The sequence below is a fragment of the Spirosoma spitsbergense DSM 19989 genome (assembly GCF_000374085.1).
In the GTDB taxonomy this organism is placed as follows: domain Bacteria; phylum Bacteroidota; class Bacteroidia; order Cytophagales; family Spirosomataceae; genus Spirosoma; species Spirosoma spitsbergense.
On the sequence record NZ_KB893572.1, the window covers coordinates 1 to 53,538 of the forward strand.

45 protein-coding genes and 1 pseudogene are annotated in these 53,538 nt (G+C 50.7%); 30 read left to right on the forward strand and 16 right to left on the reverse strand.

What is annotated here, in order from left to right:
• The first annotated feature begins 294 nt into the window (after positions 1-294).
• A complete protein-coding gene (locus tag B157_RS0124215; RefSeq protein WP_020605899.1) occupies positions 295-699 on the forward strand; it encodes a PPC domain-containing DNA-binding protein in 405 nt (134 codons plus the stop codon).
• A gap of 54 nt (positions 700-753) precedes the next feature.
• On the opposite strand, the gene B157_RS0124220 is transcribed toward B157_RS0124215, so the two are convergent.
• The 3 genes from B157_RS0124220 to B157_RS0124230 form a co-directional block, all read right to left on the reverse strand.
• Positions 754-1,350 (reverse strand): bifunctional nuclease family protein, encoded by a 597-nt coding sequence (locus tag B157_RS0124220; RefSeq protein WP_020605900.1) that lies wholly within the window; start codon positions 1,348-1,350, stop codon positions 754-756.
• 101 nt (positions 1,351-1,451) lie between these two features.
• Positions 1,452-2,414: an electron transfer flavoprotein subunit alpha/FixB family protein gene (locus B157_RS0124225; RefSeq protein ID WP_020605901.1), complete on the reverse strand. Its 963-nt coding sequence runs from the start codon at positions 2,412-2,414 to the stop codon at positions 1,452-1,454.
• 95 nt (positions 2,415-2,509) lie between these two features.
• Complete coding sequence (locus B157_RS0124230; protein ID WP_026308944.1) at positions 2,510-3,247, reverse strand: electron transfer flavoprotein subunit beta/FixA family protein; 738 nt, start codon at positions 3,245-3,247, stop codon at positions 2,510-2,512.
• A 163-nt stretch (positions 3,248-3,410) separates the two neighbouring features.
• Between B157_RS0124230 and B157_RS0124235 the strand changes: the two genes are divergently transcribed.
• On the forward strand, positions 3,411-3,740 hold the full coding sequence (locus B157_RS0124235) for a hypothetical protein (protein ID WP_026308945.1): 330 nt from the start codon (positions 3,411-3,413) through the stop codon (positions 3,738-3,740).
• A 13-nt stretch (positions 3,741-3,753) separates the two neighbouring features.
• Here B157_RS0124235 and B157_RS0124240 read toward each other — a convergent pair whose 3' ends face one another.
• On the reverse strand, positions 3,754-4,560 hold the full coding sequence (locus B157_RS0124240) for a hypothetical protein (protein WP_020605904.1): 807 nt from the start codon (positions 4,558-4,560) through the stop codon (positions 3,754-3,756).
• A 197-nt stretch (positions 4,561-4,757) separates the two neighbouring features.
• Here B157_RS0124240 and B157_RS0124245 point away from each other — a divergent pair, with 197 nt between their 5' ends.
• From B157_RS0124245 to B157_RS0124260, 4 genes are all read left to right on the forward strand, one after another.
• Complete coding sequence (locus tag B157_RS0124245) at positions 4,758-5,576, forward strand: helix-turn-helix transcriptional regulator (RefSeq protein WP_026308946.1); 819 nt, start codon at positions 4,758-4,760, stop codon at positions 5,574-5,576.
• 71 nt (positions 5,577-5,647) lie between these two features.
• Positions 5,648-6,451 carry a hypothetical protein gene (locus B157_RS0124250; RefSeq protein ID WP_020605906.1) on the forward strand — a complete coding sequence of 268 codons (804 nt, stop codon included), beginning with the start codon at positions 5,648-5,650 and terminating at the stop codon, positions 6,449-6,451.
• A gap of 153 nt (positions 6,452-6,604) precedes the next feature.
• Positions 6,605-7,045 carry a nuclear transport factor 2 family protein gene (locus B157_RS0124255; protein ID WP_020605907.1) on the forward strand — a complete coding sequence of 147 codons (441 nt, stop codon included), beginning with the start codon at positions 6,605-6,607 and terminating at the stop codon, positions 7,043-7,045.
• A 161-nt stretch (positions 7,046-7,206) separates the two neighbouring features.
• Positions 7,207-7,848, forward strand: a complete 642-nt coding sequence (locus tag B157_RS0124260) for a response regulator (RefSeq protein WP_020605908.1) — start codon at positions 7,207-7,209, stop codon at positions 7,846-7,848.
• Between the two features lie 26 nt (positions 7,849-7,874).
• Here the strand turns inward: B157_RS0124260 and B157_RS0124265 are convergent, their stop codons facing one another.
• Positions 7,875-9,701: a sensor histidine kinase gene (locus B157_RS0124265; RefSeq protein ID WP_084761869.1), complete on the reverse strand. Its 1,827-nt coding sequence runs from the start codon at positions 9,699-9,701 to the stop codon at positions 7,875-7,877.
• A gap of 212 nt (positions 9,702-9,913) precedes the next feature.
• Here B157_RS0124265 and B157_RS0124270 point away from each other — a divergent pair, with 212 nt between their 5' ends.
• From B157_RS0124270 to B157_RS0124290, 5 genes are all read left to right on the forward strand, one after another.
• Positions 9,914-10,405 carry a hypothetical protein gene (locus B157_RS0124270; RefSeq protein WP_020605910.1) on the forward strand — a complete coding sequence of 164 codons (492 nt, stop codon included), beginning with the start codon at positions 9,914-9,916 and terminating at the stop codon, positions 10,403-10,405.
• Positions 10,406-10,534: 129 nt separating this feature from the next.
• Positions 10,535-10,729, forward strand: a complete 195-nt coding sequence (locus B157_RS0124275) for a response regulator transcription factor (RefSeq protein ID WP_020605911.1) — start codon at positions 10,535-10,537, stop codon at positions 10,727-10,729.
• Between the two features lie 33 nt (positions 10,730-10,762).
• Complete coding sequence (locus B157_RS0124280; protein WP_157618571.1) at positions 10,763-11,173, forward strand: hypothetical protein; 411 nt, start codon at positions 10,763-10,765, stop codon at positions 11,171-11,173.
• A 232-nt stretch (positions 11,174-11,405) separates the two neighbouring features.
• The gene (locus B157_RS0124285; RefSeq protein WP_020605913.1) at positions 11,406-13,637 is read left to right on the forward strand and encodes a VWA domain-containing protein; all 2,232 of its coding nucleotides are present in this window, start codon (positions 11,406-11,408) and stop codon (positions 13,635-13,637) included.
• A gap of 179 nt (positions 13,638-13,816) precedes the next feature.
• The gene (locus B157_RS0124290) at positions 13,817-14,014 is read left to right on the forward strand and encodes a hypothetical protein (RefSeq protein WP_020605914.1); all 198 of its coding nucleotides are present in this window, start codon (positions 13,817-13,819) and stop codon (positions 14,012-14,014) included.
• A gap of 20 nt (positions 14,015-14,034) precedes the next feature.
• On the opposite strand, the gene B157_RS37680 is transcribed toward B157_RS0124290, so the two are convergent.
• Both B157_RS37680 and B157_RS0124300 read right to left on the reverse strand, forming a co-directional pair.
• Complete coding sequence (locus B157_RS37680; RefSeq protein ID WP_084761871.1) at positions 14,035-14,349, reverse strand: putative toxin-antitoxin system toxin component, PIN family; 315 nt, start codon at positions 14,347-14,349, stop codon at positions 14,035-14,037.
• Between the two features lie 124 nt (positions 14,350-14,473).
• A complete protein-coding gene (locus B157_RS0124300; protein WP_020605916.1) occupies positions 14,474-14,689 on the reverse strand; it encodes a hypothetical protein in 216 nt (71 codons plus the stop codon).
• A 74-nt stretch (positions 14,690-14,763) separates the two neighbouring features.
• Here B157_RS0124300 and B157_RS0124305 point away from each other — a divergent pair, with 74 nt between their 5' ends.
• From B157_RS0124305 to B157_RS0124330, 6 genes are all read left to right on the forward strand, one after another.
• Entirely contained in the window at positions 14,764-15,558 is a 795-nt protein-coding gene (locus B157_RS0124305) for a nuclear transport factor 2 family protein (RefSeq protein WP_020605917.1), read from the forward strand.
• Between the two features lie 17 nt (positions 15,559-15,575).
• A complete protein-coding gene (locus B157_RS0124310) occupies positions 15,576-15,887 on the forward strand; it encodes an EthD family reductase (RefSeq protein WP_020605918.1) in 312 nt (103 codons plus the stop codon).
• Between the two features lie 25 nt (positions 15,888-15,912).
• Positions 15,913-16,788, forward strand: coding sequence for an SDR family oxidoreductase (locus tag B157_RS0124315; RefSeq protein WP_020605919.1), 876 nt, complete (start codon positions 15,913-15,915; stop codon positions 16,786-16,788).
• 121 nt (positions 16,789-16,909) lie between these two features.
• Positions 16,910-17,590, forward strand: coding sequence for a hypothetical protein (locus B157_RS0124320; RefSeq protein WP_020605920.1), 681 nt, complete (start codon positions 16,910-16,912; stop codon positions 17,588-17,590).
• Positions 17,563-19,056: a S1 family peptidase gene (locus B157_RS0124325; protein WP_020605921.1), complete on the forward strand. Its 1,494-nt coding sequence runs from the start codon at positions 17,563-17,565 to the stop codon at positions 19,054-19,056. The genes B157_RS0124320 and B157_RS0124325 overlap by 28 nt, the downstream gene beginning before the upstream one ends.
• Positions 19,017-19,679 carry a hypothetical protein gene (locus B157_RS0124330; protein ID WP_157618572.1) on the forward strand — a complete coding sequence of 221 codons (663 nt, stop codon included), beginning with the start codon at positions 19,017-19,019 and terminating at the stop codon, positions 19,677-19,679. The genes B157_RS0124325 and B157_RS0124330 overlap by 40 nt, the downstream gene beginning before the upstream one ends.
• Positions 19,680-19,965: 286 nt before the next feature.
• Here the strand turns inward: B157_RS0124330 and B157_RS0124335 are convergent, their stop codons facing one another.
• The 6 genes from B157_RS0124335 to B157_RS0124360 form a co-directional block, all read right to left on the reverse strand.
• Positions 19,966-21,207 carry a NupC/NupG family nucleoside CNT transporter gene (locus B157_RS0124335; protein ID WP_020605923.1) on the reverse strand — a complete coding sequence of 414 codons (1,242 nt, stop codon included), beginning with the start codon at positions 21,205-21,207 and terminating at the stop codon, positions 19,966-19,968.
• Between the two features lie 240 nt (positions 21,208-21,447).
• Positions 21,448-23,544, reverse strand: a complete 2,097-nt coding sequence (locus B157_RS0124340) for a sulfatase-like hydrolase/transferase (RefSeq protein ID WP_157618573.1) — start codon at positions 23,542-23,544, stop codon at positions 21,448-21,450.
• A 63-nt stretch (positions 23,545-23,607) separates the two neighbouring features.
• A complete protein-coding gene (locus tag B157_RS0124345; protein ID WP_020605925.1) occupies positions 23,608-25,104 on the reverse strand; it encodes a RagB/SusD family nutrient uptake outer membrane protein in 1,497 nt (498 codons plus the stop codon).
• A 14-nt stretch (positions 25,105-25,118) separates the two neighbouring features.
• The gene (locus B157_RS0124350) at positions 25,119-28,481 is read right to left on the reverse strand and encodes a SusC/RagA family TonB-linked outer membrane protein (protein ID WP_026308947.1); all 3,363 of its coding nucleotides are present in this window, start codon (positions 28,479-28,481) and stop codon (positions 25,119-25,121) included.
• Positions 28,482-28,651: 170 nt separating this feature from the next.
• A complete protein-coding gene (locus B157_RS0124355; RefSeq protein ID WP_020605927.1) occupies positions 28,652-29,764 on the reverse strand; it encodes a FecR family protein in 1,113 nt (370 codons plus the stop codon).
• A 7-nt stretch (positions 29,765-29,771) separates the two neighbouring features.
• Positions 29,772-30,368 (reverse strand): RNA polymerase sigma factor, encoded by a 597-nt coding sequence (locus B157_RS0124360; RefSeq protein WP_020605928.1) that lies wholly within the window; start codon positions 30,366-30,368, stop codon positions 29,772-29,774.
• Between the two features lie 631 nt (positions 30,369-30,999).
• On the opposite strand from B157_RS0124360, the gene B157_RS0124365 reads away from it, so the two are divergent.
• From B157_RS0124365 to ppk1, 10 genes and pseudogenes are all read left to right on the forward strand, one after another.
• Positions 31,000-34,200, forward strand: coding sequence for a SusC/RagA family TonB-linked outer membrane protein (locus B157_RS0124365; RefSeq protein ID WP_020605929.1), 3,201 nt, complete (start codon positions 31,000-31,002; stop codon positions 34,198-34,200).
• A 6-nt stretch (positions 34,201-34,206) separates the two neighbouring features.
• The gene (locus B157_RS0124370) at positions 34,207-35,589 is read left to right on the forward strand and encodes a RagB/SusD family nutrient uptake outer membrane protein (protein ID WP_020605930.1); all 1,383 of its coding nucleotides are present in this window, start codon (positions 34,207-34,209) and stop codon (positions 35,587-35,589) included.
• A gap of 652 nt (positions 35,590-36,241) precedes the next feature.
• A pseudogene (locus B157_RS35955) lies at positions 36,242-39,489 on the forward strand (SusC/RagA family TonB-linked outer membrane protein).
• 2 nt (positions 39,490-39,491) lie between these two features.
• A complete protein-coding gene (locus B157_RS0124380) occupies positions 39,492-41,222 on the forward strand; it encodes a RagB/SusD family nutrient uptake outer membrane protein (RefSeq protein ID WP_020605931.1) in 1,731 nt (576 codons plus the stop codon).
• Between the two features lie 137 nt (positions 41,223-41,359).
• On the forward strand, positions 41,360-42,646 hold the full coding sequence (locus B157_RS0124385; protein ID WP_020605932.1) for a Gfo/Idh/MocA family oxidoreductase: 1,287 nt from the start codon (positions 41,360-41,362) through the stop codon (positions 42,644-42,646).
• A 62-nt stretch (positions 42,647-42,708) separates the two neighbouring features.
• Complete coding sequence (gene tsaE, locus B157_RS0124390; protein ID WP_020605933.1) at positions 42,709-43,131, forward strand: tRNA (adenosine(37)-N6)-threonylcarbamoyltransferase complex ATPase subunit type 1 TsaE; 423 nt, start codon at positions 42,709-42,711, stop codon at positions 43,129-43,131.
• Between the two features lie 72 nt (positions 43,132-43,203).
• Positions 43,204-44,412, forward strand: a complete 1,209-nt coding sequence (locus B157_RS0124395; protein WP_020605934.1) for an alanine dehydrogenase — start codon at positions 43,204-43,206, stop codon at positions 44,410-44,412.
• Positions 44,413-44,524: 112 nt separating this feature from the next.
• Entirely contained in the window at positions 44,525-44,929 is a 405-nt protein-coding gene (locus tag B157_RS0124400; RefSeq protein ID WP_020605935.1) for a hypothetical protein, read from the forward strand.
• 374 nt (positions 44,930-45,303) lie between these two features.
• A complete protein-coding gene (gene gyrB / locus B157_RS0124410; protein ID WP_020605937.1) occupies positions 45,304-47,304 on the forward strand; it encodes a DNA topoisomerase (ATP-hydrolyzing) subunit B in 2,001 nt (666 codons plus the stop codon).
• 166 nt (positions 47,305-47,470) lie between these two features.
• A complete protein-coding gene (gene ppk1 / locus B157_RS0124415) occupies positions 47,471-49,714 on the forward strand; it encodes a polyphosphate kinase 1 (protein WP_020605938.1) in 2,244 nt (747 codons plus the stop codon).
• Between the two features lie 87 nt (positions 49,715-49,801).
• On the opposite strand, the gene B157_RS0124420 is transcribed toward ppk1, so the two are convergent.
• Genes B157_RS0124420 through B157_RS0124430 form a run of 3 tightly spaced genes read right to left on the reverse strand, consistent with a single transcriptional unit; the run spans position 49,802 to position 52,180 of the window.
• Positions 49,802-51,559 carry a phospho-sugar mutase gene (locus B157_RS0124420; RefSeq protein ID WP_020605939.1) on the reverse strand — a complete coding sequence of 586 codons (1,758 nt, stop codon included), beginning with the start codon at positions 51,557-51,559 and terminating at the stop codon, positions 49,802-49,804.
• Positions 51,550-51,978 (reverse strand): type II toxin-antitoxin system VapC family toxin, encoded by a 429-nt coding sequence (locus B157_RS0124425; protein WP_020605940.1) that lies wholly within the window; start codon positions 51,976-51,978, stop codon positions 51,550-51,552. Before B157_RS0124425 ends, B157_RS0124420 begins: the two co-directional genes overlap by 10 nt.
• Positions 51,962-52,180 carry a hypothetical protein gene (locus tag B157_RS0124430; protein ID WP_020605941.1) on the reverse strand — a complete coding sequence of 73 codons (219 nt, stop codon included), beginning with the start codon at positions 52,178-52,180 and terminating at the stop codon, positions 51,962-51,964. Before B157_RS0124430 ends, B157_RS0124425 begins: the two co-directional genes overlap by 17 nt.
• 171 nt (positions 52,181-52,351) lie before the next feature.
• Here B157_RS0124430 and B157_RS0124435 point away from each other — a divergent pair, with 171 nt between their 5' ends.
• The 3 genes from B157_RS0124435 to B157_RS35960 form a co-directional block, all read left to right on the forward strand.
• Entirely contained in the window at positions 52,352-52,984 is a 633-nt protein-coding gene (locus B157_RS0124435; RefSeq protein WP_020605942.1) for a DUF2975 domain-containing protein, read from the forward strand.
• 3 nt (positions 52,985-52,987) lie between these two features.
• The gene (locus B157_RS0124440; RefSeq protein WP_020605943.1) at positions 52,988-53,209 is read left to right on the forward strand and encodes a helix-turn-helix domain-containing protein; all 222 of its coding nucleotides are present in this window, start codon (positions 52,988-52,990) and stop codon (positions 53,207-53,209) included.
• A gap of 149 nt (positions 53,210-53,358) precedes the next feature.
• Positions 53,359-53,538, forward strand: a 180-nt coding sequence (locus B157_RS35960) for a hypothetical protein (RefSeq protein WP_041952258.1), incomplete at its 3' end; no start/stop codon positions are given.

Consider the following 53,538-nt stretch of genomic DNA (forward strand, 5'->3'; position numbering starts at 1 on the left):
GTTGTTTAGTTTATTCCGTCACGGTTTAGATGAACTGCGCGATAGAATCCTTAAAGGCCAACCTGTTGGCCACCTTGTACCACTTTTGTCCTGTACTTAGGTCCCTATCAGTCAATGAATCAGAATGGTGGGAGGAGGGAGAACCACCTCGTTTTGTCTTATTGTCGAGAGTCATATTCACTAGCTTGCAAACCGATGCGCTTTTTTTCAGTCGTAGTATTAATTCCCTGTTTCGCAACTATGCTACATGCTCAGCCCAATTCAGCCGGTCATAATCCGAGCGTTTCCTCTATCATGCAAACTTACTCGTACAGGTTACTGCCGGGGCAGGACTTGAAAAAGGAAATAGAAGCTATAGTTCGGCAGGAGCATATTGAGGCTGGGGCTATACTAACGTGCGTAGGGAGTCTGACAAAGGCAACGTTAAGAATGGCAAATCAGTCGGAGCCCAGCGTATGGCAGGATCATTTCGAGATTGTTTCGCTGGTGGGCACTCTTTCGACCAACGGAAGCCACTTACATTTGTCAGTGTCCGATTCAACGGGGAAAACAATTGGAGGACATTTACTGGACGGTTGTACGATTTATACAACCGTTGAACTAGTAATCGGTGTTATGACCGATCTCGTTTATGAGCGACAAACAGATCCCACTTTCGGGTATAAGGAGTTGACCGTAAGAAAGAAGAGACGTAAATAAACGGGAAATGCCATCTGAATTAGATGGCATTTCCCGTTTTAAGAATGATAGTGATCAATTACGCTTACTCATCTCATCCCGAATTCGGGCTGCCCGTTCGTATTCTTCGTTACCAAGTGCTTCTTCCAGCATTCGCTGCAACTCTTCAGAGGAGGCATTTTTGAGCTGATCCCCAAACGAACGGGTCGATGGGCGATTTGAGGAACGTACCAGTTCTTCCTGTTCTTCCTCTTCATCATTCCCACTGGCTGTAATACCCGCTTCGGACAGAATGGACTCGTTGGTATAGATGGGTACGTCGAAGCGAATGCCAATAGCAATCGCGTCGGACGGTCGGGCATCAACTGTCGATTCCCGTACGCCATCGAAGCAAACGATTTTCGCAAAGAAAATTCCCTCCCGAAGTTCAGAAATCATTATTTCCCGAACGGTAAATTTAAATTGTTCCGCAAACTGTTTAAACAGATCATGCGTCATGGGACGGTTCGGAACGATTTTTTCTATTTCAATGGCAATAGCCTGCGCTTCGAACATACCAATAATGATCGGCAAGCGTCGATTGCCATATTCTTCACCCAGCACCAGTGCAAACGAACCCGATTGCGACTGGCTGGGTGATAATCCTAATATTTCCAGCTTAATCTTATCCACGGTGCGAAATTAACGAAAAGTAATCAGTCAGACTGCCGATGCACTACTCAGCATGTCAGGAAATTTCAAATTATTGACTCGCTGATAGTATAACTAACCAATTACAAAGCTCTAACTGCTTTTGTCAGGCGGGGTAGTACATCGAATACGTCGCCAACGATGCCATAATCTGCTGACTTGAAAAATGGGGCATCGGCATCTTTGTTAATAACAACGATTACCTTGGATGAGTTTACGCCCGCCAGATGTTGTATGGCTCCTGATATGCCACAGGCGATATATAGATTTGGACTAATTTTGATACCGGTCTGCCCTACGTGTTCGGAGTGAGGGCGCCAATCGAGGTCTGATACTGGTTTTGAGCAGGCAGTGGCCGCATGAAGCGCATTGGCTAAATCCTCTACGATTTCCCAATTTTCGGGGCCTTTCAGACCGCGTCCTGCTGAAACAACCAGGTCAGCTTCAGGAAGTAATATATCGCCGGATGATTTTTCAGTGCTTTTGACGGAAATAGCAAAATCGGCTTCATTCAGCGCCGGTGTAAACGGGTCCACCGAAGCCGTACCGTCTTTTTCTTCAGGTGTTATCGTATTCTTCTTGATGGCAAGAATTTTTGTATCGGCTTTCAATTCATTGTAGGCAAAGGCCTTTCCCGTGTATATGCTTGTTTTTACCACGAAGCCATTCGACAAGTTGGGTAGTTCGATCACGTTGGCGGCCAAACCTGCTTTGAGTTTACCGGCTAGCCGGGCAGTCATGGCATCGGCCAACGATGATTTGGCTAACACGATAACTTTGCTGCCTTCCTGCTGAACAGCGGCAGCCACCACGGTGGCATAAGCCATACCATTAGGCTCGGTCAGCTTAGCGTCGGTGGCATGGAGTACCCTGGTCGCTCCAAACCGCCCGGCCGAGGCCAGTTCGGCGTCATCAGCCGGGCCGACGATAATGGCAGTAGCCGATGTGCCGGTCATTTCGGCCACTTTGGCACCATAGAAAATAGCTTCCTGTGAGGATTTCTTGATCTTACCCTCGTCTAATTCGGCAAATATGAGAACGGACATAGTTTCTTTTTTGTGGTTTAGCGTTTATGGTTTTTAGTTTATGGTTAGCTACCCTACGTGCGTCAGCCAGGCATAAACTGAATACCATAAACCAGTTAAATTACTTTGGCTTCGTTGTGCAGGAGTTGAATCAGTTTTTCGGCTTCCTCTGCGGGAATCATTTTTACGGCGCCACGGGGAGCGGGCAGTTCATAACTGTCAACAGTAGTGAGCTTATCAGTGCCGGTTGGTTCTACCACTTTCAATGGTTTAGTACGGGCAGTCATAATCCCGCGCATATTAGGAATTTTCCATTCGGCAATAGGTTCCTGACAACCCAGCACGAGCGGCAGTTTGGCTTCTAAACTCTCTTTACCGCCTTCTATTTCGCGCGTTATCTGAGCCGTATCTCCCTCAATGTCCAGCAACATGACGGGTGAAATAGACGGGATACCCAGCATTTCAGCCACAATCCCGTGGACCTGACCACCATTATAATCGATAGACTCACGGCCCATTAGAATGAGATCGTAGCTATTTTCTTTGGCAATCGCTGCAATTTGTTCGGCAACGAAATAAGCATCGGTCGGCTCGGCATTGACGCGGATGGCATCATCGGCGCCGATTGCCAAACACTTGCGAATGACAGGCTCCGTATCGGCTTCACCCACGTTTAATACGGTAACGGATGCCCCTGTCTTTTCCTTCAGTTCAACGGCCCTTGCCAGTGCATAATCATCGTAAGGACCAGTTATGAATGTCACACCTGCCTTGTTCAATTTGGTGTTGTTATCGGTAAAGGCAATTTTGGTGGTGGTGTCGGGTACACTGGTCACACACACTAATATCTTCATGTTTCGTAGGGGTTTTATTGATTTTTATCCGATTTCTGACTCCTTATGCCAAATCTCTGGTAATTAGTTACGAACCAGTTTGTCGTAATCAGTACATTTGAGGATCAAAAATACGAACAATCTTAAAGAAAATAGTATGCAAGCATACTATTTTTCTACGCGTATGAATAAGGAACGTGTTGATCTATTGACGCAATTTGTACTGGAAGAACCTGGTAATCCATTTAATGTTTACGCCCTGGCAATGGAATATATGGACAGTCAGCCTGAGCGGGCGCGTGTTTACTTTGACCAGTTACTAACCGAACACCCTGATTATTTACCTACCTATTATCATGCGGCAGCGTTGAATGCCGACCTGGAGGATCGGGATAAAGCGGCTGAATTGTATGAAAAAGGCATTGCACTGGCACAAGTGCAGAAGAACCAGAAAACACTTCAGGAGTTACAGCGGGCGCAACAGGCGTTTGAAGACGACGAAGATGAGTGGTAACCGGTGGTGTTAATTACCGACGTTGGCGTGCTTTTCGCTGCCGAACCAGTTCCTGTTGGAATAACAGAGGCACCGTTGCCCGTCCCGGCAAGTTATAGCTGATTGCCAGGTAGCGGGCATCCTGTACTTTGGGTAAGTAAACAAACCCCCGAACGGACTCGCCGGGAGCCAGGGTGTTGGCTCTTAAAGCCAGTTCGCGCCAGCGGTATTCCTCGTAATCGTAGCGTTGCATCCGGCTGGAGAAAGTGCCGTAGTCGATAGCACGTTTGATCGCGATTCCCTGATACGCCACATTGTGCGTGATCCGGTTATTGACGTACTCTCCGTATGAACGACTGCGGGAAGAGGACGATACATCGCTGGCAACGGCAGCTACCATCAGAATTGTATTGAAAACTTTTGCCCGTTTCAGGCGCTTTTCTTCCTGTTTCCGCTTAAACCCGATTCGCCCGGCTTCATAGGTAGGGTCGGCGGCAACCCGGTGGAGCGGTAAAGCTGGATTACGCGGGTCGGAAAGTGTATCCTGGGCGGCACCAAGGGCTACCAGACGAAAATCGGCGGGGTTTACTTCGATAGGTTGATTCGTGTAATTCTTAATTTCTATATCCAGCGTAACGAACTCCAGATCTTCCCGCTCAAACGAAGCGACTACCCCCACGCCATTCTCCTCCGCTTTCGTTACCGATCGACCATCAATCATAGTCACATCGCCAGATACCGGCTTCAGTTGGTAAGTCGTCACTGTTGGTGCGCAACTACTCAGCATACCGACCAGGAGGCCTGTAGCAAGGAAAAGTTTCAGGGTAGAAAAAGTCTTCATCGTACGAACAGGTTAAAGCAATACCTATCAGTTGGTTAACACCAAAGTTACGCATTTGGTTGATGCAACAGTATTGGAATTGGGACAGACGGTCTGAAGCGTCAGGGAAAATGACCGCTTAATAAAAGGCACTTACGCTGTTACCTAACAGTCAGAAATTATCGACTAATTCACTGGTAACTGACCACACAAAAAGCATGTTTTATCGCAAATTCAACCCTTCTGCCCACCTCACTCCCTTTGTGGCGTGCTACTTTGTGTGGGAGAGTCAGGATATTGCACCAAAACCACTACGAATCGAGTCACCCCCTTCGGGTTACGCATCGATGGTATTCAACTTCGGTGATGCCTATCAGGTAGAGAACAGCAAGCACGAATCCCTGATGACGCCGGCTATGTTTCTGACCGGTCAGGCTACGCAAAGCTACTCATTGAACCTGAGTGGCCGGATTGGTATGGTCGGTATTGTATTCAAACCAGCGGGAATGTCATCGTTGTTTGGCTTGCCGATGTATGAATTTACGGATGAGCGGGTTGACCTGACCGATGTGCTGGGCAAGTCACTGACCAATGTACAGGGGCCAATTCTGGAAGCCGGTAACCCGGTCGAGCGTGTTCAGCTACTGGAGCAGTTTCTGTTGCGGCAACTCGCAAAGAAAAACCCTTCCTTCGACCGTACGGATTATACGGCCAACCTGATCGTAGAACGGAAAGGCGTGGTCAATGTCAGCGAGTTGATGGATGACCTGTACGTATGCCGACGGCAGTTTGAACGGCAGTTTCTCCAAAAAGTAGGCATTAGCCCCAAATATTACGCCCGTGTCCGCCGGGTAGGCCACCTCTGTGCCCAGTTAGCCTCGCAACGCTGGCAGATAAACGACTGGCACGAGCTAATCTATCAGTGCGGTTACTACGACCAGTCTCATTTTATCCGGGAGTTCACCCAGTTTACGGGTAAGCGACCTTCATTGTACGTGAAAGATAATCAGGAACTGACGCGGTTTCTGGATACGTAAAATGTCGCATTTGTACAATTTATGCCCCGGTGGAGCCCATAGCTTTGTCATCAAATCACTCAAACGATACGATGATGAAGTCACTGCTGCTTTTCCTTAGTTTACTGCCCGCCCTCGCGGTTGAATCCGACGAACCTGTTCAGAAACTGAACGGAGCCTATCGGCAAACAAAAAACAAATATGGGTCGATGACGACCTGGAAAACCCGCGATTCGGTAACGGTTATCAAAGTGTTCCGGGACGGGTATTGGTTTGGTGCATTTTACAACGACAGGCGGTCCGGGCGCACGTCGTTCGACGGAGCCTGTGGCGGAACGTATGAACTAAAAAACGGTAAGTATGTGGAGAAGGTCGGGTTTTACTCCTGGGATTCTACGGCAGTAGGAAACGCTTTTTCGTTCGATTACAAAATCAGTTCGAAACAGTACGAACAGTTCGGCGTGATGAACTCCGACAAGTACAAAAACTACCCCATCAACGAAGTATGCGAACGCATTACGGCTACTGAACCGCTCAAAAATAACAGCCTGGAGGGGGTATGGTTTATGAAGGAAGGTTACTGGGGTGGCCAAAGCCGATTTGGTCAGGGTAAGTACAAAGACTTCGAAGTGGTCAAGATTTTTAGCTATCCGGTGGTGGTGTATGCTTATTACAACCCCATAACCCGGCGGTTCGATGGCGCAGGTGGAGCGCATTATCAGTTTGATGGGAAAGTGCTGACCGAAACCAATGAATTCTGGTCGTGGCAGGCCGACGGTTCGCGGAAGGGTAATGTAGAGACCTTCAAAACGTCGCTCAACAACGGTCAGTTTGTACAGCAGGGCTGGGAAGGGAAACTGCGCGAAGTATATGCCAAAGCACCTGCCCGCAACTAAAATAGATTGTCATCAGGTAGTTATTTCGGGTCATTCGTTGTCATCGATAGTCATCAGGCTGTCTATTCAATAAATGACCATTTAATGCCAACCAAATGACAATCAATGACTACTTATTAACTCACTACTTTTCAACTAATAACCCCCATGACTATGCAGACTACCACACAGGAATCCGTTTCTGACCTTACCCGCAAGGGTGCCTGTCTTGCCTTTTTTACGGCCTATGATGACCTCGATACCGCCCGGATGATCGGCCTGGCCGCTCCTGATGCCACTGTTCATTTCCTGCCTTTGGGCGACGATGGTAAAGGGGCCTTCTGGGAGTTCGGTAAAGCCGTTTGGGATTTACTGATCGACTGCTTCCCCGACATTAGCAATTCGGTCGATAAACTCACTACAGACGGCAGCACCGTAACGGCCAACGTAACCATTGGTGGTACGCAGGTCAGGGAATTTATGGGCATTGCCAGTAAAGGATGCCGGTTTAATTCTGACCACGTCTTCGTTTTTCAATTCAATGAAGCGGATCAGATTCAGCACCTGACCATCAATTGGAATCATGCCGGTTTTGTAAAACAGTTAGGCAGTTGAAAATGACTGATTTCGTGTAATTGGATTGGCGGTATGGCTTTAAGCTTGCCGCCACTTTTTTGGGTCAGTTTGTTTCCGCCGGATACTAAATTGGCGACTAAAGAGAATGAATTATTTAGTAGCTTGCTAACCGACGTATTCTTATCCATAACCTGTTGACTATGAGCACCACCCGCCTGTTACTTGTCGACGATCATCAGCTCATTCTGGATAGTCTGCAAACCCTGTTTTCGTCTTTATCCAGTGTGCAGGTTGTTGGAATGGTAAATGACAGCCGCCGGGTCAGCGAAATGCTGCTGAATACACCCGTCGATGTACTATTGTGCGATTATCAAATGCCTCACTTATCCGGCATTGATCTAACCCTGCAACTCCGACAGTCGCACCCAAGGGTAAAGGTGTTACTGCTGACGATGGTTGAGGATGCCCAGACCATCCGCGAGGCTGTGCGGGCTGGAGTGGGAGGATATATATTGAAACGAACGGGGCGGAATGAACTTGAAAAAGCCATAACAACAATCAGGCAGGGCCAGCGGTATTTCAGCCCGGATGTGCTGGAACAACTAACCTGCCTGGAGGAATCGACAACGGCAGACCATAACCCATTAACCGCCCTTACCGACCGCGAGGTAGATGTACTACGGCTCATTGCCGACGAAAATCCGACCCATAAAATAGCCGAAAAACTGTTTATCAGTGTCCCCACCGTAGAAACTCACCGCCGACACCTGATGCAGAAACTTGGCGTGAAGAGCGTAGTGGGTATGGTAAAGTACGCCATGAAATATGGTTTGGTGCAGTAATCGATTCTACCGCTATTTATTGCCCGTCAGCCCACCCGGTTCATCGCTTTTACCGGCACCGTAATCTGGTGCCGCACACCTTTTGCTGGCTCTGAATCTACGCTCCAGGTTCCGGCCAGTGACTGTACACGGGCCGCTACATTTTGCAACCCCCGGCCCTCTTTTTCTTCCTGTTGACCAAGCCCTGTCCCGTTGTCGCTGACGGTCAGATATAGGTTGTCGTTTTCGCGAGCAAGCTCAATGACCCCTTCGGTGGCGCTGGCATGTTTGAGGGTGTTGTTGAGCAGTTCCAGGCAGATGCTGTACACTTCAAACTCAGTTTTTGGGTCGAAGCGGGGGAGGGTATCGGCACCGGTCAGGGAAAAATGCCCCTTAGTATTTCGATTCAGTTTCCCGACTAAATTTCGCAGAGCCACCGCCAAACCCTGTTTAGCCAGTTCATCGGGCAGGAGGTTATGAGCCAGTAATCGTACATCGTTATAAGCCTGACCGACTTGCTGGCTAATGCTGGTATAAACGGCCTGTTCCGTAATCGTCAGTTGGCTTTTATCCATAGCTTCCAGGTTCCAGTGCAGGGCCGAGAGGGTGGTACCGAGGTTGTCGTGGAGGTCGGCAGCTACGCGCTGTCGTTCGAGGGTCTGGCCCTGAAGTTGGGCCGCCAGAATGGCCTGAGTTTTCTGCCGAAGCTGACGGTTGTTATAGAATACGTAGCCCGAAAAAATCAGCAGGGCCAGTACACCCGCTACTAATAACCACTGGGTTTGTTGCTGTTGGCGGATGGTGAGTGCCTGATTAAGCGTTTTCTGCGTCTGGAGCTCGTAATCGGCGCGAAGTCCCTGAAATTTAAGGTCACAGTTAGTGGCATTGACGGAGTCGTTAAGAGCCATAAAAAATTCGTGATTTACCAGTGCATCGGCAGATTTGCCGGTAGCTTTGCTGGCTTCATACAAAACTCGATAGGCCCCCCGCTGCCCGTAAAACGATCTCTGTTGCTGACTGACCAGCATACACTCCCCCGCTTTAGTAATAGCCCGGTTGTAGTCTTTCATAGCAACGTACAATTCGGCTTCGTGCAGTAGTAATTCAGGTAGCAGATAAGTCTTGCCGAACTGCCTGTAATACTGCTCCGAACGCGCAAACGCCTGTTCGGCTTGGCGGTACAGTTTCAGGTCCGTAAGTGTTTGCCCGTAGTAATCGTATCCGTAGCCCAATACCGACGAGTCATGCGCAGCATAAATACCAATGGCCTGTTCAATCAATGCTTTGGCGTGTACTGGATTTTTGTAATAAAAGCGATACGCATCACCAAGTTCGACCAGCGCATGGCCCCGTGTAAGTTGCAGGGCCGGAACGCCTTTGGTTAGTTGCAGGCAGCGTTCGTAGTGTGGAATGGCCTGGTCGTACTTGTCGAGCATGTCATAATTATTGCCCAGCGACCGATGAAACATCGCCTGATAATACCCGTCCTGATGTTGTTCGGCTAACTGCAAACCCTGCAAACCAGTCTGGAGCGCGTCGAAGTGCTGATTGGCAATGTTCTGGCAACTCGCTTTCCGAGTCAACGCCAGCAAAATGCCCGGTATCCATTTGCCGGTGTTGGCCAAAGTGTAAGCTTTTTCGGCATACACGAGCCCACTATCGGCTGATTCTTTTGTCACCATGTCCAGCGCGAAATCGGCGTAGGCTCGCACCAGCGTCGTGTCGCGTGCCAGGGTGGTCGGCTGCGCTTCAAGCCGCCTGACAGCCGCCCATTTTGTTTCGATAAGGGTTGTTTGTGCGTGTCCCCACAGTGTCGCTAGCGTGAGCAGTACGAAGCATAGCGCGAAAAGATGCATTCCAAATCGACTGGTCATGTTTGAGTGGATACGTAGTACACAAATATGTTCAAGCGCCCCCTGATTTACAAACGATTATGCTCAATATCATGGTTTTCCATGATACCCGAAATCATGGTTTTCTATTATCCGAAATCATAGAAAACCGGTAGCAACAACCCGGGTTAGGTGCGTCAATTTTGTGGTGTTCGTCGGTATCGAAGCCGATTCACCATAAACCAAACAAGCCAATGAAAACCACACCAATCGTATCAGTTCTGTTTCTGATTAGTCTCTTTGCACTAACCACTGGCTGCAAAAAAGACGAAGTCGTACCGGCGTTCGAGATAAACGACGCGCCCTATACCGCGCAACTCGCTTTCACCACCAAAAACCAGACGTTTGCTACCAACGCCGAGGGAAAGAATATCATCAGGGTAGTGCTGGATGGTACAGGGACGTACTCCTTTGCGGGGAACGTAACGCTGGTGGACAAGTTCGATTTTGTGCTGGCTACCGGAGCCGCCACCCACAAGGTAACGTACACGACCACCACCGGCGACAAGATTTACTCGACCATGACGACGCAGGTTGGCCAGACCAACATCACGGGGACTACCACCTTTACGGGCGGCACGGGCCGTTTTGCCAAAATAAAAGGTAGCAGCCCAAATGCGGGGCCACTCGTAAGCGCAACCGGTGAGGGTTCCTGGAAAGAAGAAGGTGGGAAGGTAACGTTCTAACTGTCAATACATATCATGGTTTACCATGACCCCAAATCATGGTAAACCATGAGGACAGTTTCTCAATTAGTCAGCCATCTTTGATGCGTCGATGCGGCTTCGGTTTGCCGACTTGTTCTCTCTACCACCATGACGCTAACCGTCCGCCAGCAGCAGATTCTGACCCTGATTGCCACCGAACTCACCACGGCCCAGATTGCTGAATCGCTGGGATTATCGGTGCCAACGGTCGAGACGCACCGGCGCAACCTGTTCCGCAAGGCGGGAGTACGGAGCGTGGCAGGGCTGGTGAAAGAAGCCATGCGGCAGGGACTGATTGAATGAAACGAAAACTAATACTAAACCCGAATAACTTGTATGTCACGTTCCTTATTCATGCTCCTGACCGGAATCTATGGTCTGCTACTGACTGTGTTAATGCTGTTTACCCCCGAAGTGGCCATCCGAAACTATGGTGCGCCCGAACTTAATCCCAATCACATCGCAGTCATGCAGTTTCTGGGCCTGAGTACCGGGGCCATTGCGCTGATGACACTCCTGAACCGTAACGCGCCCAACTCCTATACCCTTCGGACGCTGCTGCTTGCGCAGGCACTACTCCTGGTGGGTGGCGTTGCGCTGGGTGTATACCATGCTACAGCGGTTCACGTGCCCATGAATTCCTTTTTTATGGGCGACAGCCTGTTTCGGCTACTGTTGGGGCTGGGGTTTACGTATTTCTATACCCGCGAGTCCAAGCTGGCGCAGGGCGGAGCTATGGCCGCGTAAAGAACACTATCCACACCATTTTTTTAGCGATAAATCAAACACCATGAAGGATATAGGTTATTACGCTACCGTTAGCAAAATCAGAATAACAGGCCGGGCAAGTTGATTACTGGTAGATGTGTCTTCACAAATCCATATTGTTGCAGGGTCTGTCATTGAACAAAGGAGGAATTAAAAACGGAATCTGCCGAAAATCCGACAAAGAGTAGGCGCAATTTTCAAATCAACTTTTATGGGATTCTACACCAATGGAAAATTTAACCTGAGTGTTTCATTAAGATACGCACCTGCTACACAAGAACTGAATTTCCTGTGTCAGATGTTCCAGCAAGTATCAAGGGTTTTGTACGATGCAACAGATGGACAACAGTATATCGCCAGTGTACACTTTGCTCCCGACGGTTTGGGGGGAGAAGGGGCAGATATCTGGATTCACCCAAACGCTGATGTGTGGCCAAACTCTACGTCAGCGAGACTTTGGTTTACCGGTGAATCGTTGGATGTGTCGCAGGATTTTACTTATTATGCCACCATTCTCGCACATGAGTTGTCTCATTACCTCTACGACCTGAGAGATGAGTATAACAATGGCTCAACCTGCCAGGGGAATATAACTACCCAGGCATCTTTAATGGAAGGTTATAGTTGGGATTTCAATAATCGATGGACGGATGCCGCTGGCAATAACTACGCAAACTTCGCTGCATTTTTTGCCGACTTTGTAGCCGGTACGGCTGTGTTACAAGCCGGGCAGCTAAACGAGTTTTGCCATGCAGGCAATCATAATGCCACTGCAAACAACAATCAGAACAATATCAACGGTAATCAGTCGTGCTGGACGTACATGGGTGACAATGCCAACCACGGAAACCTGCCCTATAATCTCAGTATTCCTGGTGCAGCAGGCCCAACATTAGCGGCTCCTGCTCCCAATCCGCCTGCAACAGTATGTATTGAACTGATAAATGCCCAGCGGTTTATGTTAGTGCTTGATCGTTCATTTAGTATGGTGGGAAGCAAGATTGGACAATTAATAGCAGGGGCAAATTTTTGGGTTGATTATGTGAACGCTGCTGAGGAATTAGGCATTGTGCGGTTTTCAGGAACATCAACGCTGGCGGCTACGATGTCGGAAGTGCCTGCCTCGGCCGCTGCACAAGCCACCTGGCGAACCGATAGACACACGATTATAGCTGGCACCACAGCAGCAGGATCTACTGGCATTGGCGATGCACTCCGCCTGGGCCTCACCAACATTTTAGCAGCCGGTTCTGCGGCTGCGCAGGTGATAATACTATTTACGGACGGCCTTCAGAACACCGGTACAGAAACGGCACAGGATGTATTGCCCGATGCTGTTGCAGCAGGCGTAAAGATTTACACTATTGGCCTTGGAGCGGATCAGGACGTCGCACTTTTAACAAGCATAGCCGATGTTACCGGGGGTATGTATTTTGGTATTCCGGCAGATATTTCCGATAATGATTCATCCGATGCAATATCCGACGCATTGGCGCATGTTTCCGGGCAAAGTCGTTCAAACAGCGCAGTAAAATCATTTGCAGAAATTGATGGTAGCACGGTTGATTCCTCCTACGTGCCCTCACTGGATACGGTACTGTTTAATTGGACAGAATCAAAAAAAACACGGCCCAGACAAAAAATCGACTCCTTCGTGTTTCCGGTGGAGATAACCAGCGGAAGCACCAATTGTACCCTCGGCGTAAAATGGTATGACAGGGCATTGAGCTACCGTATTCAGGTAACTGATCCCACCGGTATTGTGATTATACCAAGTGCAACAGCCCGGCTCGTAAGTGGCAAACACCCTTATACTTTCTATGATATTACCAACCCGAAACCCGGCAAATGGACAGTGGAAGTATTTGGCAATATTAGGGCATCACAATTCCGTACCATAGGTTTTGAAGTGAACAGGAATGTTCGCTTTGAAGTGGCTGCCGTAAAAAATCATATTAAGGCTGGTGAAGTCATTAACCTGAGGGCAAAACTAATGTATGGATTTGCTTTGCCAGAGGTATCTATGCAGGCAAATGTAAGGACACCATCAGGGAAAATACAGACTGTGAAGTTTTACGAGAACAAAGGAACTGTAGGCGAAAAGGAAGAAGAAAAAGTATATACCGCTACTATTAAAACCGATAAGGCTGAGCAGGGACAATACAGTATTACAGTTGTGGCCTCCTACAAAGGAAAGCAATTTGTTTTTAAGCCGGATGAATTATATAGTCAAAAACCTGGCTCTAAAACAGATTCCGTATTGATAAAGACCCCGGCAATATACCGACAAAAAACACTGAGCGTCCAGGCTAGCAGGACTGGTTCCTGCGACTGTCATGAGAAGGAGCCAATGCTACCCGGCTACAACTCCAAAGAAGTATGGATAAATCTAAAACAAAAGGAGTTGGTGAAAAGGTGGAAAGCGGCTCATAACAAAGATTGACGCTAGTCGAACTAGGAAAACACTGGATTAGCCTGGACAGGGAACAACGTTCCAGCCTTGCCAGCTATCAGTGCTTCTGTTCCCTACGCCAGCCGGTACGGGTCTACCATAAATAATTACTTGGCAGCGAACAGATTACGGCGGCTTACAAAGAGGCCATTAGCCCGTCGCCCCAGCCCATGAACGTCACTGCTAAACAATCAAACTGGCAACTCAAACCCTTGGGCAAAAACTACTACTGTGTCACGTATGACCAGATTTCGACAAGTGCTGACGGAAAGAAATACACAGGAAAAGAAGCCCGGTTGCTGGAGAAAATCAAGGGCCAGTGGAAGATGGTATCGGTCATTACGCTACCACTGCCCAAGTCCAACTGATTTATGGCAGGCCAGTTCTGTTAACCAACCAGCCCCATTGTTTCGGCAAAGACTTTGGGCGACAGGATGCGGAACGCGCCGAACGGGTCTAACACAAGCAGGTCTTTGTTGCCCGTAATGAGATAGTCTGCCTGGACGAATTCAGCGAGTTGGAGTACGTGATTATCGTCGGGGTCACGGCAGAGGGTGGGGAGTGGATTGGTTGGCGTAACGAGTCTAAATGCCTGTTGGACGAAGCTGGTGGGTTGCTGAATGGTCGCTTCATCGAAGCGGTAGTTGCGGTTCTTTTTGCGGAAATCGGGACTTTTAAGTTTGGTGCTGAATTCATCCGGCAGCTAACTTGAACTGACTAAATCATCGGTAATCAGCGTATGGCTAAGAACCGCTGAGGAGATACCTGATTTGAAGAATAAAGCAGACAAAAGCACATTGGTCTCCAGAACGATGACCATACACCCGTCAAGAGATGGCGTTCAAAAGGTCATCTTCGCTGTCGAACCCAAATTCACTGGCTTTGCCTTCTAACTGATTTTGATAGTCGGATAGCTCGGCCAAAAACAGGAATTTTTTGAGTGAGGTCGCCAAAACGTCGCTAACAGCCATCTGTTTTTTTTCAGAATAGCGTCGAACCCGTTCCAGCATGTCATCGGCTAATTCAACCGTTACGACTGCCATAGTTCACCGTTTTATTAGTTGAAATCTGAATTTACGCCAAATCATTCACCCAAACAAGCAAACCCCAAATCCACATGAAAACCAACATTCTCGCCCTTGCCCTGCTACTAATGAGCGCGGCCTGTTTCGCCCAAGTCACCGCTAACGCCGATGTCGAAACCGCCCTGAGCCAGTTTCTGACGGAGTACAACCAATCGCCCTACGATTTCTTCAAAAAGCGCAGTACCGATGATTTCCGGTACATAGACCGGCAAGGAGCATTTGTGCTAAAACCCGCTCTGCTGAAAAGCAGCGAAGGACGACCCAGTATAGAAAGTTCAGCGTCCGACCTGAAAATAATCCGGTTGGGCGATTTAGCGGTGGTGAGTGGTATCCATTCGTTTGGCAAAGAGGGTACGGCTAAGACGGCTTTTACCTATACGCTGAAAAAAGAGGGGAAAGGGGCGGCTGCTGTGTGGAAGTTTGCTGCGTCGCAACACACGCCCATCCTTGGAAATTCTGCGCCCACCAACCTGCTTGCCGAGTTTCTTGCGATGATGAAAGCCCGCAACGCCGACCCCGAAGGCTGGCTCCGCACCCACACCACACCCGACCTGGCGTTCATCGGTGGTCATGATGGTTCGCTGCAAAATAAAGACTGGATGCTGGGTCTGTTCAAGACTCAGAAAAGCCAAACCGCTGATCTAACTGACGTAAAGGTTCAGCAGGTGGGCGATTTGGCTATATCCACCGGAATCAGCACCATCAAAGCGGTTGGACTCGATGGATCCAGTCACCTGTACAAAGATGCGTTCACGTATACCCACCGCTGGATAAATGGCCAGTGGATGATCACCAACGTGCACCATACCAAAATAGACTATAACTGACCCTTTAACTCAAAACGATGATTTCCCTAACGGTTCTTTACCCAAACCCCGCCGATAGGCAGTTCGACATGGATTACTATCTCAACATACATACACCTCTGGTGAAGGAGCGTCTCACGCCCCTTGGCCTGACTAGTGTTGACCTGCGTATAGGCAAGGCCGGTAGTACTCCAGATAGTCCACCCGACTACATCATGATCGGTCAGTTGAATTTTAGCAGCGTGGATGAACTGCAAAACGCCCTCGCCACGCACGGCCCTGAATTGATTGGGGATATTGCCAACTTCACGGACGTGCAACCCACCATGCAAATCAGCCAGTTTGTATAAATCAATCTAAATCCCTAAAATACTTATGTCAACTATCCTCATCACCGGTTGCAGCACCGGTATCGGCTTTGCCATCGCCGAACTGATGGCCCGCGCTGGTCATACCGTTTACGCCACCATGCGAAATACCCAGCGTTCTCCTGCCCTGGCTCAACTCGCCGAACGCGATAACCTGCCCATTACCATTCTGCCGATGGATGTCGATTCTGACGAGTCGGTAAAAGCCGCCATGGCCGAGGTATTGACCCAGGCCGGGCAGATCGATGTGTTGGTGAATAATGCCGGTATTGGGCCGCTTGGACCGGTGGAAGAAGCACATATGGCTGACTTTCAGGCTATTATGCAAACTAATTATTTTGGCGTTTTACGCTGCATGCGGGCTGTTTTGCCCGGTATGCGGACACGGGGCGCGGGCTGCATCATTACCATTTCGTCGGTAGCAGGTCGATTATATAGCCCCTATCACTCGGCCTATTGTGCTTCCAAAGCGGCTGTCGAAGCCTTAAGTGAGTGTCTGGCGGGTGAGGTAGGGCCGTTGGGTGTTCGGGTGGCGGTGGTGCAACCGGGCGTTATCGACACGCCAATTATCGACAAAAACGAGCCAATGTCTGTCGATACAAAGTACCCCAATGAGATTCGGTTACGGGCGTATTTGGGTGCATCACGGGATAACCATGTCCCTGCTTCGATGGTAGCCGACACAGTATTGGCCATTGCCACCGGAGAACAGACATCCTTCCGAAATCCGGTGGGTTTAGATGCCGGGCCGTTATTGGGCTGGCGGGCATCTCTATCCGACGAAGACTGGATTGCCTCGGCCGGTATGGACGAAGAAACGTGGATTGGCGGTATGGCGCAGTTGGGTGCCGATGTGCGCCCTTATTTGAAGGTGGTGGTTTGATTACAAAAGAGAACGCACTGTAAAGACTAATTTGTTTATTATCAGGTGATTTGTTTGCTGTTTGTTGGCTTTTTACGACTAAACAGCAGAAAGTAAAGAGCTATCAACACGATCTACACACATGAACCGAATCCTAAATATTTTCGCCCTACTCGCGAGCGGCCTGGCAGTCGGCTGGATGATGGGCATGTCAGTTTCGCCCGTCATCCAGACTGCCCTGAATTCACTTCTGGTAGTGCTGGTTGGGGTTTTAGGGTTGTTAGCGGGTACCCAATCCTTGTTTACTGCTGACGACGATATATCGCACCGACGATGGCTTTCGTATCTGAATGAGGTCAATCTGTTGCCAGTTGGTGTGTTTCTGTTCTTTCTGGCATTCGGTTCAGCGGTGGGTGTTTTCACCCGAACCAATGCGATCCTGGGGCCATCACCAAAGTGGCTGGCCAGCCACTGGAACTTAGATTCTGCCCAACAAAGCCGTCTAAACCAGCATTTGGTGGCCGCTACATTTGGGTTGCCTGATAATGTTGGTATTGTTACAGCCTCTGTTCCTGCCTGGCAGCAAGGCATTTTATTTTCTACCAGTGTACGGGAATTCTGTTTGCGTACGCAGACACTGCATGATGCCGAACTACAGGATGAACTGAAGCGACACATTGGCTTGCTGCGGGATGCGAAACCTATCAGAGCGGTTGATGAACAATTGGCGGCTTGGGAAAATGAACTTAAAGACACACCTGTTGAAGACCAGCTTCAGCACATCCGAACAGCCTTATGTACAGTTACTACTGGTTCTCGATAACTCGCCAAATCGGGCGGCAACTACTGCTGCTGGTGATCCTTATTACCCCGTCCTGCACTTGGGCACAACTAACACTCGACCAGCAGGAAGCTAACGCCTTGCCATATGTATATAAACTAAAAATACTAAGCGGCAAAAAACAGGTAGGCACCATGACCGCCTTCAAGATAGCTGGTTACGATGGTTTACTAACGGCTCTGCATGGACTGACGGTCCCTTCAGTTACGCTGGATAACCTGAATTTTGTGGCTGTTCGCTTTAGTAAAAAGGGAGATGGACGTATAACGGAAGTAGTTAAAGATAACCTCCTTCAACTACAAGGTATCAACGTTCCAGCCGACCTTGCCTTTATCGGTTATAAGCCAGGTACCCAAAAATCGCTCAAACTTTGGACGAAATCAGAAGGCCTGATACCAGCGAACGCGAACTACAAAGTAAAGGGAGGAGAACTGGTACGGGTAGTTGGCTATCCGGGCATTGATGAACTGATAGGGCGCGACCGTAACACAGAAGCTCCTGTGCTTTTTGAATTGGGAAGCCTCATAACGCCAGAATCATACAGAAAGCTAGGAGAACGCCAGAGCCCGGGTTTGAAGCAAACGGTTATAAATCTTGGTCCGACCGCTATTTTTTCGGGTGATTCGGGTGGACCGGTTTTCAATCGAATGGGCGAAGTAGTTGGAGTGGCCAATGGAGGGGATTATAACCAGCGAGATCGGCTCCGCTCATGGGCAATTCTGCCTTTGCCCCAAAATATCCCAGCAAATGGTCTCTCAAATGACCAAAAGGAAGATTTTAAACGGTTATCAGGGCCTGGAATGCAAATTCTAATGAGCGACACAAACATACCTGAACACGAGTATAGCGACAACGAAACCCCGCGTCTAACCATTGGTGGCACACTAAGCCGCCCGCTCTGGTTCAGCAATGAAGGCATTCGGTTGGGTGCTTACAACCAACTCAACGCTGCTTTCGATGCTTATGTTGAGACCCGGCTAAAAGAGAAGTGGTTGGGTGGCCTTTACGTATCGAGCCGCTATTTGCAGTATCAGGTTACCCAAAAATCCGCTCATAATCTGCCGCCACCCAATGGCGAACGTCAACAGCATCAGGGACCGACAATCGACCTGTACGGATTGCAAATAAGCCATATCTGGCATCGGGGTACCGTTCACAACGCCTACATAGGAGCCGGGGGATTGTACGTTCCAGACCGATTTTTCAACGACTATAAAGACGCACGGTTACTTAATAATGCCCGCATTTTTACGGGCTACCGGCTTTACCTCGGCCCAAAGCGTAACCTCGGCCTTGAATTACGAGCTGCCTGGATTCACCAGAACATTAAACAAGACTTGATCATTCGGCGGCTGGGTATTGGCGATGTCATCCCAGATCAACTTATTCCTCTAAACCAATGGTACTTATGCGGTGGTCTAACGTACTCCTTCTATCGGCATCAATAGCCAAAACTGGTCTTCTGATGGCTTTGGCTGGGTTACTGAGTCAATGCAAGGTCGTTCCTGACGATGTTATACCGCCTACTCTAACTCTTTCCAAAGGGACTAAAATGGGCGACCCTATTGTGCAAACAGCTCCTACACCTGTTACTCTGATTACGGTTGGGAATAAGTCTGATAATTTACTGGCATCACGTTATCTTACCCAGAATCGACCAGCCAACGTAAACACCTACGTTGAGTTCAGGTTGGCAGTTGATACTATTCCTGCTCAAAAACTGCTAGGCTATGAATTTAGCTGGAAACCGACGGATAGTAAAACCGTGATGGTGGCCATTTTTCAGAACGTAGTTCAGGTTGACACGAAAACGAACGAAATAGCTAATGTACAGGATTTGGTCTGGCTCTGGACTAATCCCGATGGCACTACCGACCCAGGTAAGGCCCGATATAGCGATGGGAGGGGGGTTACTAACTGGGATAAAGTCACCGGTGAATATAGTTTTGGCCCACCCGTAGCGCTTACAGCAGGCAAACAGCCAAATTATATTTGGTGTGTGCTGGCGTGGGATAAACAGGGTTACGCCATTCGGTATGCCAGTCGAGAGCTACCTCTATTTATTCAGTAGGGGCCAGGAGCCTGCTCTTCCCTCAAAAACCTACTCCCATCTCGTTTCTTAGCTCCTTCAACACCCAGGTAAAAGGCGTATAAAGTCTGATAGAGTCAGTGCTATGTAATGCTGTCCGGTGCTGTCAGAGTTAAACTGATCAAGTCGTCGTTACCTGTTGATGTAATCATTAATGCTGTTGGCGTTATTCTACCGGCAATTTCCAACCCGATAATCAGTTACTGAAATCCACAGGAAAACACTTTCCGTGCGGGCCTTAACTTCAATTGGCTAATGCCTAATCTTCTCACAGCAGCAAGCCTGCCAGCGTAGCGGACATGTAACTGGCTAATGTGCCGCATATGAGTGCTTTGAAACCTAGTTTGGCCAGATCGCTTCGGCGTTGGGGGGCCAGCTCGCCAATGCCGCCTACCTGAATAGCAATGGAACTGAAATTGGCAAAACCGCAAAGGGCAAAACTGACAATGGCAATTGTTTTCTGGTCGAGGGTCGATTTGATTTTTACCAGATCCAGGTACGCCACAAACTCATTCACCACCATCTTGGTCCCCATCAGCGACCCGGCTGCCTGTATATCTTTACCCGGCACGCCCATCGCCCAGGCAAAGACCGAGAAGACCTTACCCAGCATGAAATTCAGACTCAGGTAATCAATTTGCAGGATGTAAAAGCCAAAACGAAAGAGCAGGCTATCGAGCAGGGCAATCAGGGCGATAAAGCCAATGAGCATGGCAATCACGTTGAAACCTACTTTCAGGCCTTCGCTGGCACCGGCGGCAATGGCATCGAGCAGGTTGGCATGGGTTTTCTTGATGTCTACTTTTACCGTTCCCTTCGTTTCAGAAACCTGCGTTTCGGGCATCACGATCTTGCTGATAACCAGAGCACCAGGCGCGGCCATGATACTGGCCGCCAGCAGATACGGAGCCGGTACACCCAGCGAAATATAGACGGCCAGCACGCCACCGGCAATGCAGGCAAACGAGCCGGTCATACTGGCCAATAACTCCGAGTTAGTCATCCCGTTCAGGTACGGCTTAATCATAATCTGGGCTTCTACCTGACCTACAAATGTACTGGCTACGTTGGAGAGTGCTTCGGCACCACTCACGCCCATCAGCCATTTCATGGCTTTGGCCATCACCGCTACTACCCGCTGCATGATGCCCAGGTGGTAGAAGATGTTGACCAGCACGGCAACGAAAATAATGGTTGGGATGACCTTGAAGAAGAAAATGAAATCGTTGCCGGGGCCAAACGCCCGCTGTAACACATCGGTTCTGACCAGCGAAGAAAATACGAACTCGGCGCCTACATTGGCTTTCTGCAGTAGTCTGTCTACGTAATAGCCCAGTGCCTGAAACAGGTTTTGCCCTACATCCGTTTTGAGCACGAACACCGCCAAACTAAACTGTAGTCCCAGCCCTACGCCAACGGTGCGGTAATTGATCGCTTTGCGATTATCAGACAGGGCGTAGGCGATGCCCAGAATTAAAACAATGCCAATCAGGCCCGTAAAACGATCCATTCAATAAAGACAAAAATGTAGTGAACGGACGAAGATAGGAAGAAAAAAGGCAGAAAGGATAAGGGAGTAGAGGGGGCAAAGGAGAATCAGAGCCATACAGGGGGATTTCTTACAGCCTTTGCGGCCTTTTATTCTCTATTTCAACCAACGGCGGATAAACAATAACCAGCCGCCGAATCGCTCCGGCGGCTGAAATAGGTATTGAAACTGGCAGTTTGAGTTTGGCTAACTAACAGGCAGTCAGTTTTCAACCGAATGGAACAGAACGGTCGATGGGACAGGTTGCTCCATGATCCCATCCGCCTGCCACGTCCAGTCGAGAGTAGGTTTGCCATTGCCCGTGTGGTGGTAGTAAATCCGAAACGGGTGGTAACCTGCTTTTAGATTAACCGTAGCCGAAATGGGAAGTTTCAACTTCGGCTGATCCGGATAGCTGCGGTCCAGAATCAGGGCTTCGTGCAACCGAAACAGGTAGCTTCCGTTCCCATTCATCGTGAACTGGTAATTGCCGTCCTTAGGGACCTTAATGTAGCCCTGCTGGTATATCATCCCTTCTTTTAGCCCTGTTTTGTTCAGCTCCGTATCCGGCCGGGTGCCTGATTGCGTGGAGGGGCGGTTACTCAGATCGGTCACCCAGGGAAATGTTCCTTCGTGGGTCATCCAGGCCACACCGGGTGCCAGCTTTGGGGGATTTACAGCCGCCATGGGCTCCAGATCATACGGGCGGGGGGCTTCCGGGTCGGGTCGGCGTACCTGCGTGACTTTTTCCTTAAATTCCTTTTGCATGGCCTGATAAGCAGCTTCCTTCCCCAGATTCTTCGTCTCCTGTGGGTCTGTTACAACGTTATAAATCTCGAAGTTGTCGCCCGCTGACTTGATGTCGTACCGAACACCTACATAATCTCCCAACCGGATTTTCTGCATCTGATTCCGTTTTCTGGCGCGGTGATTGGGTGAAAACTCGTCAAATTTGGGCGTGGCACCATTGTTTTCGTATTCAATATACACTACGCCCTGTTTCTGCTGACCTTTTCCGGTGAGCGCAGGAAGCAGCGATACACCGTCGGTGCGGGCGGGGGCTGGTATCTGGGCGGCATCGGCAAAGGTGGCCAGCCAGTCGTAGAGGGCACTAGGCTGGGTAATTACCTTATTAGTGGGTACAGTACCGGGCCACTGCACCAGGGTGGGCATCCTGACTCCGCCTTCCCACACGTCGCGCTTGATGCCGTCGAAGGGACCAAAACTATTGAAAAAGATGGGCTCGTAGTCATCTTTCAGGTAGGACTCAATGGATGGGCCATTGTCGGAGGTAAAAACAACCAGTGTGTTCTGGTCAATTTTCAGGTCTTTCAGGAGTTGCATAATGTCGCCAACGCCATCGTCGATCCGTCGGCAGAGGGTGGCATACCGCTTATATACATCGGGCCAGGCTACTTCGGGTGTTGCCGGATTTCTGTCGTGGTCCCAGGTAGCTTTGGCATAGTCAGGATGAACGTATGAATCAGGAGTTCCCGATGCCGTATTGATCATGTTGCCGGGCGTGCCCAGCCACTGCAAACCGCCATTAAGGCCTCCGCCTTTGGGGTAGGCCTGGGTTGGCAGTTCCAGCACGGCGTGGGGCACATCGTAGGCCAGATACATAAAAAAAGGTCTGTCCTTGCCGGCCTGCTGTTTGATAACCTGCTTGGCTTTGGCTGTCCAGAGGTCGGTCGTAAAGCTTTTGGCGAGGCCTGCCGATACATTGGTTTTACCTTCCCATACTTCTTTTTTGCCCCGATAAATTCCTTCTACGGGGTAATGTTCGTGGCCGTCAGCATGGCGGATGTAGGCGTAGGAATAATTGAAGCCCCGGTTCAGGGGGTGCGCGGGCCAGTTGGGTGCTTCGGCATTGGCACCCTGTAGCCCCCATTTGCCCACCAGACTCGTGCTGTAACCGGCCTGTCTGAGTACCGAAGGCATGGTGTAGGTATCCTGTAACTCCTTGTCGAACTGATTATTGCGAATGTTGGCATGCCCCTGACTCACACCCAGCATGAGCGAAGCCCGTGATGGCGCACAAACCGGTGCCGCACAATAGTGGTTGGTGAGCATGGCACCGTTCCGGGCCATAGCGTCCAGCGACGGGGTGAACTGCCAGGGTTCGCTGCGATTGTTGGCCTGCATTCGCTGATTCTGCCAGAAAACTCCCAGGTCTCCCCAGCCCATGTCATCGACGAGAATAAAAATGATGTTGGGCTGGGCCACACCGGGCTGGGCCTGGGCGAAAGCCGGGGTGGCACCGAGCAGGCCCGTCAGGCCAAGTAGAATGAAAAAGTTCTTCAGCTTGAATGGAGTCATATCTGTCAAAAATTTATGGTAACCCCCGCCGGTACACGCTGGACGCTGCGTTGGGTCGGTCAATTATTTGCCGTATCCCGGATTCTGGGTCAGGTTCGGGTTTAGCTGCGTAACAATGGTGGGAATGGGCCACAGGTAATCCCGGTCTTTATTAAAAGTACGGGAGCCTATTTTCTTGCCGTCAAAATTAAAAATATCGGTGTTCATAACTACCTCGGCGGTGCGCCAGCGTCGGATATCGTGGTAGTATAGCCCCTCACCCGCCAGTTCGATCCGGCGTTCGTGGCGAATTTCGACGCGCATCTGGTCTTTGGTCAGGCCGGGCGTTACCGCTGCCACACCCGCCCGGCTCCGAATCAGGTTGAGGGCACTGTACACGGAGGCATCAGGGCCAATGGCTTCGTTCTGGGCTTCGGCATACATCAGCAGTACGTCGGCGTACCGAAAGACCATGTAATTGATCTGCGACTGGCTACTGGCCAGGGTTGTACCGGCTTCGTTGTCTTTATAAACGGTATACTTTTTCTGACCAATACCCGTAAACCCGAACGTATTGGCCAGTACGGTTTTTGCACGGAACGTGGTTCCCGGCAAAATCAGCGTCTGATTCAGGCGGGGGTCGCGGTTATCGTAGGGCTTTTTGGGGTCGTACAGGGGCGATTTACTGGCGGGCAGACCGTCTTTCATGTAGTAATCGTTCAGCAAATCGGGTAAGGGAGCTGTCGAATTGAAGTCGGTCAGGTTAATATCGAAGCTGGTGGTAAACTCTGGAAACTTAAACTCCACATCAAAAATCACTTCCTGATTTCCTTCCTTATCGAGTTGAAATAATTCCCGATAGTCGGGATAGAGGCTATACGTTTTAGCGTCGATAATGGCTTTGGCTGCCGTGGCGGCTTCGGCCCACTTGCCCGCGTAGAGTAATACCTGTGCTTTGAGGGCATAAGCAGCTCCTTTTGAGGCTCTGCCTTTGTTATCTGCTGTTATGGGCAGGTCGGCAATGGCTTCGTCGCAGTCCTTAGTAATCTGAGCCCTTACCTCGTCGGCAGTATTGCGGGGTAGCTGCCCCTGCTTACTTAAATTTGGTGCTTCCAGAATGAGCGGCACGCCCCCGTAATGAACCAGCAGGTGCTGATAGAACAACGCCCGCAGAAACTTAGCCTCCGCAATGAATCGCTTTTTGGTTGCGTCATCCATTGAAATACTACCCACATTGTCGAGCAGGTTATTGGCCCGGCCAATGCCCGTATAGCAGGCTCCCCATTTGCTGTTGATAATGGGATCGTTGGCCGCATCATGAATACCCTGCGCAATGAAACCCGCCCCGCCCGTATTGTTATAGGTGTAGTGGTTGGGCGTAGCCGCTTCCATAGATAGGGGGTCGGCGTAGAGGTTACCATTGGTCAGGGCGTTATAGGTACCAAACAGGGCGGCTTCGGCCTGGTCGCGGGTTTTCCAGTAGGTCGTCTGGGTGTATCGGTCGGTGGGGTTAACGTCCAGGAAATCGGAGCAACTACTAAAGGCCAGGGCCAGACCAACCGGAATAATATATTTTTTCATGAGTCGAAGGGACGTTAGAACGTGACGTTTAAACCGGCCGTAGCCACTTTGGCAATCGGATACTGAATAATGCCTTCACTGGTAGCACTGCGCTCGGGATCGCCAATGTTGAATTTAGTGAAGGTCAAAAAGTTCTGGGCATTGGCAAACAGCCGCAGTTTACTGATACCAAGCCGACTGGTGAGGGCCGCCGGGAACAGGTAGCCAATCTGAATATTTTTGAGCCGCAGGTAGGAGGCATCGCGCAGCCAGAAATCCGAAATCTGAAAGTTTTGCGGGTAGCCGTTCGCGGTGGTCAGGCGGGGGTATTTGGCGTTCGGGTTTTCGGGTGTCCACGAATCCGTCAGCCAGTCTTTGGTCACACCCGCGCCGTTGCGGTACGGAAAGCCCAGGTTCAGGTTAATGAAGTTATCAACGCCCTGTACGCCCTGGAAGAAAGCCGTAAAATCGAAGTTCTTATACGTGGCACCCAACGTAAAATTGTAGGTCTGTTTCGGAATCACGTTGCCAATAACCTGCCGGTCGTTGTTATCGATTTTGCCATCGCCATTGAGGTCTTTGTACTTGATGTCGCCGGGTAGGGTTACAGCATTCTGGAAGGGCGCGGCTTTGATTTCGTCGGCGGTTTGAAAGTAACCATTGGCCACGCGGCCATAGTAGGAGTCGATGGGAGACCCTTCGAAAATGACCCGGTTACCGTTGAAAATCTGCTGCCCGTCGGTATTGAGTACCTCGTTTTTCACCACCGTCAGGTTGCCACCGAAATTATAGCCTACCTGCCCGATTTTGTCGCGCCAGTTGAGGGTAAACTCTACGCCTTTGTTTTGCACCTTACCCACGTTGCGGACGGGTCCGGTCAGGTTGCCTACCTGCTGGGGAATGTTCACCTGCCGCAGAATACCGTCCGTAATCTTGTTGAAATAGTCAATCTCGCCGGTCAGCCGGTTGTTGAGCACCCCCACTTCGAGGCCAACATCGGTGATGGTGGTGCTTTCCCAGGTCAGGTTCTGCTCGGCAATCTGGGTGACGGCTGTACCGCCTACCACACTGTTGTTGAAGTTATAGTTGATGCCGGAATTGACTGCTGATACGAACCCGAACAACTGCTGCGGCTGGCTGCCCAGCTTACCCCAGGAGGCCCGTAGTTTGAGGTTCGACAATGCCCTTACGTCTTTCAGGAAAGGTTCTTCGTTGATACGCCACCCACCCGATACCGACGGGAAGAAACCCCAGCGTTTGTCGGCGGCAAAGCGGGATGAACCGTCGTACCGGAAGTTGACCTCAAACAGATAGCGGCTGTCGAACACGTAGTTGGCCCGCCCAAAATACGACTGTAACCGCGACTGTGTGGTGTTGCCACTAACGGCCGGGTTCGAACTGCCCGCGTTGAGTTCGTAAATATCATTACCAATATACCCCTGATTACCGGCCTGGAAACTGCCGTTGTTGAACATCTCCAGACTGAAGCCGAGCAGGGCACTCAGTTCGTGTCTGGTGGCAAACGTACGGTTCAGCGTCAGGGTGTGGAAGTTGGTAAACCGCAAATCTTCGCCCGCGCCCTGGGTCACGCTGCGCGGGGGGATGTTTCCCATTGGCGCAATGGCCCCCGTTTTGGGCTGGACCAGGTTAATCTGTGGATTGTTGAATCGTTCGGTGCTGTATAGCAGGTTAGGGGCTGCGGTAACTTTATAGGTTAGGCCGGGGGCCAGTTTCACTTCGGCAAAGAGGTTGAAAATGGTCTGGAAGGTGCTGTTTTTGTGAAACCCTTCGTACGAGAGCGCGTAGGGGTTGCGGTAGAAATTGTGGCCCGGTACCCGTATCCACTGGTCGGCATAGGAGCCGTCGGCCAGCAGGGGTACCTGCATGGGCAGTCCCCGGTAGAGCAGCCCCATAATGCCTCCTTCGCCGTTGCCGTCATTGGAGGTGTAGGCACTCTCCCGGTAATTCCAGTAGGTAGCCACAATACTGCCCCCCACGCGAAGCCATTTGTTGATGTCGGAGGTGATGTTGCTATTGACGGAATAGCGTTTTCCCCAAGTATTCTGCAAAATGCCCTCCTGGTTCAGATAGCCCAGCGACAGGGAAAACTGCGTCTTGTCGTTACCACCCGAAAACCGCAGGTTGTGTTCCTGCTGGGGAGCCTTGCGCAGCATGATATCGAACCAGTTGCTGTTGGCATAAATATAGGGGTCGGTGCCCGCTTTATACTCGTCAATCAGAGCCTGGTTATATTCGATGGGGCTTCCCTGATTAATCAATGCGCGGTTTTTGCCCTCCATGTAGTCCACAGCATTAGTTACCACATCGGGTACGACGGTAGCCTGCTGAAAGCCCACGTAGTTGTTATAATCGACCTGGAGTTTGCCTTTCGAGCCATTTCGGGTTTTTACCAGCACCACACCGTTGGCCGCCCGGTTACCATAAATAGCCGCCGAAGCCGCATCTTTCAGTACGGTGATACTCTCAATATCGGCAGGGTTCACGCTCGTGAGGGGAAACTCGATACCATCTACCAGCACCAGTGGGTCGTTGCCGGTACCAAATGAACCTACGCCCCGGATTCGGATGGTGGCTGCATCGGCACCGGGCCGCCCACCGGTCATATTTACGTACACGCCGGTTAATCCCTGCAACGCCTGCGTAGAATTAGTGATGGGCCGGTTGGCCAGGAATTTCTGGTCCAGTGATGCAACGGAGCCGGTCAGGTTTACCTTCTTCTGGGTACCATAGCCAATGACAACCACCTCGTCGAGTGACTTGTTGTCGGCTACCAGCGACACATCGATCTGGCTGCGGCCACCCACGGATACATCCTGCGAGACATAGCCCACAAATGAAAAGGTGAGGATTGCGTTTCCATCCGGTAACGTCAGCCGGAAATTTCCGTCGGCGTCGGAGGTTGTGCCTTTCGGGGTCCCTTTCAGGATAACACTGACCCCCGGTAATCCTGCTCCGCTTTCATCGCGCACGGTCCCGCTAACGGTCTGGTCCAGATTGCTCACCGAAGCCTGCGCTTTCTCTGTTCGGGATGTGTTTGTTTCGGACTGGGGAGCCGGTTTGAGGGGGCTGAGGATAATCTGCCGCCCTACCACTTCATAGCGAAGCCGAAGGGGCCTGACTATTTTTTCCAGCACCTCGCCCAGGGATTCATCGGTAGCGATGAGCGTAAGCTTTTGCTCAGACGGAATTTCCCGCGGACGAAACGCAAACCGGATGGCGGCCTGATTCTCAATCTCTTTCAGTACAATGCGTAAGTGCTGATTCTCGAAGCGTAAATTCACGCGCTTATCCAGTAATTCCTGGGTAGGCGCATCGTGGGCTAACGAGATACCCGTAAACGTCACGGCCAGAAGTACCTGCATACATGAACGTTTCATGAGATGAAAAAGGGTTGGGATGGGTACTGATTTTTTCATTGGTTTTAGGGTTTTTAGGACAAATCAGACAATAATACTCCCTGAATCTCAACCGGGGTAGTTGTGTTTTATAGCCTTTGGGGATGTATGCTACAGTGGTGTTGCGATTAGGTAATTAGTTCTTGAAAATCTTATTGTGAGGGGTGAATTGGCTTGTTTCTGGAACCTGAGCAGCCTTTACTGTAAATGACAATTTGCGCGTCAATGAGCTTATACTCCGCATCGAGTACCCTACAGATTACATCGAGTTTCTGAAAAAGGCTCTCACGGTCGAGACTCATGGTGATGGTACAATCCTGCATCACCTCCTCATCAAAAATGACAGTTATACCATACGTTTTTTCAAGTGCCCTGAAGACACTGGCGGCTGATGCGTCGTCAAAAACAAACCGCTCTGCTTCCTTCTCTGACAGCAGCACGTCAGGGTTTTCTATCAATGATTTATCCAGTTTGGCTTCATCGCGGTGAAAAACAGCCTGCTGATTCGGAGTTAATACTAACCCTTTCGATTCGGGGTCCTGAGCCTGACCCGACTGGTTTGGATAGACAGATACCCGCCCCGACTTTACATCAACCGTAACGGTAGGAGCACCCGTTGGGGCATTGATGCGAAAACTGGTTCCCAATACTTTGGTTACCAATCCATTGGCATAAACAACAAACGGCTTGTTTGGATTTTTGGTAACCTCAAAAAAAGCGTCGCCCGTTAAATAAACCTCCCGTTTAGTGCCTGAGAATTGACTTTTATAGCGGAGGTGCCCCCCTTTCTGTAGGGTAACCCGACTTCCATCTACTAATTGAATATGCATTACCTGACTGGCTTCATTTAGGGTTTCAACCCAATCGTTGGCAGGTTGAATAAACGGTTGTAACGAGAGCTCCGTTTGCTTAAAGGCAGTTTGTCCAACCCAGCTTACCCCTAAGAAAAGCAAAAGCGAGGCCGCTATTTTCCAGACTATTGACCGTGTTAGCCAGCGTTCTGCCGGGATTATCCGGTAGGTGTCGAGGGAGTCCTCGATTCGATTCCAAAGGGCATCCACGCGGACTGTTTCGGTGGGGCGTTTCTCAATTTGCTCCAGTCCCGCTACTAATTGCCGGGCTTCCTCAACCTGGTAGTATCGCTCCGGATAATCGCTGAGGAAGGATTTCCAAAATGCATTGGTTTCTGGTGTTGGCGAGCAAACCCATTCCTTGAAGTAGTCATCGGCTGCCAGGTCTTCCGCGTTGAGTTGACAATAATTCATGGTTGTATCAGTGTAAGTACTGCTCCATACTAATCCAGGCCAGATATAGCGAGAAAATCCGAATGGCTTCGCGCAACGTTTTCAGCGCCGAGTAAATAAACCGGCAGGCCGACTGGTAATTGACACCCATAATCCGGGCAATTTCTTCGTTGCTGAAATGTTGGTAAAAGCGCAGGTTCAGGGCTTCCTGCTGACGGGGTGTCAGCCGTTCGTAGCTCTTCCGCAGCTGCTCGTATACGTGCCTGAGTTCCTCATCTTCAATCAGTTTATTTTCAATGCCAATGTCATCCACGTCGAAGGTTAACGCATCGACATCCGAAGCCTGGAAAAACGGGTCGCGGCTGCGGGTTCTGGTTATTTTGTTGCGTAGCGAGCGGACGAGGTAAAACTTTATCGAATCAGTGTCGCTCAGGTTAGCTCTGCTTTGCCAGAGTTCGATGAATAAATCGTGGATAGAATCTTCAATCAGGGCTACATCATTAGTAACCTTCCGGCCATAGTTGAGCAGGTCATGCGCATACAACCGGTAAATAGTCTGAAAGGCCCGCTCGTCGCCCTGACGAAAGGTATACCATAGCTCATTTGACGAATCGGGAGTTGACACAAGTACCGCTGGCTTTAGCTTGACTATTTCTACGATTGACTAACGTCAAGATTTAGTTGACTAAATTGAAGACGTTATACAGTGTAATGCCATCAATTGAGAATTTTAATCCTATTTTTTGAAAAAATATTTTTATTTGCCCGAAAAGCAATGACTGTAGCATCATAGCCCCCCTAAACCCTGCCGCAATTTCGAGCGCTTATCGAGGGTCATCATCAGCCTGTTTTTGTGTAGGGTTGCAATAACCCGTTCAGCAGTCTTGACAGGCTCCCTCAGGTTCACCACCTGGCACACCTGTAAAGTTGATTGGTAAGGGCATTGAGCCGTCCAACATGCTGCAATTCTTCACCAAGGATGGTATCAAATGAACGTGCGAACTTTTTATGTTTTTACTAAATATTCGAATTGTTCTAAAAAAGTAATTTATTGAATAGCGCAAAATAGAGTAGACTAACGGTTAGTGTTCTGACCTGCCAGTTGTATTCTTCCTCTCACTAACTATCGATCCGAAAATTATTAAATGCATACTAAAATATTACCCGGTTTACCATTACTATTGTATGGTTGGATGCAATCTACAACGGCTTCATTCTTTGAAAAATGAAGTCAATTTTATGAAAATCAATACTATATGAAAAATTCATTACCAGGCTTTACCCGCAACGGGTATCGACAATGGGCGTTGATTAGTTTGCTGTTCCTGACGGTTCAGTGTAGTTACGCCCAGTCAATGATTACGGGTACGGTGACCGATGCCGCTAATGGCGACGCACTGGCCGGGACCACTATTCAGGTGAAGGGGACGAACGTGGGCGCCACCACCGATTCCCAGGGAAAATACCAAATCAATCTGCCCGCAGCGGGAAAGATACTTGTCTTTTCCTTTATTGGTTATCAACCGCTCGACATTGTGGTGGGTAACCGAAGCGTCGTGAATGCACAACTGACGGGTACTGATAATGCGCTGAGCGAGGTAGTCGTGGTTGGTTATGGCGTGCAGAATCGACGGGATATCACAACGGCCATTGGTTCGGTAAAAGCGAAAGATCTGGCCGGGCAACCGGTTGCCAGTTTCGATCAGGCCCTGGCGGCCAAAATAGCCGGCGTACAGGTGTCGCAAACATCGGGTGCGCCGGGGGCGGCCTTATCCGTTCGGGTACGGGGAACGGGGTCAATCAGTGCCGGGAATGACCCGCTCTATGTTGTTGACGGCATTCCCCTCTCGCGCGACACCAAGTTTGCTACGGGCAGTACCAACACCCAGTTTCCCGACAACCCGATTAACGTATTGAGTACCATCAATACGGACGATATCGAAAGCATCGAGGTACTGAAAGACGCATCGGCGGCCGCGATTTATGGCTCTCGGGGGTCTAACGGGGTGGTTTTATTAACGACCAAACGGGGTAAGGAAGGTAAGACTGTTATCAATTACGACTCCTACGTCGGTGTTCAGCAGGTATCGAAAAAGATCGATTTGCTCGATGCCTACCAATACGCCCAGCTAAGCAACGAAGCCAAGAACAACGCTTACCTCGACCGTAATCCAACGGGTAAACCTACCGATTCCAATGCCATTCGGAGCGCGGGTATCGGCGCACCGAGCACGCTCATCCAACCCGAAATCGTGCCGTATCTCTCCGGTCAGGCCGGACTGCCCAGTACCGATTGGCAGGATGCCATTTTCCGCTCGGCCACTATCCAGAACCACACCCTGTCTATTTCGGGTGGTAAGGATAACGTAAAGTTCTACGTGTCGGGCAACTACATGAATCAGCGGGGCGTGGTCATCAGTTCTGGTTTCAAGCGGTATAGTACCCGGGCCAATGTGGAAGTTAAAAGCGGTAAACTAACCGCTGGTATCAACCTCAATCCAACGTATTCGTACCACGATCTGGTAAAAGCTGAAGGACCGTATCTGGGCGAGGGCGTCGTGGGACTGGCGCTGCAGAGTGCTCCGGTTTTTTCGGTCTATAATGCCGATGGTACGTATAACTTTGGCAATAACGGCTGGGGCTACGGCGCCACCTCAATTCTGAACCCCGTTGCCATTGCCAATCAGGTGAGCGATAAGCTGAGTCAGTTGCGGGTGCTGGGTAATGTATACGCGCAGTACGCCATTACGAAGGATTTATCGTATCGGCTCAGTCTTGGTACCGACGTAAACTCGTTCCAGCGGGATTATTACCGGCCCTCTACACTCGAAATTCGGGATCGCAAAGGACCATCGACCCCAACGGGTTTTTCGCGGGCGCAGAACTTTGTGAACTGGCTCGTTGAAAATACGGTGAACTACAACCATTCATTCGGGCTGCACACGGTTTCGGCACTGGCAGGTTTCTCGTCGCAGAAGGACCGCCGGGTGTCTAACGAACTGACGGCTACCAACTTTCCTAACGATCTGGTTTATACGCTCAACGCGGGTCAGGTATCGTCGGGTAGTTCCGATGTTCAGGAGTGGTCGCTGCTGTCCTACATTGGTCGGGTACAATACGACTATAACGGCAAATACCTGCTGTCGGCTGCGGTTCGGGCCGATGGTTCGTCGCGTTTCGGTCGTAACAATCGTTTCGGTTACTTCCCCTCCGTATCGGCGGGCTGGAACCTGTCGCAGGAGGCTTTTCTGAAATCGGTTTCGTGGCTGAGCGATCTGAAACTACGCGCCAGCTACGGACTGACGGGTAATTTTCAGATTCCCAACTACGGATCGATCAGTCTGCTCAATTACCAGAACTACATTCTGGGGAACGAAACCATCGTGAGCGGCCTAGCGCCGGGCAACTCGGCCAACGACAAGCTGCGGTGGGAAAAAACAGCCATGTTCGACATCGGATTTGATGCCAGTTTTCTGCGTAATAAACTGAACCTGACTGTCGATTACTACAACTCCAACACGTCGGACCTGTTGTTGAACGTGCCGGTACCCCGCGCGTCGGGCTTCAGCACCGAATTGCAGAACATTGGCAAAGTAAACAATCAGGGCATTGAACTGACTCTGGGTACGCGCCAGACGTTCGGCCGGTTCCGCTGGGAAGCCAGTGCCAACATTGCCGCTAACCGCAACAAGGTCATTGCCCTCGGGCCTTCCGGCGACCCAATCATTGTGGCCGGTGGTGTGGCCGGAGCGCAGTTCATCACCCAGATTGGCCACCCCATTGGCGAGTACTACACCATGATCAATGATGGTGTGTTTAAGAATCAGGCCGAGATCGATGCTTATCCACACACGACAACCACCCGCCCCGGTGATTTCAAATTCCGGGATGTGAACGGTGATGGCAAGATCGACTTTAGCAGTGACCGGACCGTTACGGGCAGCTATCTCCCGAAATACACCTTTGGGTTTACCAATAACTTCGCCTATCGGGGCTTCGACCTGAGTTTCGCGCTTCAGGGCGTGCAGGGGCACAAGATACTGAACCTGCTGCGCCGGTACGTGTATAACATGGAAGGCAATGGTAACCTGTTTGCGGGAGCACTGGACCGCTGGCAATCGGTCGACAATCCGGGTAACGGACTGGTGAACCGCGCCAACCGACTGGCATCGGGTTCGAACGGTGAAATTTCGACCTGGCACATCGAAGATGGTTCGTACGTTCGCGTTCGTAACATCACGGTGGGTTACGCCCTGCCAACGGCACTGTTGCAGAAAATAAACGTGAGTCGCGCCCGCCTGTATGTGACCGCCCAAAACCCCTTCACGTTCACCAAATACCTCGGTTTCAACCCGGAAGTCAACAGCCGTCCCGACAGCGCCCTGTCATCGGGAGAAGATTATGGTACCTATCCATTACCACGTACCACATCGGTCGGTTTAAACCTATCTTTCTAATTAGCCATGAAGCAACTAACGATACTTTTTGCGGCCATTATGGGCCTGACTGCCTGCCAGAAGGATTTTCTGGACCTTAAACCGCTGTCGCAGCCGAACGTCGACAACTTTTACAAAACGGCCAACGACTTCGGTAATGCCGTCAATGGCGCGTATGATGCCCTGCAAAGCTCCAACCAGTACGGGGGCGATTACAACACCATCGTTGAAGCCCGGGGGGACAATATTCTGGATAACGACCCCTCGTCGGGTTCGGGGTTGCGCTACAACATCGACCGGTTTATCGAGCCGACCACCAACTCCGTGCTGCGCGATACGTGGGGCAGTCTGTACACGGGCATCAACCGCTGCAACCTGATTCTCGACAAGATTGACGCCGTGAACATGGACGCCACGCTGAAAGCCCGCTACAAAGGCGAAGCGCAGTTTATCCGGGCATTATCCTACTTCAACCTGGTGCGCCTGTGGGGAAAAGTGCCCCTTGTGCTGACTGCCGGTACAACCACAGAAGCGCGTTCCTACACCCGCAATGAGGTTGCGGACATCTACGCAGCCATAGAAAAGGACCTGACGGCCGCAGCGGCCGGTTTACCTGCTACCTACACCGGGGCCGACGTTGGCCGGGCTACGTCCGGTGCGGCCAAGGGAATGCTGGGTAAGGTGTACGTGACGGAGAAAAAGTACGACCTGGCGGCAGCTGTGCTGAAAGATGTGGTTAATGGCACCACCTACCAGTTGCTGCCCAACGTGGGCGATGTGTTCCTGGTCACGAACAAGAACAACGCCGAACTGCTGTTCTCGGTGAAGTTCAAGAAGGGCGGCTTACTGGGCGAAGGACACGGCTCCTGGTTCGGTACGAGCATCGGTGACCCCGTAGAGCCATCCCTGCGGGCTGCTTATTCGGCGGGTGACAAACGCCTTCCGCTCTCGGTCATGATTCCGGTTCCTACCAGCATCAACGCCGTTCCACGCAAGTTTTATGATGAACTGTCGGCAACGAGCGACGTGGGTAATGACTTCCCGGTGCTGCGCTTCGCGGATGTGCTGCTGCTGTATGCCGAAGCCCTGAACGGTGTTGGCTATCAGGCAACGGGCGACGCATTCACTGCCCTGAATCGGGTACGGACCCGGGCGGGGGTTGCGAATTATACCGCGGCTCAACTCCCCACGAAAGAAGCGTTCCAGACAGCTGTTATCAGGGAGCGCCGGCTGGAACTGGCCCTGGAAAGCGACCGCTGGTTCGACCTGATCCGCACCGGCACTGCAGTTGATGCTATCAAGGTAACGGGGATTACCATGCCTGCTTACCGGGTATACTACCCCATTCCGCAGTCGGAAATCGACGTCTATAATAACAAGACTATTTTTCCGCAGAACGACGGGTATTGATGGCCTGGTCTGGATTTGCTGAGCCTTTTCTTTCCAAATGACAAACGGGAACCAGTAGTGTTCCCGTTTGTCATTTATGTTGTTTTAAACTCGCTCTGTATGTGGTAGAATCGGCAGGAAAGAGGGCGTTATAACCAGTTTTCTCGCTTCACTCCACTTGAAATACGTAAATAGAACGCCCAGAAACCATGAGAAAAGCAGGGAGCCTCTACAGATGATCCATGCTCTTTCAGGCGTTGATTAATGGGGTTTGCTACTGCCCGGCAGTTCCGAATGAAGCATATAGAAGGTCTTCGGGATAGGTTGCTTTCATTAGTTAGCAGGCGTCAAATGGCTATCTCTCCAGCCCGGCATTTACGGCATACTATCCTTGTTTCCGCTCCTCAACTGCCTCATCAAATTGATTGTCAGGGGCGCTAAAGAGTGCCCTTTGAAGAACTAAAGTTGGTCCGGTAGCCTGTTAACGCGTTGAGTAAATATACGTTAAACCCTGAAAAAGACCGAATATTCGATAAATGAGCTTTTTCAAGTTAAAAATTAATTATTTCAAGTAATTTGGGGATAATTAGAATGTGAAGCTAACTACCTTTAAGACAAATACGATAAGTACTTTCCTTAGTAAAATTTCCATCTTCTCTAATCAATTTTCAGTATGAAACACGTTTTACACCAAACGTACCGCATTCTGCCACTGTTACTTTTCAGTTGGTTTTTATGCGCAGAGACGTATGCCCAGGACCGTATATTAACGGGCCGTATTACCGACGGTAACGACAACTCGGCCCTGCCCGGGGCTAACGTTGTGGTAAAAGGTACCCAAACGGGTGTCGTGACGGATGCCAACGGTCAGTTTTCGCTCAATATACCATCGGGCCGCGACATACTCACAATATCAGCTATTGGCTATGCCTCGCAGGATATAACTATCGGCAGTAAAACATCCATCAATGTATCGATGGCCCCCGACATCAAAACCCTGAATGAAGTGGTCGTAACCGGCTACGGTGCGCAGGCCAAGCGCGACATTACCGGGGCTGTGGCTACGGTGGATACTAAACAACTCCTGTCCGTACCCGCTACCAACGTGGGGCAGGCCCTCCAGGGCCGCGTGGCGGGGGTTCAGGTCGGTAACGAGAACGCGCCGGGTGGTGGCGTGATGGTCCGCATCCGGGGTTTGGTACGATTAACGATAACTCGCCCCTCTATGTCATCGACGGCGTTCCAACAAAGGGTAATCTGAATACACTGAATCTCAATGATGTAGAGAGTATGCAGATTCTGAAAGATGCTTCGGCAGCCTCCATTTACGGTTCGCGGGCGGGTAATGGCGTAGTCATTATCACCACCAAGAAAGGCAAAGCCGGTAAGCCCAAATTTACGTACGATACGTATTACGGTTCGCAGCGACACGGCAAACTGCTGAGCATGCTCAACACGCAGGAATACGCCCAGCTAACCTGGGAATCCCGGATAAACTCTGGTGTGGTGGGAGCAAATGGCAATCCGGTTCACTCGCAGTTTGGCAACGGAGCAACACCGGTTATCCCCGATTTTGTGCTGCCCAGTGGTGCCTCGGCCAGCGATCCGCGCGTAGCCCGGAATGCTGATGGTACTTACGCCAACTACAATAACGACATCAGCTCTCCAAATTTTCTGCTCATTACCCCCGCCAACAAGCAGGGAACGAACTGGCTGGAAGAAATTTTCCAGACGGCTCCCATTCAGAACCACCAGTTAGGTGTATCGGGCGGAAGCGAAAATGGACGGTATGCCATGTCGCTGAACTACTTCAACCAGGAGGGGATCATGAAGTATACCGGCTACAAACGCTACTCCCTGCGGGCGAATACGGAGTTCAACGTAACCAAACGAATCCGGGCCGGGCAGAATTTTCAGGTAGCCTACGGTGAACGTATTGGTCAGCCCAATGGCAACAATGCCGAGAGCAACCCGATCTCGTTTGCCTACCGGATTCAGCCTATCATTCCGTTGTATGACGTAGCGGGTAACTTTGCCGGTACGCGCGGGGGCGATCTCGATAATGCCAATAACCCACTGGCCCTGCTGCAACGGAGCAAAGACAATGTGCAGAAGGAAGTGCGGTTGTTTGGCAATGCCTATGCCGAAGTAGACATTCTGCCTAACCTGACCGCCCGCACCAGTTTTGGGATTGACTACAACCTCTCCAACTACCGGAACTACACCATTCGGGATATTGAGTCGGCCGAAGCGCGGGGGTCGAACCAACTCCAGACCAGCAACAGCTACGAATGGACCTGGACCTGGTACAACACCCTGACCTATAACTGGAATCTGGGCGACCGGCACCGGTTCAACGTCATTGCCGGTACGGAATCCATCAAAAATTATTTCGAGTTTTTCGATGCCAGCCGGACCAACTTTGCCGTGGATGATAATGAAAACCGCTACCTCAGTGCCGGTACGGGGGTTCAAACCAACAACGGCGGGGCCTCTAACTGGCGGCTGGCTTCGGAGTTTGCCAAAATCAACTACGCGCTGGATGATAAGTACCTGCTTGATATGACTGTGCGTCGGGACCGCTCCTCCCGCTTTTCTCCCGAATTCCGGTCGGCGGTGTTTCCAGCGGCCAGTGTGGGCTGGCGGGTATCGAAAGAAAATTTCTTCAAACCCCTTACTTTCATTGACGACCTGAAATTTCGGGCTGGTTATGGCCTGACAGGTAACCAGGAAATTGGTAACTATAACTCGTTTACGCAGTTCAGTACCAACCCCATCACCTCATTTTACGACATCAACGGTACCCGTACGTCGGCCATTCCGGGCTATGAACTGACCCAGTTCGGCAACGCCCGCGCCAAGTGGGAAACCACCACCAGCCTAAACCTCGGCTTCGACGCGCTGCTGCTCAAAAACCGCCTGAACATTGCGTTCGACTGGTACACCCGTACCACCTCGGATATGCTCTTCCCGGTGCAGGCACCGCTCACGCAGGGGGTAGCCGTAAACCCGTTCCAAAACATCGGTTCCATGCGCAACCGGGGTGTCGACCTGATGATTGGCTACGGCGACAAGCTGGGTAACAATGGCCTGAGCTACAATGTGAGTGCCAATTTCAGCACGTACCGGAACCTGGTGACCAAAACCAACGGCGATCCCAGCACGCAGTATTTCGGTATCAACGACGAGCGGATTCAGAACTTCGTAGTGACACAGCAGGGCTACGCTATTTCGTCGTTCTTCGGGTACACCATCGACGGTATTTTCCAGACGAACGAAGAAGCCAAAGCCGCTCCGGTGCAGTTTGGTAATGCCGCATCAGAAAATGTGGCAGGTCGGTTCAAGTTCCGGGATATTAACGGTGACGGAAAAATTGATACCAAAGATCTGAGCATCATTGGCAGCCCGCACCCCAAGTTCAACTACGGCCTGAACCTTAGCTTAAATTATAAAAACTTTGGGCTGACCTTGTTCGGCCAGGGCGTACAGGGTAATCAGATTTTCAACTACACGAAGTACTGGACCGATTTCCCCACCTTCGCCGGCAACCGCAGTACCCGGATGCTGTATCAGTCATGGCGTCCCGGTAGTACAGATGCCATTCTGCCTCAGCTTCGGTCCAGCGACCAGGTCAGCATTCAGCCTTCCACGTATTATCTGGAGAGCGGATCGTATTTCCGCATGAAGAATATTCAGCTCACCTACCAACTACCGCAGGTACTGCTCTCGAAACTAAAGATGGGCGCCACATCGGTTTACATCCAGGGCCAGAATATGTTTACCATCACCAAGTACTCCGGTATGGACCCCGAAATCAATCTACGCGCCTACTCGGCGGGTAACGACCGCCAGATTGGGGTCGACGGGGGATCGTATCCAGTTGCCAAAACCGTTTTAGTCGGTCTAAATCTATCATTCTGATCATGAAAAAAATAACCATCTTCATAACCGTTGGTTGTCTGGCACTCGCTACGGCCTGCTCCGACAAGTTTCTGGACGTACAGCCTAAGGCCGCGCTGGCTGTTACGACGCTGCAAAATAAAACGGGTGTAAATGCCCTGCTCATTGGCGCCTACGCCCTGCTCGATGGCTGGGCCACTGCCGAAGGTGCCTACCGCTCCTACCAGGTAGGGGCCGACAACTGGGTATATGGCAGTGTAGCCAGTGATGATGCCTACAAAGGCACCATTGCGGGCGACCAGCCCCCAATCTCCCTGATTGAGCAGGCCAACATTCAGTCAGATAATATTTATTTCCGGGGCAAATGGCGGGGCATGTACGACGGCATTGCCCGGACAAACGACGTATTGCAGGCACTGGCCGCGACTAAAGATATGACCGATGCCGAAAAAGCACAGGTCACGGCGGAAACCCGTTTTCTACGGGGTCACTACCATTTCGAACTGAAGAAAATGTTCAATATGGTGCCTTATATTGATGAGAAAACGTACAATCCGAACGACCTGGAAAGTACCAAGATGCCGAATAACGTCGATATCTGGCCCAACGTGGTGGCTGATATAAAAGCGGCTTACGATGTACTGCCTGCCAAACAGACGCAGGTTGGCCGACCAACGAAATGGGCTGCTGCGGCCGAACTGGCGAAAGCCTACCTGTTCCAGAAAAAATACGCTGAAGCCAAACCCCTGCTCGAAGCCATTGTGGCTAGTGGGCAGTATAAACTGATGGACCGCTACCACGATAACTTCAAGGCCGTAACCAACAACAATGCGGAGTCTATTTTTGAAGTGCAGTACTCGGTCAATGATGGGGCATCGGGTGGCGAAAATGGCAACATCGGTTCAACCCTCAACTACCCCTACGGCGGTGGCGGTGTAACGACCTGCTGCGGATTCTTCCAGCCGTCGCAAAACCTGGTAAATGCCTTTAAAACCGATGCGAAAGGCCTGCCCCTGATCGACACGTTCAATGCTACGGACCTAACCAATGATCAGGGCATCGAATCGACGGCTCCGTTTACGCCCTATACCGGCCCGGTTGACCCCCGGCTAGACTGGACAGTTGGCCGCCGGGGTATTCAGTACCTCGACTGGGGTGTTCACCCCGGCAAAGCCTACGTGCGCGATCAGGCCTACGGTGGCCCTTATTCACCCAAGAAGCACGTTATGTACCGGTCGGATGTAGGAACGAACACCTTTGCGGGTAACCCGCGTTTGAACGCCAACAACTACCGCATGATTCGCTACGACCATGTGTTGCTGTGGCTGGCCGAAATAGAAACCGAAATTGGTGATCTGAACAAAGCCCGTGCCTACGTCAACCAGATTCGCCGGCGGGCCGCCAACCCGGATGGTTTCGTAAAATCTGCCGATGGTACGCCAGCCGCTAGCTACGTTATCAGCGAGTACACCACACCCTGGACCGATCAGGCCGCTGCCCGCAAAGCCGTGCAGTTTGAAGAGCGACTGGAGTTTGGTATGGAAGGCCACCGCCGGTTCGACCTGGTACGCTGGAACATTGCCGACCAGACCCTGAACAATTACTACACGACAGAAGCGAAAAAGCGCATTTACCTGAACGGGGTTCAGTTTATCAAAGGTCGCCACGAATATTTCCCGATTCCGTTACAGGAAATTTTTAACAGCAAGAAAGACGGGAAAGAAACCCTGACCCAGAATCCGGGGTATAATTAATTCAATCAGCTAGTTGGTCAGGTACGTACTAAATCACCATCTCTCCAACTCATTGACTGTCTACTAGTTCAAAGTGGGTAATCGGTAAGTAAACCTTACCGGTTGCCCACTTTTTCCTCTTTACCAATCCAATAGCTATGCAAGACTCATCTGCCACTAACCGCCGAACGTTTCTGAAACAGGTCGCCGGGATTTCGGCGTTTTATATTGTGCCGCGCCATGTGCTGGGCCGCGGTTTTACCGCTCCCTCCGACCAGGTATCCATCGGCTTCATCGGGCTGGGGAAGCAGGCTGCGGGTCTGCGCGGGCGGTTTCTTCAAAATGAGGCCCGCGTCATCGCCGTTTGCGATGTGTACCAGCCGAAAGTAGCCGCCTTTGCCGAAGCAGTCAACAAACACTACGCCGATAAAGGCAATGTGGGCACCTACGCCGGCTGCGAACGCTACGACGATTACCGAACCTTGCTCAACAACAAGGGCATTGATGCCGTAGTTATTGCCACACCCGACCACTGGCATAGCCCGATTGCTATTGCGGCTGCCAAAGCCGGGAAAGATATTTACTGCGAAAAGCCGCTGTCGCTCACCGTCAAAGAAGGCCGGGATATGGTGAATGCTACCCGGCAGTATAAGCGGGTATTTCAAACGGGTAACATGCAGCGGTCGTGGAAGGAGTTTCGGCAGGCCGTAGAACTGGTTCGTAATGGCTATATCGGTCAGGTGAAAACGATCAATGTCAATGTGGGCGGGCCGCCACGGGCATTCGATTTAGTTGCCGAACCTGTTCCGGCGGGACTGAACTGGGATGCGTGGCTCGGACCCAACACCATCGAACGCCCGTATAACAACGTGCTCGACCCGGATTTGACGGCTAAGTTCTGGGGGCAATGGCGCGATATCCGTGACTTTGGCGGGGGCGGCATGACCGACTGGGGTGCCCATATGTTCGATATTGCCCAGTGGGGACTGGATATGGACAACTCCGGCCCAACGTCCTTAACGCCGGGGAAAGATGGAAAAGGACTGGTGTATCAATATGCTAATGGTGTCCAGATGCATCACACACCTGTAGACGGAAAGCAGTTCTGCCAGTTTATAGGCACAGAGGGAGAGGTGAAAGTGGCCCGGGGTGAACTGATTACCACGCCCGCATCGCTGAAAGACAAAGTGATTGGTGCTAATGAAAAACACGTTTATTTCAGCGATAACCACTACAAAGACTTCCTGGATGCCATTAAAAGCCGCAAGCCTCCCATCTGCGATGTAGAGGTGGGTCACCGCACGGCTTCGGTCTGCAACATCGGTAACATTGCCTATCTGCTGGGTCGCCCGCTCCGCTGGAACCCGAATACGGAGCAATTTGACGGGGATGCCGAAGCCAATAAGTTACTGAGTCGCCCAATGCGAACGAAGTGGACAGCCTAGAAAATTCGTATCTTTGCGGGCTTTTAATCCGCATAGCCGGGTGATATCTGACGCTGTATCGTATGACTCTCTATATCGACCATGTTGACGAAATAGACACCGCAGCCCGCCAGCTACTGGCCGAAGGCCGGGAACGGTCGGTCTGGTTGTTCGACGGCGATATGGGGGCGGGAAAAACGACCCTCATCAAAGCGATCTGCCGGGTTCTGGGTGTGGTCAGTACCGTGCAAAGTCCAACCTTTTCCATCGTGAACGAGTACACAACCCACGAGGGGCACTCCGTTTACCATTTTGACTGTTACCGGCTCCGTAATGAAGCCGAAGCGCTGGATATTGGTATCGAAGAATATGTTGATTCGGGAAATTACTGCTTTATCGAATGGCCGGAGAAAATCATGAATCTCTGGCCGGTAACGTATTACCAGGTTCATCTTGCCGTTGACGACGACGGCAGCCGCATCCTGGAAGCGAACACAGTTTACTAGTTTGAGGATGGCGGTCTGCCGGTTTTTCAACGGTAAACAGCAGCCCTCAATCAACTTATAAACGTAACCTAAGTGACTGGATTTGAGGAACTGGCCAAAACGGCCGTGTATACGAAAGAAGCCCCGCTGGCCGTAAAAACGAACCGGCACAGCCTGCTTATCGGATTGCCTAAAGAAGTATCGCTTCAGGAAAATCGAATTGCCCTTACGCCCGAAGCAGTAGCTATTCTGGTCCGAAATGGCCATAATGTAATCGTGGAAAATGGTGCGGGTGAGAAAGCGAAGTTTACCGATACCGAGTACAGTGAAGCCGGGGCCCAGATTGCCTACTCGCCCAAAGAGGTGTATGAAGCTAACCTGATCCTGAAAGTTGAACCGTTGGTGGATGAGGAATTTGAGTACGTTCAGTCGGGCAGTACCGTTATTTCTACGGTCAATCTGCCCACCCATGACCGGGCGTATTTCGAACGAATCAACGATAAAAATCTGACTTCTTTCGGTTATGAATACATCGAAGACCAGGCAGGAGGAATGCCGGTTATTCGGTCGATGAGCGAGATTGCGGGTAGTACGGTCATGCTCATTGCGGGCGAATACCTGAGCAATGCCGACAATGGTCGGGGTATTATTCTGGGCGGCATTACCGGCGTTCCACCCACCAAAGTAGTGATGCTTGGTGCCGGAACCGTAACGGAGTACGCCGTTCGGGTTGCCCTCGGCATGGGTGCCGACGTGAAAATTTTTGACCGGCACCTCTACAAGTTACAGCGACTCAAATACGCCGTTGGGCACCACATTTACACCTCCATCATTGACTCCGATACCATGACCGAAGCCATTCAGCGGGCCGACGTTGTCATCGGGGCCATCCGGGCCGAGGAAGGTATCAGTCCGGTGGTGGTTACGGAGGAAACAGTCGGTCGCATGAAACCCGACTCGGTCATCATCGACGTATCCATCGACCAGGGAGGGAATTTTGAAACCTCCCGCATGACTACGCACAAAAACCCCACCTTTAAGCACATGGGAGTCATTCACTACTGCGTACCCAACATTGCCGCCCGCGTGGCCCACACAGCCAGCATGGCCCTGAGTAACATCTTTCTCCCGTTCCTGCTCGAAACCGGCACTACGGGAGGGATTGAGCAGATGATGTACGCGAACCGATGGTTTATGAAAGGTGTTTATACGCACAAAGGAACGCTGACCAACGCCCACATTGCCCGGAAGTTCAATATGCGTTTTAAAGACCTGGATTTATTGCTGGCAGCAAGATTCTAAAAAATAAGTATTAGGAGCGAGTAGTTAGGAGTGAGGAGTCGTCCGGGTCACTTTTTCACTCATACCGAAAGGCTCATCACTCCTAACTACTCGCTCCTAATACGTTAAAAAAATGATCAACCACAGCAACGAAAATACCCTGCTCGATGATGCCAACTCGTACGATGTCAACAAAGAGTTGATGGGCCTCATCTCGTCGGACTTTATCAAAGTAGCCGATCAGCTTAAGGAAGCTTCGTATCAGATTCGGAAACGCGGCTTTTCAGACAATCCTGTTTTTGTAGCCTCCCGTCGGGATATACCCGTAGGGCAGCTGCTGATTGGCGCAACAGAATTAGAGAACCAGTGGCATTACAAAGCGTCATTTATGGATGAGTTTATCCAGCGCGAACTGATTGGAGAGGATTCGATTGAGATGTGGAAGGAGAACTACAAGAACCCGGACGAGTACTGCTGCCTGTTTGTGGTTCACGGCGATTTTGCCGGCTTTGTGTACATTCCCTATCCCGAAGATTAATCAGCCCCCGGACAGTACGTTTTTCAGGCCGAATCTACCCGATTCGGCTTTTGTTTTTTTTGTTCGCCAATAATACTTTTCGGGGAAACGTATCGGCAAAGACCAGCCGCTCCGGTAACTTCTTTTTGCCGCTTTACGGTGATCTGACCTATTCAGGTACCACTCCCGCAAACAGGCTGATTAATGCCCTGTGTGGACGCTTTACCGCCTGAATACGGCGATAAACTATTTTTTTGTATATTAAGGCAATCTTACCGGATATCGTAGGAAAAGAGCGATTTTTTTTGTATTTTTACAATCTATACGACCACCCTTAGGTGGGTAAAAACCTGAACTCTGAACAACAATAAATTACTGACATTTTTTCGATTTTTATGACCAACGATTTGATTGAAGAAGAAGCTCCTGTTGAAACAGCCCTGGGCGATTATGGTGCCGATAATATTCAGGTATTAGAAGGCCTGGAGGCCGTTCGCAAACGTCCGTCCATGTACATTGGCGACGTGGGTACGCGTGGGTTACACCACCTGATATGGGAGGTTGTCGACAATTCCATCGACGAAGCAATGGCAGGCTACTGCACTGAAATATCCGTTAACATCAATCCTGATAACTCCATTACAGTACAGGACGATGGCCGGGGCATTCCAACGGGTATCAGCACCAAAATGGGTGTTTCGGCCCTTCAGGTTGCCATGACCATCCTGCACGCCGGTGGTAAATTTGATAAAGATACCTACAAAGTTTCCGGTGGACTGCACGGTGTGGGGGTCTCCTGCGTAAACGCACTCTCGACCGATATGCACGTGGAAGTGCATCGGGAAGGTAAAATATTCGAGCAAGCGTATAAAATCGGCGTTCCTCAGTACGATGTTCGTATCATTGGTGAAGCCTCTAACACTGGTACCAGGACGCATTTTAAGCCCGACTCCAGCATTTTTACCGATACCGTTTATAAATATGACACCGTTGCAGGGCGTTTGCGCGAGCTGGCTTACCTGAACAAAGGCATTCATATTTTCCTGAAAGACCTGCGCGAGCTGGACGAAAACGGCGAACCACTTCGTCAGGACGACTTCTTTTCGGAGGGTGGTCTGGCCGAATTTGTGGAATACCTGGATCAAACCCGCCCACCGCTCGATGGCATGAAACCTATTTACATGGAAAGTGTAAAAGGCTCCACACCCGTTCAGGTGGCACTCGTGTACAACTACGAAGCGGGCGAAAATGTCCTGTCGTACGTGAACAACATCAACACGCACGAAGGCGGTACACACGTACAGGGATTCCGGTCGGCGCTGACGCGGGTGCTGAAGAACTACGCCGATAAAAACCCCGGTGTGCTCCCCAAGAACTCCGGCAAGATCACCTTTAGCGGGGAGGATTTCCGTAAAGGGCTGACCGCCGTTATTTCGGTGAAGGTAGCCGAACCCCAGTTTGAAGGGCAAACCAAAACCAAGCTTGGTAACCAGGACGTAGTCAGTGCGGTGAGTCAGGCAATGGCCGATTTGCTCGAAACCTGGCTGGAGGAAAATCCGAAAACCGCTCAGGGTATCGTTAAGAAAGTACTGGTATCGGCTCAGGCGCGTATTGCCGCCGACCTGGCCTACAAGCGTATCATGACCGAGCGCAAGGACTTCATGGGCGGCATGGGATTGCCCGGCAAACTGGCCGACTGCTCCGATACCGATCCTGAAAAATGCGAACTCTACCTGGTAGAGGGGGACTCCGCCGGCGGAACGGCTAAACAGGGGCGCAACCGGGCGTTTCAGGCCATTTTGCCCCTGCGGGGAAAAATCCTGAACGTAGAGAAGGCGATGGAGCACAAGATTTACGAAAACGAAGAGATCAAAAATATTTGGACGGCTCTGGGCGTTCGTCTTGAAAAGAAGGACGACGAGACTGTCATGAACCTGGACAAGCTGCGGTATCATAAGATCATTATCATGACCGATGCCGACGTGGACGGTAGCCACATCCGAACGCTGATTCTGACGCTGTTTTATCGCAACATGAAGGCGTTGATCGACCATGGCTACATCTACATTGCCCAGCCACCTTTTTACCTCGTAAAAAAAGGAAAAGAAGAACGCTATTGCTGGACGGAAGCCCAGCGCGAAGCTGCCGTAAAAGAACTGGCTGGTGGTGGCCGGGAGGAGAGTGTAAACGTTCAGCGCTACAAAGGTCTTGGCGAAATGAACGCCGAACAGCTCTGGAGCACCACGATGGACCCGGATCGGCGGAGCCTGAAGTTAGTAACGGTAGAGTCGGCAGCGGATGCGGATCACGTCTTCTCAACACTGATGGGCGACGAAGTAGCACCCCGACGAGAATTTATCGAACGAAATGCCAAGTACGCCCGAGTGGATGTTTAACCGAATGATAACATAAAGCGGGTTTTTTGACCCGCTTTTTTGTTGTACTTCAATCTTTGAATTACGTATGCGCTATTCCATAAACCCAAACAGAACGATACTGGGAAATTTGGTTTCCCGATTTACTCAACGGCAAACGAATTCTCCTGTACCGGTAACCGAAAAAATGGCAAAGGCGAACGAAAAAGTGACCAGCGTTATTGACCAGAGCAACTATCTAAGTCGTGATTTAAGCTGGCTTAAATTCAATGAACGGGTGCTGGATCAGGCCCGAAGTACGGACCGTACCCTGATGGAACGGTTGAAGTTTCTGGCCATTTCAGCCTCCAACCTGGACGAGTTTTTCATGATTCGGGTGGGGAGTCTCTACAATTATCTCGATTACCATAAGCAACGGATCGACTATTCCGGTTTGCGTGAAATTCCCTTTCGGAAGACCTTACTGACGATGGCCCACCAGTTTTGTCAGGATCAGCAAACCGTCTTTTCGGAGCAATTGTTGCCGCTGTTTGCCGAAAACGGGCTTCAGCTGGCCAGGTATGGCGATCTGACGGAGGAAGAGGAAGCGGAGGCCGCCGACTTTTTTGATCGGGCTATTTATCCGACACTGACGCCCATGCTGTACGACTACACGCATACTTTTCCGGTGCTGCTGGCCAAAGTGCTCATTTTTGGGGTCGTTACGCACAGTACAGACAGAACGGATTCTCAGAGTCTTCGTCCGGAAGAGGAAGATGATAACCACCGGCTGTCGTTTGTGCAGATTCCCGCTAACCTACCCCGGTTCCTGTCGTTTGAGCGGGAAAATAGTATCCTGTTTCTGCCCATCGAAGAAATCGTTCGGCAAAACATAAAGAAACTGTATCGAAACGTCGAAATATTGTCGGTTAATCTGTTCCGGATTACCCGCAACGGCGATTTTACGCTCGATGAAAATGACGACGACGAAATTGATTTCATTGACGAAGTCCGGCAAAAGATAAAAAACCGTCGGTTAGGACGCGTAACCCGCGTGGAAGTGGAAGCCGATGCCAATAACCCGCTGAGTGACAGTTCTCCCTGGATGCTGAACCTGCTGAAGAAACGGTGGGAAATGGACGATCTGAATATTTTTGAATCCAACAGCTTGCTCGATTTTTCAGCTTTCTGGCAACTGATCGGGCATCCGGAGTTTAAGGATACCATGCCGCGCCAACAGGCTCCGGTACCGCCAATGGGCCTGGGTCGGGACAAGACCGACGATATTTTTGAGCTGATCAAGCAGCGCGATATCCTGCTTCATCACCCTTATAACAATTTCGAACCCGTCCTTCAGCTGCTCGAACAGGCTGCCGAAGATCCCCATGTACTGGCTATCAAAATCACCGTATACCGGCTGGCTAAGCGGTCGCGTATAACCGAAGCGTTGCTGAAAGCCGCCGAAAATGGCAAACACGTATCGGTATTGTTTGAGGTCAAGGCCCGGTTTGATGAGGAAAATAATATCCGGGAAGCCCAGCGCTTGCAGAAGGCTGGTTGCTTCGTGATTTATGGCATCAGCAAGTTTAAAACCCATACCAAGCTGCTGCTGGTGGTTCGGAATGAGGGGAGCCGCGTTGTTCGCTACGCCCACATGGCTACCGGCAATTATAACGAAGACACCTCAAGATTATACACGGATATTGGCTTGTTGACTACCAATGAGATCTACACTCACGACATCTCGGAGTTTTTCAATGTCATTACCGGGCACTCGCTGCCCAACGAGTATAAGTACCTGATTACCGCCCCGCGCGATATGCGTGACCAGTTGGTGAAGCTCATTCAACTGGAGACCGAGAACGCCAAACGCGGCTTACCCAGTGGTATCTGCATCAAGGTTAATTCGCTGGAGGATAAACTGGTGATTGATGAGTTGTACAAAGCGTCGGAGGCCGGGGTGCCCGTGGAACTTATCGTCCGTAGTATTTGCTGCCTGCGTCCACAGCGGGCCGGTTTGAGTGAGAACATTACCGTGCGTTCCATCGTGGGCGATTTTCTGGAGCATACCCGAATCTATTACTTCCACAATAACGGCGACCCTAAAGTATACGGCGGCAGTGCCGACGTGATGGTACGCAGTTTCGACCGGCGCATTGAGTCACTGTTTTATCTGGCAGACCCACGCGTGAAGCAGCAGGCCATTCTGGTTCTGAAATACAACCTGCTCGACAATGTCAACGCCTACGAGTTGAAAGAAGACGGCGACTTCAGGAAATATGAGGTACCCGCGGGTGGTGAGCCATTCAATATCCATAAGCGATTCTTCGAGGCAACCGAAAAAGAAGCCATAACCGCCCGGCTCTTCGACCCCGAAATCAAACCCGCCGAAGTAGCCCAGATCGAAGGAGAATATCAGGAAGGGGCCGAGCGGGCCATCGCCGATATTTGACGGAGACGGGTAAAAAAGAAACAGAAAAGGCCAGCTTACACGTGTAGGCTGGCCTTTTTTTAGTTGTTAATCACCAACAATCCCCTGTCAGGCTACCCCCAAATCGGTAATGGCCTGCTGGGCTTTGGTTTTTAACTGGGCGTAGGTATCGTCAAAGGCTTCTTTGCTGGCCAACGGCTCCTTCACCGACACGTAAAACTTGATTTTAGGCTCGGTGCCGGATGGCCGGGCGGAAACCTTCGTGCCATCTTCCGTGAAAAACTGGAGCACGTTGGACGACTCGATGCCCATGCTGCCCGATTTGATGGTCGCTTTCTCTCCCTTCGTGGCATCGGTTCGTTCGAGCGATTTGTAATCGTCAATCCGTACTACTGGTGAACCGGCAATAGATTTAGGCGGGTTGGCGCGGAAGTCGGCCATCATCTGCTGAATTTCTTCGGCCCCTGCCTTTCCTTTCTTCGTCAGCGATACCAGCGATTCGTAGTAGAAGCCGTTCTCGATGTACATTTCCATCAATGTATCGAACAGGCTCTTGCCCTGGTCTTTGGCGTAAGCGGTCAACTCGGCAATCATGGCGCAACTGGCAATGGCATCTTTGTCGCGCACGAAATCGCCGATGAGGTAACCGTAGCTTTCCTCGCCCCCGGCAATGAACTGCTCTTTGCCTTCCAGTTCCCGAATCACTTCGGCAATGTATTTGAAGCCCGTCAGCGTGTTGTAGCAGGTGACACCGTACCGCTTGCACATCTCGTCGATGAGATCGGTGGTGACGATGGTTTTAGCCACAAACTCATTACCCGTTAGTCGGCCGGTCGCTTTCCAGGCGTTGAGCAGGTAGTAAATAATCAGGCTGGCCATCTGGTTACCGTTGAGCAACTCAAATTCGCCGTGATGATTCCGCGCTCCGGCACCCACGCGGTCGGCATCGGGGTCGGTAGCCATAATAAGGTCGGCATTGAGCTTGTTGGCCAGGTCGAGGGCTAACTGCATGGCGGCCTTTTCTTCGGGATTGGGCGATTTCACCGTTGGGAAATCACCATCGGGCGTTGCCTGCTCCTCTACGATGTGTACGTTGGTGAAACCCAGAGCCTCCAGCGTACGGGGCACCAGCGTGATGCCCGTGCCGTGAATGGGCGTGTACACAATGTTCAGGTCGGCTTGCCGGGCAATCACATCGGGGTTCACCGCGTTCGACTTGAGCCGTTCCACGTAAGGCGCGTCAATCTCTTCGTCGATCATGTGAATCCGTTCGGGAACGCCCTCGAATTTGATGTCATCGACGGAGGTGATTTTATTGACCTCGGCAATGATGGCTTTGTCGTGCGGGGACACCACCTGACCACCGTCGTTCCAGTACACTTTGTAGCCGTTGTATTCTGGCGGGTTGTGCGAAGCCGTCACCACAATACCACTCTGGCAACCCAGTTGCCGGATGGCAAAGGAGAGTTCGGGGGTGGGGCGGAGGCTGCTGAACAGGTACACTTTAATGTTGTTGGCCGAAAAAATATCGGCTACCAGCCGGGCAAATTCGGGGCTCATCCGGCGGCTGTCGTGGGCAATGGCCACGCTGATGTCTACGCCCGGAAAGGCCGCATTGATGTAGTTGGAAAGTCCCTGGGTAGCGGCACCCACCGTGTAGCGATTCATGCGGTTGGAGCCAACGCCCAGAATACCGCGCAGGCCACCCGTACCAAACTCAAGGTCGCGGTAAAATGAGTCGGTTAGTTCGGTGAAATTGCCGGAGTCGATCAGGTGCTGAATGGATTCTTTGGTAGCGGCATCGTAGGGGCCGCTGAGCCATTTGTCAACGCGTTGCTGCGTGGTAGAGTCTAGGGTTACTTCCATTGGTCGAGGGTAATAATTTGGAGTTGATTTAACTGAGTCAGGCGATTGTCATTCGTGATAATAGCATCACATTGATAAAAACTTGCCGCGCCAAGTTGCATGGAATCTATGGCCTTTAAACTGTGTAGTTGTGTTTGCAGGTCAAGTGCTTTTTCGACGACTTGGGTTGTTATCGGAACAATCATTATCTGCAAATCTGCCAGTAAGCTGTCAAAGGCGTTCACTACGTCTGTGCGATTGTTGCGTAGTGGTTTTGTTTTAAATTCTAACGTGGTGAGTACACTGGTTGTCAACTGAACGGAATGGCTCTGGCAATAAACGAATATATCCCTGACGATAGGCGCAAACTGAATGTGTCCTTCAATCAAATAAATGAACGGAGCGGTGTCGAAGAAAGCAGATTTAAAACCGGTCCTCATCACGCGTGCTGTTAATGTATGCCTGGGCATCCGTTTCCCAGACGTGCTTACCCACACCGATATACTTGTTGAAGTCAACTTGATTAGTCGGTTTCGGAACTTCTACAGCCACTATTCGATCAACCAGTTTGTGAAGGAGCCGGAGTCGCTCACTAAGTGGCAGTTTATCTACCTCGTCTAAAATACCATCAATGGTTTCCATACAATTTCGTGGTTTTATCCGCCCAAAATTACACTTATCCCGACCCGGCGCAAATCTAGTGGGCAAATCAGTACTGGATAAAATCAACTATATTTTTATATTCGATAAATATTTATTGTTTTACAATAAATATTTACTGTTATTTGTGTCGAACTTTTAAACTCTACTGGCATGAATACGTCGTACTTTAAGTTTCTCAAAGTTGTGGTTGCCATTGCTTATTACGGCTTAATAGCTGCGCTGGTCGTTGTGATTGCGATGCTGGCACTCAATTATGTTCTCCCCCAGGAAACCGTTCGGTTTACCGTAACTATCCCGATTCAATTGACTGACAGCATGTCGTTTAAGGATGCTGATTGGATCGGTAACGTGAGTAGTGCTCCCTACTCGTTGCTGACTATCAATGCATTAAATCCGGTAGCGGCCCGGCAGAGTGCAGGTCTCTATGTATTGGTTGGGTTGTCAATTGTGGCAAGTCTGGGCTTTGTTTTCTTCATAATCAGGCTGCTGAAGCAAATAGTAGCCACGCTGGGTACGTCCGATGTGTTTAGCCAGGTCAACGTAGTCAGGATACGGCTGCTGGGTGTCCTGCTAATTGGGTTGGAGTTTATAAAACCGCTTGTCTGGCTTCTCATCCGCAGTGATGTGCTGGCACTTATGAGCCGCAACCACATCCAGCATAGTGGTGAACAAATCGGTTTTGGTGTATCAAACCTGACATTTGCCGGGTTGCTATTGGTTGGACTAGCGGAGGTGTTCCGGTCGGGTTATCAACTCAAACAGGAAAGCGAACTAACCATCTGAACCATGCCTATAATCGTAAACGTAGATGTGATGATGGCCCGGCGAAAAATGTCGCTGACCGAACTAGCCGACCGGGTGGGTATCACGCTGGCCAACCTGTCCATTCTGAAGACGGGTAAGGCTAAAGCCGTACGCTTTGAAACACTCGAAGCACTGTGCAAAGCCCTCGACTGCCAGCCCGGCGACCTGCTCGAATACGCCCCGCAGGAAGCGGAGAAGGTGTAAACGACATAAGTCTGCTTTTATATTAACATCACCAGAACTATGGTTGATATTATATTGTCGATTCTACCTAAGTACAGGACAAAAGTAGGGAGTAGCTGATGTTGAGGTAGTTTTGTGTCGCTAAACGTAAACCCCTCCAACTACTCCCTATGCAAAGTAACGAAGATGCTGTCTACGATGCCATCAAAGATCATTTTCAATGTGATAAACGGCGTATCCGCTTTATGGCCCTGCTGATCATTGCCCTCTTGAAACTGGCTGACTCCTCATTGGCTCAATGGAGTCTGGCTATCAACCAAACCACCCTGCGGGCTTCCCGACTCAAGCGA

Bases quoted from the DNA above. Each gene is read 5' to 3' on its own strand.
- B157_RS0124215 (WP_020605899.1), top strand. From the start codon at position 295: ATGCAAACTTACTCGTACAGGTTACTGCCGGGGCAGGACTTGAAAAAG.
- B157_RS0124225 (WP_020605901.1), bottom strand. From the start codon at position 2,414: ATGTCCGTTCTCATATTTGCCGAATTAGACGAGGGTAAGATCAAGAAA.
- B157_RS0124230 (WP_026308944.1), bottom strand. From the start codon at position 3,247: ATGAAGATATTAGTGTGTGTGACCAGTGTACCCGACACCACCACCAAA.
- B157_RS0124235 (WP_026308945.1), top strand. From the start codon at position 3,411: ATGAATAAGGAACGTGTTGATCTATTGACGCAATTTGTACTGGAAGAA.
- B157_RS0124240 (WP_020605904.1), bottom strand. From the start codon at position 4,560: ATGAAGACTTTTTCTACCCTGAAACTTTTCCTTGCTACAGGCCTCCTG.
- B157_RS0124245 (WP_026308946.1), top strand. From the start codon at position 4,758: ATGTTTTATCGCAAATTCAACCCTTCTGCCCACCTCACTCCCTTTGTG.
- B157_RS0124250 (WP_020605906.1), top strand. From the start codon at position 5,648: ATGATGAAGTCACTGCTGCTTTTCCTTAGTTTACTGCCCGCCCTCGCG.
- B157_RS0124255 (WP_020605907.1), top strand. From the start codon at position 6,605: ATGCAGACTACCACACAGGAATCCGTTTCTGACCTTACCCGCAAGGGT.
- B157_RS0124260 (WP_020605908.1), top strand. From the start codon at position 7,207: ATGAGCACCACCCGCCTGTTACTTGTCGACGATCATCAGCTCATTCTG.
- B157_RS0124265 (WP_084761869.1), bottom strand. From the start codon at position 9,701: ATGACCAGTCGATTTGGAATGCATCTTTTCGCGCTATGCTTCGTACTG.
- B157_RS0124270 (WP_020605910.1), top strand. From the start codon at position 9,914: ATGAAAACCACACCAATCGTATCAGTTCTGTTTCTGATTAGTCTCTTT.
- B157_RS0124275 (WP_020605911.1), top strand. From the start codon at position 10,535: ATGACGCTAACCGTCCGCCAGCAGCAGATTCTGACCCTGATTGCCACC.
- B157_RS0124280 (WP_157618571.1), top strand. From the start codon at position 10,763: ATGTCACGTTCCTTATTCATGCTCCTGACCGGAATCTATGGTCTGCTA.
- B157_RS0124285 (WP_020605913.1), top strand. From the start codon at position 11,406: ATGGGATTCTACACCAATGGAAAATTTAACCTGAGTGTTTCATTAAGA.
- B157_RS0124290 (WP_020605914.1), top strand. From the start codon at position 13,817: ATGAACGTCACTGCTAAACAATCAAACTGGCAACTCAAACCCTTGGGC.
- B157_RS0124300 (WP_020605916.1), bottom strand. From the start codon at position 14,689: ATGGCAGTCGTAACGGTTGAATTAGCCGATGACATGCTGGAACGGGTT.
- B157_RS0124305 (WP_020605917.1), top strand. From the start codon at position 14,764: ATGAAAACCAACATTCTCGCCCTTGCCCTGCTACTAATGAGCGCGGCC.
- B157_RS0124310 (WP_020605918.1), top strand. From the start codon at position 15,576: ATGATTTCCCTAACGGTTCTTTACCCAAACCCCGCCGATAGGCAGTTC.
- B157_RS0124315 (WP_020605919.1), top strand. From the start codon at position 15,913: ATGTCAACTATCCTCATCACCGGTTGCAGCACCGGTATCGGCTTTGCC.
- B157_RS0124320 (WP_020605920.1), top strand. From the start codon at position 16,910: ATGAACCGAATCCTAAATATTTTCGCCCTACTCGCGAGCGGCCTGGCA.
- B157_RS0124325 (WP_020605921.1), top strand. From the start codon at position 17,563: ATGTACAGTTACTACTGGTTCTCGATAACTCGCCAAATCGGGCGGCAA.
- B157_RS0124330 (WP_157618572.1), top strand. From the start codon at position 19,017: ATGCGGTGGTCTAACGTACTCCTTCTATCGGCATCAATAGCCAAAACT.
- B157_RS0124335 (WP_020605923.1), bottom strand. From the start codon at position 21,207: ATGGATCGTTTTACGGGCCTGATTGGCATTGTTTTAATTCTGGGCATC.
- B157_RS0124340 (WP_157618573.1), bottom strand. From the start codon at position 23,544: ATGACTCCATTCAAGCTGAAGAACTTTTTCATTCTACTTGGCCTGACG.
- B157_RS0124345 (WP_020605925.1), bottom strand. From the start codon at position 25,104: ATGAAAAAATATATTATTCCGGTTGGTCTGGCCCTGGCCTTTAGTAGT.
- B157_RS0124350 (WP_026308947.1), bottom strand. From the start codon at position 28,481: ATGAAACGTTCATGTATGCAGGTACTTCTGGCCGTGACGTTTACGGGT.
- B157_RS0124355 (WP_020605927.1), bottom strand. From the start codon at position 29,764: ATGAATTATTGTCAACTCAACGCGGAAGACCTGGCAGCCGATGACTAC.
- B157_RS0124365 (WP_020605929.1), top strand. From the start codon at position 31,000: ATGAAAAATTCATTACCAGGCTTTACCCGCAACGGGTATCGACAATGG.
- B157_RS0124370 (WP_020605930.1), top strand. From the start codon at position 34,207: ATGAAGCAACTAACGATACTTTTTGCGGCCATTATGGGCCTGACTGCC.
- B157_RS0124380 (WP_020605931.1), top strand. From the start codon at position 39,492: ATGAAAAAAATAACCATCTTCATAACCGTTGGTTGTCTGGCACTCGCT.
- B157_RS0124385 (WP_020605932.1), top strand. From the start codon at position 41,360: ATGCAAGACTCATCTGCCACTAACCGCCGAACGTTTCTGAAACAGGTC.
- tsaE (WP_020605933.1), top strand. From the start codon at position 42,709: ATGACTCTCTATATCGACCATGTTGACGAAATAGACACCGCAGCCCGC.
- B157_RS0124400 (WP_020605935.1), top strand. From the start codon at position 44,525: ATGATCAACCACAGCAACGAAAATACCCTGCTCGATGATGCCAACTCG.
- gyrB (WP_020605937.1), top strand. From the start codon at position 45,304: ATGACCAACGATTTGATTGAAGAAGAAGCTCCTGTTGAAACAGCCCTG.
- ppk1 (WP_020605938.1), top strand. From the start codon at position 47,471: ATGGCAAAGGCGAACGAAAAAGTGACCAGCGTTATTGACCAGAGCAAC.
- B157_RS0124420 (WP_020605939.1), bottom strand. From the start codon at position 51,559: ATGGAAGTAACCCTAGACTCTACCACGCAGCAACGCGTTGACAAATGG.
- B157_RS0124425 (WP_020605940.1), bottom strand. From the start codon at position 51,978: ATGAGGACCGGTTTTAAATCTGCTTTCTTCGACACCGCTCCGTTCATT.
- B157_RS0124430 (WP_020605941.1), bottom strand. From the start codon at position 52,180: ATGGAAACCATTGATGGTATTTTAGACGAGGTAGATAAACTGCCACTT.
- B157_RS0124435 (WP_020605942.1), top strand. From the start codon at position 52,352: ATGAATACGTCGTACTTTAAGTTTCTCAAAGTTGTGGTTGCCATTGCT.
- B157_RS0124440 (WP_020605943.1), top strand. From the start codon at position 52,988: ATGCCTATAATCGTAAACGTAGATGTGATGATGGCCCGGCGAAAAATG.